Source organism: Stenotrophomonas sp. STEN018, assembly GCF_056760235.1.
In genome coordinates, this window is record NZ_JBRREK010000009.1 from 1 (window position 1) to 57,363 (window position 57,363).

At 63.6% G+C, this 57,363-nt stretch carries 45 protein-coding genes and 1 pseudogene (1 of these 46 only partly in view); 32 read left to right on the forward strand and 14 right to left on the reverse strand.

The window, feature by feature from the left end:
• Positions 1-329 precede the first annotated feature (329 nt).
• The gene (gene pdxR, locus ACVOMB_RS05235; RefSeq protein ID WP_481530210.1) at positions 330-1,790 is read right to left on the reverse strand and encodes a MocR-like pyridoxine biosynthesis transcription factor PdxR; all 1,461 of its coding nucleotides are present in this window, start codon (positions 1,788-1,790) and stop codon (positions 330-332) included.
• 131 nt (positions 1,791-1,921) lie between these two features.
• Here pdxR and ACVOMB_RS05240 point away from each other — a divergent pair, with 131 nt between their 5' ends.
• The 4 genes and pseudogenes from ACVOMB_RS05240 (at position 1,922) to glyA (ending at position 5,989) form a co-directional block, all read left to right on the forward strand.
• Positions 1,922-3,166 carry a benzoate/H(+) symporter BenE family transporter gene (locus tag ACVOMB_RS05240; RefSeq protein WP_481530211.1) on the forward strand — a complete coding sequence of 415 codons (1,245 nt, stop codon included), beginning with the start codon at positions 1,922-1,924 and terminating at the stop codon, positions 3,164-3,166.
• Complete coding sequence (locus tag ACVOMB_RS05245) at positions 3,159-3,974, forward strand: YggS family pyridoxal phosphate-dependent enzyme (protein ID WP_481530212.1); 816 nt, start codon at positions 3,159-3,161, stop codon at positions 3,972-3,974. The genes ACVOMB_RS05240 and ACVOMB_RS05245 overlap by 8 nt, the downstream gene beginning before the upstream one ends.
• Positions 3,971-4,594, forward strand: a pseudogene (locus ACVOMB_RS05250) (glutamine amidotransferase); the annotation flags it as partial. The gene ACVOMB_RS05245 and the pseudogene ACVOMB_RS05250, both read left to right, overlap by 4 nt.
• A gap of 129 nt (positions 4,595-4,723) precedes the next feature.
• Positions 4,724-5,989, forward strand: coding sequence for a serine hydroxymethyltransferase (gene glyA / locus ACVOMB_RS05255; protein ID WP_481530285.1), 1,266 nt, complete (start codon positions 4,724-4,726; stop codon positions 5,987-5,989).
• 110 nt (positions 5,990-6,099) lie between these two features.
• On the opposite strand, the gene ACVOMB_RS05260 is transcribed toward glyA, so the two are convergent.
• A complete protein-coding gene (locus ACVOMB_RS05260; RefSeq protein WP_481530213.1) occupies positions 6,100-8,202 on the reverse strand; it encodes a glycosyltransferase in 2,103 nt (700 codons plus the stop codon).
• Positions 8,203-8,298: 96 nt separating this feature from the next.
• Between ACVOMB_RS05260 and mrcB the strand changes: the two genes are divergently transcribed.
• The 4 genes from mrcB to tsaB all read left to right on the forward strand — a co-directional run bounded on the left by mrcB (position 8,299) and on the right by tsaB (position 14,220).
• Positions 8,299-10,725 (forward strand): penicillin-binding protein 1B, encoded by a 2,427-nt coding sequence (gene mrcB / locus ACVOMB_RS05265; RefSeq protein ID WP_481530214.1) that lies wholly within the window; start codon positions 8,299-8,301, stop codon positions 10,723-10,725.
• Between the two features lie 8 nt (positions 10,726-10,733).
• On the forward strand, positions 10,734-11,267 hold the full coding sequence (locus ACVOMB_RS05270; RefSeq protein ID WP_481530215.1) for a tetratricopeptide repeat protein: 534 nt from the start codon (positions 10,734-10,736) through the stop codon (positions 11,265-11,267).
• A 139-nt stretch (positions 11,268-11,406) separates the two neighbouring features.
• Complete coding sequence (gene yoaA, locus ACVOMB_RS05275; RefSeq protein WP_481530216.1) at positions 11,407-13,503, forward strand: DNA repair helicase YoaA; 2,097 nt, start codon at positions 11,407-11,409, stop codon at positions 13,501-13,503.
• Between the two features lie 9 nt (positions 13,504-13,512).
• Positions 13,513-14,220: a tRNA (adenosine(37)-N6)-threonylcarbamoyltransferase complex dimerization subunit type 1 TsaB gene (gene tsaB / locus ACVOMB_RS05280; protein WP_481530217.1), complete on the forward strand. Its 708-nt coding sequence runs from the start codon at positions 13,513-13,515 to the stop codon at positions 14,218-14,220.
• A gap of 123 nt (positions 14,221-14,343) precedes the next feature.
• On the opposite strand, the gene ACVOMB_RS05285 is transcribed toward tsaB, so the two are convergent.
• Positions 14,344-15,234, reverse strand: coding sequence for an energy transducer TonB (locus ACVOMB_RS05285; RefSeq protein ID WP_481530218.1), 891 nt, complete (start codon positions 15,232-15,234; stop codon positions 14,344-14,346).
• Positions 15,234-16,181 carry a glutathione synthase gene (gene gshB / locus ACVOMB_RS05290; protein ID WP_481530219.1) on the reverse strand — a complete coding sequence of 316 codons (948 nt, stop codon included), beginning with the start codon at positions 16,179-16,181 and terminating at the stop codon, positions 15,234-15,236. The genes ACVOMB_RS05285 and gshB overlap by 1 nt, the downstream gene beginning before the upstream one ends.
• A gap of 240 nt (positions 16,182-16,421) precedes the next feature.
• Here gshB and pilG point away from each other — a divergent pair, with 240 nt between their 5' ends.
• From pilG to ACVOMB_RS05325, 7 genes are all read left to right on the forward strand, one after another.
• Positions 16,422-16,823 (forward strand): twitching motility response regulator PilG, encoded by a 402-nt coding sequence (pilG, locus tag ACVOMB_RS05295; protein ID WP_057628851.1) that lies wholly within the window; start codon positions 16,422-16,424, stop codon positions 16,821-16,823.
• 19 nt (positions 16,824-16,842) lie between these two features.
• The gene (locus ACVOMB_RS05300; protein WP_481530220.1) at positions 16,843-17,205 is read left to right on the forward strand and encodes a response regulator; all 363 of its coding nucleotides are present in this window, start codon (positions 16,843-16,845) and stop codon (positions 17,203-17,205) included.
• On the forward strand, positions 17,205-17,735 hold the full coding sequence (locus tag ACVOMB_RS05305) for a chemotaxis protein CheW (RefSeq protein ID WP_481530221.1): 531 nt from the start codon (positions 17,205-17,207) through the stop codon (positions 17,733-17,735). Before ACVOMB_RS05300 ends, ACVOMB_RS05305 begins: the two co-directional genes overlap by 1 nt.
• A gap of 41 nt (positions 17,736-17,776) precedes the next feature.
• Positions 17,777-19,813, forward strand: a complete 2,037-nt coding sequence (locus ACVOMB_RS05310) for a methyl-accepting chemotaxis protein (RefSeq protein ID WP_481530222.1) — start codon at positions 17,777-17,779, stop codon at positions 19,811-19,813.
• Positions 19,814-19,921: 108 nt separating this feature from the next.
• Positions 19,922-26,722: a hybrid sensor histidine kinase/response regulator gene (locus tag ACVOMB_RS05315; protein ID WP_481530223.1), complete on the forward strand. Its 6,801-nt coding sequence runs from the start codon at positions 19,922-19,924 to the stop codon at positions 26,720-26,722.
• Entirely contained in the window at positions 26,709-28,052 is a 1,344-nt protein-coding gene (locus ACVOMB_RS05320; RefSeq protein ID WP_481530224.1) for a chemotaxis protein CheB, read from the forward strand. Before ACVOMB_RS05315 ends, ACVOMB_RS05320 begins: the two co-directional genes overlap by 14 nt.
• 25 nt (positions 28,053-28,077) lie before the next feature.
• The gene (locus ACVOMB_RS05325) at positions 28,078-28,554 is read left to right on the forward strand and encodes a chemotaxis protein CheW (RefSeq protein ID WP_481530225.1); all 477 of its coding nucleotides are present in this window, start codon (positions 28,078-28,080) and stop codon (positions 28,552-28,554) included.
• A 438-nt stretch (positions 28,555-28,992) separates the two neighbouring features.
• Here ACVOMB_RS05325 and ACVOMB_RS05330 read toward each other — a convergent pair whose 3' ends face one another.
• A complete protein-coding gene (locus ACVOMB_RS05330; protein ID WP_481530226.1) occupies positions 28,993-29,727 on the reverse strand; it encodes a 16S rRNA (uracil(1498)-N(3))-methyltransferase in 735 nt (244 codons plus the stop codon).
• A 124-nt stretch (positions 29,728-29,851) separates the two neighbouring features.
• Here ACVOMB_RS05330 and nudE point away from each other — a divergent pair, with 124 nt between their 5' ends.
• The 10 genes from nudE (at position 29,852) to ACVOMB_RS05380 (ending at position 37,324) form a co-directional block, all read left to right on the forward strand.
• Positions 29,852-30,400, forward strand: a complete 549-nt coding sequence (nudE, locus tag ACVOMB_RS05335; protein WP_481530227.1) for an ADP compounds hydrolase NudE — start codon at positions 29,852-29,854, stop codon at positions 30,398-30,400.
• Positions 30,397-31,206 (forward strand): 3'(2'),5'-bisphosphate nucleotidase CysQ, encoded by an 810-nt coding sequence (gene cysQ, locus ACVOMB_RS05340; protein WP_481530228.1) that lies wholly within the window; start codon positions 30,397-30,399, stop codon positions 31,204-31,206. The genes nudE and cysQ overlap by 4 nt, the downstream gene beginning before the upstream one ends.
• Before the next feature lie 79 nt (positions 31,207-31,285).
• Positions 31,286-32,107 carry a nucleoside triphosphate pyrophosphohydrolase gene (mazG, locus tag ACVOMB_RS05345; RefSeq protein WP_481530229.1) on the forward strand — a complete coding sequence of 274 codons (822 nt, stop codon included), beginning with the start codon at positions 31,286-31,288 and terminating at the stop codon, positions 32,105-32,107.
• Complete coding sequence (locus tag ACVOMB_RS05350; RefSeq protein ID WP_481530230.1) at positions 32,104-32,427, forward strand: YnfA family protein; 324 nt, start codon at positions 32,104-32,106, stop codon at positions 32,425-32,427. The genes mazG and ACVOMB_RS05350 overlap by 4 nt, the downstream gene beginning before the upstream one ends.
• A gap of 39 nt (positions 32,428-32,466) precedes the next feature.
• Complete coding sequence (locus tag ACVOMB_RS05355) at positions 32,467-32,769, forward strand: Mpo1-like protein (RefSeq protein ID WP_481530231.1); 303 nt, start codon at positions 32,467-32,469, stop codon at positions 32,767-32,769.
• A 69-nt stretch (positions 32,770-32,838) separates the two neighbouring features.
• A complete protein-coding gene (locus tag ACVOMB_RS05360) occupies positions 32,839-33,807 on the forward strand; it encodes an SPFH domain-containing protein (RefSeq protein WP_481530232.1) in 969 nt (322 codons plus the stop codon).
• Between the two features lie 3 nt (positions 33,808-33,810).
• Positions 33,811-34,242: an NfeD family protein gene (locus ACVOMB_RS05365; protein WP_481516263.1), complete on the forward strand. Its 432-nt coding sequence runs from the start codon at positions 33,811-33,813 to the stop codon at positions 34,240-34,242.
• A gap of 90 nt (positions 34,243-34,332) precedes the next feature.
• Positions 34,333-35,454: a glycine cleavage system aminomethyltransferase GcvT gene (gcvT, locus tag ACVOMB_RS05370; protein WP_481530233.1), complete on the forward strand. Its 1,122-nt coding sequence runs from the start codon at positions 34,333-34,335 to the stop codon at positions 35,452-35,454.
• Between the two features lie 86 nt (positions 35,455-35,540).
• Positions 35,541-35,936: a glycine cleavage system protein GcvH gene (gene gcvH / locus ACVOMB_RS05375; protein WP_481530234.1), complete on the forward strand. Its 396-nt coding sequence runs from the start codon at positions 35,541-35,543 to the stop codon at positions 35,934-35,936.
• A gap of 791 nt (positions 35,937-36,727) precedes the next feature.
• Complete coding sequence (locus ACVOMB_RS05380; RefSeq protein WP_481530235.1) at positions 36,728-37,324, forward strand: hypothetical protein; 597 nt, start codon at positions 36,728-36,730, stop codon at positions 37,322-37,324.
• Positions 37,325-37,914: 590 nt separating this feature from the next.
• Here ACVOMB_RS05380 and ACVOMB_RS05385 read toward each other — a convergent pair.
• Positions 37,915-39,330 (reverse strand): serine hydrolase domain-containing protein, encoded by a 1,416-nt coding sequence (locus ACVOMB_RS05385; protein ID WP_481530236.1) that lies wholly within the window; start codon positions 39,328-39,330, stop codon positions 37,915-37,917.
• Between the two features lie 79 nt (positions 39,331-39,409).
• On the opposite strand from ACVOMB_RS05385, the gene ACVOMB_RS05390 reads away from it, so the two are divergent.
• Together ACVOMB_RS05390 and ACVOMB_RS05395 are read left to right on the forward strand one after the other, a co-directional pair.
• Positions 39,410-40,015 (forward strand): LemA family protein, encoded by a 606-nt coding sequence (locus ACVOMB_RS05390; protein WP_481530237.1) that lies wholly within the window; start codon positions 39,410-39,412, stop codon positions 40,013-40,015.
• A 29-nt stretch (positions 40,016-40,044) separates the two neighbouring features.
• The gene (locus ACVOMB_RS05395; RefSeq protein ID WP_481530238.1) at positions 40,045-41,970 is read left to right on the forward strand and encodes a M48 family metallopeptidase; all 1,926 of its coding nucleotides are present in this window, start codon (positions 40,045-40,047) and stop codon (positions 41,968-41,970) included.
• 147 nt (positions 41,971-42,117) lie between these two features.
• On the opposite strand, the gene ACVOMB_RS05400 is transcribed toward ACVOMB_RS05395, so the two are convergent.
• Positions 42,118-43,701, reverse strand: a complete 1,584-nt coding sequence (locus ACVOMB_RS05400) for a GMC family oxidoreductase (protein ID WP_481530286.1) — start codon at positions 43,699-43,701, stop codon at positions 42,118-42,120.
• Positions 43,702-43,882: 181 nt separating this feature from the next.
• On the opposite strand from ACVOMB_RS05400, the gene ACVOMB_RS05405 reads away from it, so the two are divergent.
• The gene (locus ACVOMB_RS05405) at positions 43,883-45,211 is read left to right on the forward strand and encodes an NTP/NDP exchange transporter (RefSeq protein WP_481530239.1); all 1,329 of its coding nucleotides are present in this window, start codon (positions 43,883-43,885) and stop codon (positions 45,209-45,211) included.
• A 49-nt stretch (positions 45,212-45,260) separates the two neighbouring features.
• Positions 45,261-45,617, forward strand: coding sequence for a DUF1304 domain-containing protein (locus ACVOMB_RS05410; protein WP_481530240.1), 357 nt, complete (start codon positions 45,261-45,263; stop codon positions 45,615-45,617).
• A 172-nt stretch (positions 45,618-45,789) separates the two neighbouring features.
• Here ACVOMB_RS05410 and ACVOMB_RS05415 read toward each other — a convergent pair whose 3' ends face one another.
• The 4 genes from ACVOMB_RS05415 to ACVOMB_RS05430 all read right to left on the reverse strand — a co-directional run bounded on the left by ACVOMB_RS05415 (position 45,790) and on the right by ACVOMB_RS05430 (position 50,129).
• Positions 45,790-46,194 carry a hypothetical protein gene (locus ACVOMB_RS05415; protein WP_481530241.1) on the reverse strand — a complete coding sequence of 135 codons (405 nt, stop codon included), beginning with the start codon at positions 46,192-46,194 and terminating at the stop codon, positions 45,790-45,792.
• A gap of 3 nt (positions 46,195-46,197) precedes the next feature.
• Positions 46,198-46,680, reverse strand: coding sequence for a hotdog fold domain-containing protein (locus tag ACVOMB_RS05420; RefSeq protein WP_481530242.1), 483 nt, complete (start codon positions 46,678-46,680; stop codon positions 46,198-46,200).
• 66 nt (positions 46,681-46,746) lie between these two features.
• The gene (locus tag ACVOMB_RS05425; RefSeq protein WP_481530243.1) at positions 46,747-49,227 is read right to left on the reverse strand and encodes an acyl-CoA dehydrogenase; all 2,481 of its coding nucleotides are present in this window, start codon (positions 49,225-49,227) and stop codon (positions 46,747-46,749) included.
• Positions 49,224-50,129, reverse strand: coding sequence for an alpha/beta fold hydrolase (locus ACVOMB_RS05430; protein WP_481530244.1), 906 nt, complete (start codon positions 50,127-50,129; stop codon positions 49,224-49,226). Before ACVOMB_RS05430 ends, ACVOMB_RS05425 begins: the two co-directional genes overlap by 4 nt.
• Before the next feature lie 165 nt (positions 50,130-50,294).
• Here ACVOMB_RS05430 and ACVOMB_RS05435 point away from each other — a divergent pair, with 165 nt between their 5' ends.
• A complete protein-coding gene (locus ACVOMB_RS05435; RefSeq protein WP_303747121.1) occupies positions 50,295-50,897 on the forward strand; it encodes a TetR/AcrR family transcriptional regulator in 603 nt (200 codons plus the stop codon).
• A 134-nt stretch (positions 50,898-51,031) separates the two neighbouring features.
• On the opposite strand, the gene ACVOMB_RS05440 is transcribed toward ACVOMB_RS05435, so the two are convergent.
• The 3 genes from ACVOMB_RS05440 to hslO all read right to left on the reverse strand — a co-directional run bounded on the left by ACVOMB_RS05440 (position 51,032) and on the right by hslO (position 55,973).
• On the reverse strand, positions 51,032-53,869 hold the full coding sequence (locus ACVOMB_RS05440; RefSeq protein WP_481530245.1) for a TonB-dependent receptor domain-containing protein: 2,838 nt from the start codon (positions 53,867-53,869) through the stop codon (positions 51,032-51,034).
• Between the two features lie 237 nt (positions 53,870-54,106).
• Positions 54,107-54,928 carry an XOO1806 family protein gene (locus ACVOMB_RS05445; protein WP_481530287.1) on the reverse strand — a complete coding sequence of 274 codons (822 nt, stop codon included), beginning with the start codon at positions 54,926-54,928 and terminating at the stop codon, positions 54,107-54,109.
• Positions 54,929-55,079: 151 nt separating this feature from the next.
• Positions 55,080-55,973, reverse strand: coding sequence for an Hsp33 family molecular chaperone HslO (gene hslO / locus ACVOMB_RS05450; RefSeq protein WP_481530246.1), 894 nt, complete (start codon positions 55,971-55,973; stop codon positions 55,080-55,082).
• 74 nt (positions 55,974-56,047) lie between these two features.
• Between hslO and mtgA the strand changes: the two genes are divergently transcribed.
• Positions 56,048-56,803 carry a monofunctional biosynthetic peptidoglycan transglycosylase gene (mtgA, locus tag ACVOMB_RS05455; RefSeq protein ID WP_481530247.1) on the forward strand — a complete coding sequence of 252 codons (756 nt, stop codon included), beginning with the start codon at positions 56,048-56,050 and terminating at the stop codon, positions 56,801-56,803.
• A gap of 27 nt (positions 56,804-56,830) precedes the next feature.
• A protein-coding gene (locus tag ACVOMB_RS05460; RefSeq protein WP_481530248.1) for a glycosyltransferase family 2 protein crosses the window boundary here: on the forward strand, positions 56,831-57,363 show its 5' portion. It continues 490 nt past the right edge of the window; the window shows 533 of its 1,023 coding nt (coding positions 1-533); the start codon lies at positions 56,831-56,833; its stop codon lies beyond the right edge, outside the window.

The following is a 57,363-nucleotide window of genomic DNA, read 5'->3' on the forward strand; positions in this document are numbered from 1 at the left end:
CCGGCGAAGTTGGCCGTCTGCATGAACCCGGTAGAGGGGGGGGCCGGGGGGGGGGGGGGGGGGGGGGGGGGGGGCCCGGGGGGGGGGGGGGGGGGGGGGGGCGGGGCGCGGCCCGGGGGGGGGGGGGGGGGGGGGGGGGGGGGGCGGGGGGGTGTATCCCCCCCGGCCGACATGGCCGCGCCACTACGCTTGCCCCGCGAACTGGCATGGTCACCTGTAGAGCCGGGCCCCGCTCGGCAGCGGCTTTTCTGGCGTGGCACCGGCGCAGCACGGCCGTGCTCTACCAAACAGCCATGCTGCGGCGTGTTCGATGGTCCGGTTTGAGGCCTTCAGCTTGCCAATGCGCGCAGCACCTGTGCCAGCTTCTTAACCGCCACCTCAAGTTCGGCAGGCGTGTGGGCGGCGAATCCCATCAGGAAGCCGGCGGTCGCTTGTTCGCTGCAGGCATGCAGGCCACTGAGCCCAAGAAGATCGACTCCGGCCCGGCGCGCTGCGTCGATGGCTTGCTGCTCAGGGATGTTACGGATGAAGACGCAGGGCATCTGCATGCCGCCATCGGGTACGCGCGCTTCGACGAAGTCCTTGAGATGTCTGCGCACCAACTGCGCCAGCACATCACGGCGCTCGCAATAGATCGCACGCATGGCACGCACATGCGCACCGAAATGCCCCCCGTCCATGAAACGCGCCAGTGTCAGCTGCGGGATCGGTGCGCTATGCCCATCCAGCAGCGTGCGGGCGATGGTCATCGGCGCGACCAGCTCTGCCGGCAACACCATGAAGCCGATGCGCAGGCCGGGAAACAGCGACTTGGTGAAGGTGCCGATGTAAATCGTGCGCTGGTGCGCATCCAATCCCTGCACACAGGCCATCGGCGTGCCGGCGTAGTGGAACTCACTGTCGTAGTCGTCTTCGATGATCCATGCCTGCCGTTGCCGGGCCCAGTCGATGATTTCCAGTCGCCGTTCCAACGCCAGGGTCGCACCGCTGGGGAACTGGTGCGAGGGTGTAAGGAATACCGCGCGTGCGGGTTGTCGTGCGGCGCTCAGCAGATCCATCCTCATGCCGTCGGCATCCACCGGTACCGGCATGCAGTCCAGGCCAGCAGCATCAAATGCCTTGCGCGCGCCGTGATAGGCAGGGTCTTCGATGAAGATGCGCTCACCGGGATCGAGCAGCACAGTGGCACACAGGGTCAGCGCCTGCTGCGAGCTGGTCACTACCAGCACCCGCTCCGGGCTGGCGTGGGCGCCGCGCTCCAGGTTGACGTAGTCGGCGATTGCCTTGCGCAGCGGCGCCATGCCTTGTGGAGGGCTGTGCAACAGGGCAGCGCTACCCCATTCCTTCAACACTTGACGTTGCAGGCGTTCCCAGGTGGCCAACGGGAAATTACGGGTTTCCGGTACACCTGGGACGAACGCTCGAGGCGCCAGGAAATCGCGCACACCGCCATTGCGATACATGGTTGCGCCGCGTTGGCTCAAGCGCAGCGGCTGCGCCGCCATGCTGGCGCGTCGTGTGGTGCCGCGCCCACCCAGGCGGCGTGCGCCCTCCGCGACGAAACTGCCGCTGCCAACCCGGCGCTCGATGAAACCTTCGGCATGCAACTGGCGGTAGGCCGCCTCCACCGTGTCGCGTGATACGCCCAACGAGGCAGCCAACGCGCGTGAGGCTGGTAGCGCCTTGCTCGCATCCAGCGCGCCGTCGAGAATCAGCTGGCGTACCGCACGCTGGATACGGACATGCAGTGGCAGGCTCCGTTGCGCCGGGTCGACGACCCAGGCCTTCACCGATTCAAGTTGCGCGTGCTTGAACAATTGGTCTGGACTCAGTGTTGAAAGTGGCAGGGTCTATCAGGCCATTCTAAGGCTATAAAAACGGACCCGACGAGCCGCCCGCTACCAGGAGTTCGAACTTCGCCATGCCGTCTGCAGCCTACTCCTCCCGGGCCACGCGCCCGGCCGATCTGATCCACCCCATCGTTGCCGGGCTGGTCTCGGTCATCGTCAACTATGGCGGCACCTTCATCCTGGTGTTCCAGGCGGCCAAGGTGGCCGGGCTCAGCCCCGAGCTGACGGCGTCCTGGGTGTGGTCGCTGTCGATTGGCGTGGGTATCAGCGGCTTGCTGCTGAGCTGGTACAACCGCGCGCCGATCATCACCGCGTGGTCCACGCCTGCCGCTGCTTTCCTGGTGACGGCGCTGGCAACAACGCCATACAACGAAGCCATAGGTGCTTACCTGATCTCCGCTGCTGCCTTCGTGGTGTTGGGCCTGTCGGGATGGTTCGATCGTCTGATTCGGCTGATACCGGTGGGTGTGGCCGCCGGCCTGTTGGCCGGCATTCTGCTGCAGTTCGGCAGCCGCGCGTTTGCGGGCCTTGCTGTTGACCCGCTGCTCGCGGGCCTGTTGATCGTGGCCTACCTGTTGCTGAAGCGCTTCACCGCCCGTTATGCCATCGTCGGCATTCTGCTGTTGGGGCTGGCGTTCTTGTGGGCGCAGGGTCGACTGGATCTGTCCGCAGTGTCGCTGCAGCTTGCCAAGCCGGTCTTTACGATGCCCGCGTTCTCGCTCAATGCCTTGCTCAGTGTGGCGCTACCGTTGTTTCTGATCACCCTGACCGGGCAGTACATGTCTGGCATGCTGGTGCTGCGCAACGACGGCTTCAACACCAGTGCCAATCCAATCGTGGCGGTCACCGGACTGGGTTCCCTGCTGATGGCGCCGTTCGGTTCGCATGCTTTCAATATCGCCGCGATCACCGCGGCAATCGCTACCGGCCGCGAAGCGCATGAAGACCCTTCGCGGCGTTGGATTGCCGGGGTTGCTGCAGGCCTGTGCTACATCCTGGTCGGCGTGTTCGGGGTGACCTTGGCCGCGGTGTTCATGGCGTTTCCAGCCACCTTCATCGCCACCCTGGCCGGGTTGGCGTTGCTGGGTACGATAGGCGGCAGCCTGGCCACGGCGCTGGCCGATCCGCGTACACGCGAAGCGGCACTGATCACTTTCCTAGCGGCGGCCGCCAACATCAGCTTGCTCGGCATTGGTGGCGCGTTCTGGGGTCTGCTTATCGGTTTGTTGGCGCATGCCCTGTTGCATGGGCGCTGGTCGCCACGAAGCCAGCCAGCGCACGCCAACGCCAACAAACAGGGGCAGGCCCATGGTTGATTCATCATCAACCCAGACCCAGCACGCGCAGCACGGGCGCTATCCGCAGGCGGCGACGGTGGATGATTTTCGCCACAACCTGGCCGTGGTGCGGACGCGCATGGATGCCGCTTGCCTGCGCGTTGGTCGCGATCCTGCGCAGGTGCGTCTGCTGCCGGTCAGCAAGACCAAACCCGAAGCCAGCCTGCGCCTGGCCCATGCCGCCGGCTGCCGCGTGCTGGGCGAAAACAAGGTGCAGGAGGCTGCAGGCAAATGGCAGGCCATGCAGGACCTGAGCGACCTGCACTGGTCGATCATCGGCCATCTGCAGACCAACAAGGCAAAACTCGTGGCGCGCTTCGCCAGCGAGTTCCAGGCGTTGGACAGCCTGCGCCTGGCCGAAGCACTTGAGCGTCGACTGCAGGTTGAAGGTCGTTCGCTGGATGTCTATGTGCAGGTCAATACCTCGGGCGAGGCCAGCAAGTACGGGCTGGCGCCGGATGCCGTGGCCGCGTATCTGCGGGCGCTGAGCGCCTATCCAGCGTTACGCGTGCGTGGCCTTATGACATTGGCGGTGTTCTCGGCGGAGGCCGAACGCGTGCGCCGTTGCTTCGTGCAGTTGCGTGAACTGCGCGATCGTCTGCGGCAGGAAGGGCCAGCCGACGTCGCGCTGGACGAACTGTCGATGGGCATGTCCGGCGATTTTGAGATAGCGATCGAAGAGGGAGCCACGGTGGTGCGCGTTGGTCAGGCGATATTTGGTGCGCGGCCGCTACCGGACAGCCATTACTGGCCGACTGACAGCGATACAACGGAGTCAGCGCGATGAAAACCGCCATCGCCATTCGGCACCTGCACTTTGAGGACCTGGGCACTTTGGGGCCGCTGTTGCAGGCGCGCGGTTACACCGTGCGCTACCTGGAAGCGGCCAGCGATGATCTGCGCAATGCAGGGGCTGCCGATCTGCTCGTAGTGTTGGGTGGACCGATCGGTGCCTTTGATGAGCACGAGCACCCCTTCCTGCTTGATGTGCTCGCGTTGATTGAACGGCAGTTGCTGGGAGAGCTGCCGTTGTTGGGTATCTGCCTGGGGGCGCAGTTGATCGCCCGCGCGCTGGGTGCGGGCGTGGCCAGCATGGGAGTGAAGGAAATTGGTTTCGCGCCACTGACATTGACTGCACACGGCCGGGCATCGCCGCTGGCCGCGTTGGAACAGGTGCCAGTGCTGCATTGGCACGGCGATCGCTTCGAGATCCCCGAAGTGGCCAGTCGCTTGGCGGGAACGTCTCTGTGCGCAAACCAAGCCTTCAGTGTTGGACACCATGTGCTTGCACTGCAATGTCATCTGGAAGCGCAACCGCAGCAGGTCGGGCAATGGCTGGTTGGTCATGCCTGCGAGCTTGCCCAGGCCGGGATCGACCCGGGCGCATTGCGCAGGCAGGCGAACGCTGCGGCCTCGACATTGCCGCAGGCGGCACGCGCGGTGTTCGGTGCATGGCTGGACGCGCTGCCGCGTCATGCCAACGCAGCAACGACGTCGGCCGTCTCATCGAACAACTCAAGCACAGGAACCGCCACCATGTATGACACGTCAGTCGATCTTGCCGATTTCGATCCCGCGCTGGCTTCAGCGCTGCAGGCCGAACAGCAGCGCCAGCATGATCACGTCGAACTGATCGCCTCGGAGAACTACGCCAGTCCGCTGGTGATGGCAATCCAGAATTCAGTGTTCACCAACAAGTACGCCGAGGGCTACCCTGGCAAGCGCTATTACAGCGGCTGCGAGAACGTGGATGTGGCTGAGCGCCTGGCCATCGAGCGGGTCAAGCAGCTGTTCAATTGCGACTACGCCAATGTGCAGCCGCACGCCGGTGCGCAGGCCAACGCCGCGGTGTTTTTGGCCTTGGCCAGTCCGGGCGACACGGTGATGGGCATGAACCTGGCGCAGGGCGGACATCTGACCCACGGCAATCCATCCAACTTTTCCGGCCGCCACTACCGGATCGTGCCGTACGGGCTTGATCCGCAGACCGGCCTGATCGATTACGACGAGATGGAGCGCATTGCGATGGAGCGCCGGCCGACGCTGCTGATCGGCGGCTTCTCGGCGTACTCGCGGCACAAGGACTGGGCCCGCATGCGCGCAATCGCTGACAAGGTCGGGGCGATCTTCTGGGTGGACATGGCGCACGTGGCCGGGTTGGTGGCGGCCGGCGAATACCCGGATCCGTTGCCGCACGCGCATGTGGTGACCAGCACTACTCACAAGACTCTGCGCGGGCCGCGTGGCGGCATCATCCTGAGCAAGGGGCAGGATGCGGAGTTCAATAAACGCCTGGATTCCGCGGTGTTCCCCGGCATCCAGGGCGGACCGCTGATGCATGTGATCGCGGCCAAGGCGATTGCCTTCAAGGAGGCGCTGCAGCCAGAGTTCAAGACCTATCAGCGGCAGGTAATCGGCAATGCGCGGGCGATGGCGGCGGTGTTGCAGCAACGCGGCTACCGGATCGTCTCCGGCGGCACCGACAACCACCTGATGCTGATCGACCTGTCCAGCAAGCCGTTCACCGGCAAGGAGGCGGATGCCGCGTTGGCCCGCGCCTGGATAACCACCAACAAGAATTCGGTGCCCAACGACCCGCGTTCGCCGTTCGTGACATCCGGTGTGCGCATCGGCACGCCTGCGGTGACCACGCGCGGCTTTGGCATCGGCGAATGCGAACAGCTGGCCGGTCTGCTTGCCGATGTGCTCGACGGCTTGGAAGCGGGCAGGCTTGATGAAGTGACCGACGAGGTGCAGGAGCAGGTGTCGGCGCTGTGTCGGCGCTATCCGGTGTATCGCTGAAGCCGCGGTTGCTGCACGCGCCGACGAGTGCCGAGCGGCTGAACTGCATGATAAGGGCGCGCGCAGTTTTTGCGCGCGCTGGCGTCTGGCGCAGATCACCATGCAACGAGTTACGGATTGAAGAACACCCGCTGCATGGCCAGGCGCGCAGCATCCATCGAAAAGTGCCTGGCGATATTGGCCAGGCCGTTGTCCGACAGGCGCTGCCATAGCGCGGCATCGTCATACAGGCGCAGTATCGCTGCGGCAAACGTCTGGCTGCCGTCAGCGACCAGTACATCCTGGCCATCATGCAGATGCATGCCCTCCACGCCGCAGGTGGTGGCTACCACCGGCTGGCCATGGGCCATGCTCAGGTTGACCTTGCCCTTGACCCCGGCACCGAAGCGCAGCGGTGCTACCGCAACGCGCATGCCGGTCATGAACGGCACTACATCCGGTATATAACCGTGTACCTGCACGCCGGGGCTGGCGGCGGCCAGCGCATGGATGCTGTCTGGCACATCGGCACCGATGCAGTGGAATTGGATCTCTGGACGCTGTGCATGGATCAGCGGGAACACTTCGCCGATGAACCAGGTCATCGCATCCAGATTTGGTGGATGGCGGAAACCGCCGACGAAGACCAGGTCGTGCCGCTGTGCCCAGCCTTCGCCGGCGCCTGCGACTTCATGCAGGTTGGAAATCAGTTCCACCCGCACCTGTGGTGCATCGGTTGCCAGCTGTTCTTTTTCGGCGGCGCTGACCAGCAGGGTCACATCGGTGGCCGCCATCACCGCCAGCTCGCTGGCGCGGGTGCGTTCGGCGCTGCGCAGCAGGCGCTGGTCGCGGGCCAGCTCGGCGCCACGGCGCTCGCGCAGGTAGTGCAGGTCAACGGTGTCGAAAACGGTGCGGGCCTGCGGAGCAAACTGCTTCAGCAAGGGCAGGCACTCATTGGCAACGTGGTAGCGGACCAACATGACCACGGCGAAGCGCTTGCCGTTGTCGCGCAGCCAGCTGCCGACGCGGTCGAGGAAGGGCGCATGCCAGACTTCCACGCCCATGGCCTGCAGGGCTTCGCTGGCCGGGCTGGCGGGTTCGCCGCGGGTGGGCAGGAATACCACATGCGCGCCTTCTGCCAGCAGCATGCGGATCAGGTTGAACTGGCGCAGCGAGGCCGAGTCGCGGTCGGGCTGTGGCAGGCACTCATCGATGATCAGGATCTGGCGCTGGCGGCGATGCAGCAGGGCAGGTGACGGTACGCTGCCTGCTGCCGGCTGCGCGGCAAGTGCGTCCTGCCAGACCTTGGCGAACACCGCTTGATTGCGGACCTGGTAGGCCTTGACTCCCGTGCTGGTGTCGGTGCCATTGCTGGTGCCCTCGTCGTGTACGACGCGGCTGGCGGGCTGCACCAGCACGCGGCGTCCAGCGGCGCGCACCTTGAAGGCCAGGTCGGTGTCTTCGTAGTAGGCCGGTGCATACAAACTGTCCAGTCCACCCAGTTCTTCAAACAATAGTCGCGGTATTGCCAACACTGCGCCGGAACAATAGTCGGCATCGCGTAGCGCGCTGTAGCGGGGATCTTCGGCCGATTCAAAGCGGCCGTAGCTCCAGCAACTGCCATCGGCGAAGACCACGCCGCCGGACTCCTGCAGGCGACCATCCGGATACAGCAGCTGGGCCCCGACCAGGCCGGCTTCGGGCACGCTGGCGAAGGTCTCCAGCAGTGCGTCCAGCCAGCCGGGCTGGGGAATGGTGTCGTTGTTCAGCAGCACCACATAGTCGCCGCGGCTGAGTCGCAGGCCATCGTTGCAGGCGGCGATGAAGCCACCGTTGTGCGCCCGCAGGTGGTAACGCAGTCCGTCGATCTGCTGCATCCAGGCGCGGGTGCTGTCGCTGCTGCCGTCATCGACCACCAGGATCTCGCAGCTGGCGGCGGGCGGATGCTCGGCCAGGGCGCGCAGGCAGGCCAGCGTATGTGCGCAATGGTTGTAGACCGGAATGACGATGCTGGCCGTTGGACGCTCGCTGCTGGGCACACTGAACGGCGCAAACGGGGCGCTGGCAGGGAAGTACAGCGGTTCACGCTGAGCGGGCGGTTGGCGGCGGGTATGCACGCCAACCCGGTGCAGGGTTGCCCGCCAGCCGCGGGTGCGCAGGCTGGCCAGGCCCCGGCGGACCAAGCCGATGATGCGATTGACGGCGTAGCGCGCATCGGCCAGCGAAATCGACATTCCTTTGGAACTCCAGCTTAAGCAGGGGACTGACAGTCAACGCCCCCGGGGATGCGGCTGCGTTAGACTCATTACAAACCACATTCTCGCATCCCTGTGCCACGACGCCACGATTCCGACCAGTTCGACGACGATACCGACGGCAACAGCCCTGTGTGGCGGAGCCGCTTGATCACCTGGGGATTGGCCGCAGCCGCATTGGGGCTGGGCTTCATGATCCCCTATACGTTGTACCTGAACAGTCAGGTCAGCCAGCGTTTTGGTGAGCTGCGTTGGCAGATACCGACCCGCGTCTATGCGCGGCCGTTGGTGCTCAGTCCGGGCACGGCGATGAACGCCAATACGCTGAAGACCGAGCTGGCGGCCTCCGGCTACCGTGATGACGGCGCTGGCAGCAGTCCCGGCACCTACAAGGCACAGGGCGGCAGCTTCAGTATTTCCAGCCGCGGCTATGTCGACGTTGATGGCAATGTCGCGGCGCGCAAGCTTGATGTGGTGGTTTCCGGCGGGCAGGTGGCTTCATTGCGCGATGCAGACAGCCGCAAGGCGCTGAAGGCCGCGCGGCTGGACCCGGCACGTATCGCTACCTTGTACGGGCAGAAGCAGGAAGAGCGCCGGCTGGTGCGGGTGGGCGAAGTTCCCGAGCTGCTGGTCACCGGCCTGCAGGCAGTGGAAGACAAGGACTTTGCCCGTCATCACGGCATCGACCTGAGCGGTATCGCGCGCGCCGTATGGGTAACCATTCGTACTGGCGGTGAGACCAAGCAGGGCGCCAGCACCTTGACCCAGCAGCTGGCCCGCAGCGGCCTGCTCGGCATCGGCAAGGAACAGACCATCACCCGCAAATTCAACGAGGTGTTGTACGCGCTGATCATGGAGGCGCGCTACGACAAGTCCACCATCCTTGAGGCCTACCTCAACCAGGTTTACCTGGGTCAGCGCGGCAAGCAGGCCATCCACGGGGTGTCGTCCGGTGCCGAGTTCTGGTTTGGCCGTGACCTCAATTCGCTGAGCAGCGAGCAGATCGCGTTGTTGATCGGTCTGGTCAAAGGCCCGTCGTTCTACGACCCACGGCGCAACCCCGAGAACGCGCTGGACCGCCGCAACTTCGTGCTGGGCAAGCTGCACGAAAACAAACTGATTGACGACGCCGAGTATCAGCGTGCCCTCAAGGCACCGCTGGGCGTGTCCAAGACGGCGGGTATCGCCGCCGCCAACCGCTTCCCGGCCTATGTGGACCTGGTGCGTCGTCAGCTGGGCAACGATTACCCGGAAAGCGTGTTGCAAGGCGCCGGCTTGAATGTGTTCACCGGCATGTCGCCGTCGGCCCAGGCCTATGCCGAGGGCGCGGTGGCACACACCATCAAGGCGCTGGAAAACAAGCGTCGCCCGGAGCTGCAGACCGGTCTGGTGGTGACCGATGTGCACAACGGTGATGTGCTGGCGGTGGTCGGCAGCCGTGATGTGTCCGAACCCGGTTTCAACCGCGCCATCGACGCGCAGCGGCAGGTGGGTTCGCTGCTCAAGCCCTTTGTTTACCTGTTGGCATTGGCGCAGCCGGATCGCTACTCGCTGGCCAGCTGGGTCGATGACTCACCGGTAACCGTCAAGCTCAGCCGCGGCCGCAACTGGACGCCGGGCAATGCCGACAACCGCAGTCACGGCACGGTGCGTTTGATCGATGCCCTGGCGCGCTCTTACAACCAGGCCACCGTCCGCGTTGGCATGCAGGTCGGTCCGGAACGGCTGACCCAGCTGATGAATGTGTTGGCCGGTCTCAAGGCCGAGTCCAATCCGGCGGTGATACTCGGTTCCACCGACCAGAGCCCCTATGGCATGACCCAGCTGTACCAATTCCTTGCCTCCGGCGGTGAAATCCAGCCGTTGCATGCGGTGCGTGGCGTGGTCGATGCGCAGGGCAAGCTGCTCAAGCGCTATGACAAGAGCCCGGCGCCGGCACAGGAGGGCGACTCGATCGCCGCCAACCTGATCAGCGTCGGCCTGCAACAAGTGGTCTCCAGCGGTACTGCCTCCGGTTTGAACGCCGATGGCCTGTCGCGGCTGCAGGCCGCTGGCAAGACCGGTACCTCCAACGACGGTCGTGACAGCTGGTATGCCGGTTATACCGGCGATCATCTGGCGGTGATCTGGATGGGCAACGACCAGAACGAGCAGACCGGTTTGTTTGGTGCTTCCGGCGCGATGCGGGTGTGGTCGGGTATCTTCCGCAACCTGCCCAGCAAGGCCCTGCAGGTGAACAACAAGGGCTTGGACTGGCAGTACGTGGAAGCGGCAGGCAGCAATGCCACCGACGAATCCTGCCCGGGCGCACGTCGCTTCCCGTTCGTGGTTGGCTATGCGCCGCAGTACGTGCCCTGTGCAGTGCCCGCCGAAGTGTCGCTGCAGGAAGGTGCAGAGGGTGCCCAGGAGCAGTCCGGCGGCGGCTGGCGTGGTTGGCTGGGCCTGGATCGCAAGGAAGCTGAACCAGCTGCGGCCCCCGCTGCGCAGACGCCTGCGCGATAATCCCGCCCATGAATACCAAGTCTTTGATTCGCTACGCGCTGCTTGCTGCTGCAGTTTCTCTTTCACTTGCAGGCTGTGTCAGCGCACCACCGGCAGCAAAGCCGGCGGTAGTCGACAACACCACGCCGGCACAGCGTTTGGCGGCGGTGGATGCCATCGCCGGTGTCGACGACACCGAACTGTCAGTGCAGCCACTGCGCGATGCGCAGGTGGACGACCTGCGCCAGACCGCCATCGCCAAGCGCAAGGCCGGTGACCTGGCCGGTGCCGCCGAAGCCTTGAACGAAGCCCTGCTGCAGGTGACCGATGACCCGGGCATCCTGCAGGAACGCGCCGAAATCGCTCTGCTGCAGGCTGACTGGCCGCGTGCCGAGACCTTGGCCAAAAAAGCCGTGGATCTGGGTTCGCGCACTGGTCCGCTGTGCCGTCGCCACTGGGCCACCATCGAACAATCGCGACTGGCCCGCGCCGAAAAAGAGAATGCCGTCTCCGCGCATGCGCAGATCGAAGGCTGCACCGTGCCGGGGATCAAGCGTTTTTGATTTGTGCCGGGAACAGGGAATGGAAGAGCCTGATCGTTGGGCGAGGCTGCACTCCGTCATTGTCATGGTGCGATCAGCGTTCCGATTGAGGTCGGCCTCCATTCCCCATTCGCGATTCATCATTCCCGGCGCTTGAGCCATGTCCTCCCTAGTCACCGCCAGCTGCGAAGCACTCAGTGAAGGTGGCGCGCTTGCGCGTCAGCTTGATGCCTTCGTGCCGCGTCCCGCGCAGCTGCGTTTGACCGGGGCCATCGCTGAAACCTTCCAGCAGCGCGACGTGTTGCTGGCCGAAGCCGGTACCGGCACCGGCAAGACCTACGCCTATCTGGTGCCGGCGCTGCTATCTGGTTTGAAGACCATTGTCTCCACCGGCACCCGCGCGCTGCAGGACCAGCTCTATCATCGCGATCTGCCACGCGTGCGTGCCGCACTGGGCGTCGGTCATCGCGCTGCCTTGTTGAAGGGGCGGGCGAATTATCTGTGCCGCTATCGCTTGGATCAGGCGCGCGGCGAGCCACGTTTTACTTCGACCGAGCAGGTGGCGCAGTTCCAGCGCATCCTTACCTGGTCTGGTCGCACCCAGTATGGCGATATGGCCGAGTTGGACGGCTTGGCCGATGACTCACCGTTGCTGCCGATGGTCACCTCGACGGTAGACAACTGCCTGGGGACTGATTGCCCGTTCTGGAGCGATTGTTTCGTGGTGCAGGCGCGGCAGCGGGCGCAGGAAGCGGATCTGGTGGTGGTCAATCACCATCTGCTGCTCGCCGATCTGGCGCTGAAGCAGGAAGGCTTCGGCGAAATCCTGCCCGGCGCGCAGGCCTTCGTCATCGACGAGGCGCACCAGCTGCCCGAGCTTGCGGCCAACTTCTTTGGTGAAGGCTTCGGCATGCGTCCGTGGCAGGAATTGGCGCGTGATTGCCTTGCAGAGTGCCGCAGCGTCGCTGGCGCGCAAGCCACCCTGCAGCAGCCGGTGGCGACGCTTGAGCTGGCCTTGCGCGAGCTGCGCGAGGCGATGGAAAAACTGCCGCAGCGCGGCACCCGCTGGCGCGCCTTGGCAGTGCCAGCGGTGGCCGAAGGCTTTGATGCGGTCGCTGCGGCGATGGCGCAGCTGCGCGACGCATTGAGCGTTGTGCGCGAAGCCTCGCCCGGACTGGATGCCTGCCATGCACGCGCGCTGGAAGGTGTGTCGCGGCTGTCGCGCTGGTTGGATGATGGCGACCGTGGCGCGGTCGACGAATGGGATATCGATGAGATTGCGGTCGCCGCGGAAGATGGTGCCGCGCCGGCGTCCAGCGATTCACTGTTCCCCGTCGATGATGGCAACGATGTGCTGTGGTACGAGCTGACGCCGCGCGGTTTCCGCTGCCAGCGCACACCGATGGATGTATCCGGCCCGTTGCGTGAGCACCGCCTGCGCTCGATGGCGGCATGGGTGTTCACCTCGGCCACCTTGACCGTCGATGGTGGCTTTGAGCACCTGTCCAAGCGTTTGGGTCTGGATGACCCGGATACCCTGGTCCAGCCCAGTCCCTTCGATTGGCAGCAGCAGGCGCTGTGCTATCTGCCGCAGCAGCTGCCGGATCCGGCGGCGCGCGGCTATGGCGCGGCCTTGATTGCAACCCTGCGGCCGGTGCTGGAGGCCTCGCAGGGCAGGGCATTCCTGTTGTTCGCTTCGCATCGGGCGCTGCGTGAGGCCGCCGATGCGTTGCGTGATGGCCCGTGGCCGCTGTTCGTGCAGGGCGAGGCGCCACGCGCCAGCCTGCTGCAGCGCTTTCGCGAGTCGGGCAATGGCGTGCTGCTGGGCGCGGCCAGCTTCCGTGAAGGCGTGGATGTGGTCGGCGATGCGCTGAGCGTGGTGGTGATCGACAAGCTGCCGTTCGCTGCTCCTGATGATCCGGTGTTCGAAGCGCGGCTGGATGCGATCCGCCGTCAGGGCGGCAATCCGTTCCGCGATGAGCAGCTGCCGCAGGCGGTGATCGCGCTCAAGCAGGGCGTGGGCCGGCTGATCCGCAGCGAGACCGATCGCGGCGTGCTGGTGCTGTGCGACCCACGCCTGCTCTCGCGCGGCTACGGCCGGATCTTCCTGGATTCACTGCCGCCATTCCGCCGTACCCGCGCGCTGGCCGATGTGCAGGCGTTCTTTGCGCGACAATGGGCGCCGGAGGCGGATTCCGCCAGCGCGACGCCCTCGGTCGACGCAGGCTCCGAAGCGCCGCCGTTCTCCCTTTCCTGATGTGATGCCATGAAGCTGCTTGCCTTTGAAACCGCCACCGAAGCCTGTTCCGTCGCCCTGTATGTGGATGGGCAGGTATTGGAACGGTTTGAAGTAGCGCCGCGCCGACATGCCGAGCTGAGCCTGCCGTGGGCCGAGCAGCTGCTGGCTGAAGCCGGTATTGCCCGCAACCAGCTGGACGCCATCGCGCTGAGCCGTGGGCCGGGTGCGTTCACCGGCGTGCGTTTGGCAATTGCGATCGCGCAGGGCATTGCCTTGGCACTGGATCGGCCCCTGCTGCCGGTATCGACCCTGCAGACCTTGGCGCTGCGTGCGCCGGCCGATGCACCACGCGTACTTGCGTGCATCGATGCGCGCATGGGTGAGTTGTATGTGGCGCGCTACCTGCGTGATGCCGATGGCGAGCTGCAGTTGCAGGAGCGTGAGCTGCTGGTTGCGCCGGATGCCGTGCAATTGCCGGCCGACGACAGCGTATGGGCCGGTGTGGGTACCGGTTTCGCGGCGGGCGAGGGCGTGTTGAGCGCGCGGCTGCAGTCACGCCTGAACAGCGTGGATACGCAGGCCCTGCCCCGCGCCGCCGACGTGCTGAAGATCGCCGTACCGGCAATGCTGCGCGGCGAAGCCATCGCCCCTGAGCTGGTGCAGCCGGCCTACCTGCGCGACAACGTCGCGCTGACCTTGATCGAGCAACAAGCGCTGCGCGATTCCAAGCGCTGAAGCTTGACGGGTTTTGTAGGAGCGGCGTAAGCCGCCAAGCCGGTGTTGTCTGAACTACAGCTCCGATCGCGATCTGGGAGTGTGCGAGCTTCGCGGCTTACGCCGCGCCGACAAAAAGCCGGTTCAACGATCGTCGTGCAACTGCCCGCCGGGCAGGAACATCCAGGTGCGGGTGACCTGCAGGATGTCGATGTCGTCTTTGGTCTCGGGCAATGCCGGGAATGGCTGTGCCTGTTCGATCACGCGCAGGGCGGTGGCATCCAGTAACGGCACGCCGCTGCTGCGCAGGACGCGGCTGCTCTCCACACTGCCGTCGCGGCGCACGCCGACGGTGATCACCACTTGGCCGGCAAGCCGGCGCTGGCGCGCTTCGTCGGGGTAATTCAGGTTGCCGACGCGCTCGGCGCGATCGACCCAGGCGCGCAGGTAGTTCGCATAGGCGTACTCCCGGGTGCTGGCCGAGACAAACTTGCGGTTGGGGCGTTTGGCGTACTGCTCTGAACGCAGATGCACTTCGGCTGCCAGGCGTGCCATTTCCGCATCACGCTGCTCGCGTGCGTTCATCGGTGCATTGCTGTCGGGGCGATCCGGCAAGGGCTGGGTCTGCGCGGTCGCAACCGGGTCCTTGCCCTGGGTGCTGGTGATGATGCGCGCCTGCGGCGGTGGCAGTGCTGCGGCACTTTGTGCCTGCAGCGGCACCGGTGCAAGCCCGTTCTGCAACTGCGGCACGATGCCGGCCTGGGCATCGCGTGGGCGCTGTGCCTTGTCGTGGTCGCCGCCGCCCTGCTGGTTAGCCTGGGCCAGGAAATCGGCCTGTTTGGGCGTAAGCGGTGTGCTGGTCTGGCTGAAGATCACGTCCATAGTGGGCACCAGCGGCGCGTTGTCGCTGACCGCAAAGCCCACCCCGAGTATCAGCAGACCATGCACCAGCGTAGACAGCACCAAGGTGGCGGTCAGCCGTTGCTGTTCGCTGGCCCGCGGTGCCGCGGGCAGGACGTCAGGCTGGGAATACATCAGGCCAGGCCAGCCTCGATGGCATCAAACAACTGGCCGGCGATGTTCAGGCCGAACTGTGCATCCAGCTCGCGCACGCAGGTGGGGCTGGTGACGTTGACCTCGGTGAGATAGTCGCCAATCACGTCCAGACCGACAAACCGCATGCCGCGGCGTTTCATTTCCGGGCCGACCTGGGCCGCAATCCAACGATCACGCTCGCTCAGTGGGCGGCCTTCGCCACGGCCGCCAGCGGCGAGGTTGCCACGGAACTCGTCGCCCTGCGGGATTCGTGCCAGGCAGTAGTCCACCGGTACACCGTCGATAAGCAGGATGCGCTTGTCGCCAGCGCTGATATCGGGAATGAAGCGCTGCGCCAAGGCCAGGTGCTGGCCGCCGTCGGTCAGCGTCTCCAGGATCACGTTGAGATTGGGGTCGCCGGTGCCGCTGCGGAAGATCGAGCGCCCGCCCATGCCGTCCAGCGGCTTGAGCACGGCTTGGCCGTGTTCAAGCACGAAGGCCTTGAGTTCGCGCGCGCTGCGGCTGACCAGGGTCGGCGGGCAGCACTGTGGGAACAGCAGCGCGGCCAGCTTCTCGTTGAAGTCGCGCAGCCCCTGCGGGTCGTTGACCACGATGGCGCCGGCCTGCTGGGCGACGCTGAGGATGTGGGTGTCGTACAGGTACTCGCCATCGAATGGCGGGTCCTTGCGCATCAGCACGATCTGGCCCTGGCCGAATGCCAGCGGTACGAACTCGCCCAAGCTGAACCAGCCGGCCTTGTCGTCGCGCACCTGCAACGGCGCAACTTCGGCCAGCGCCTGGCCGCCGTGCAGCGACAGCCCGCCTGGGCGCACATAGTGCAGCCGGTGACCACGACGCTGGGCCTCCAGCAGCATGGCAAAGGTGGTGTCCTTGGCGATCTTGATGTCGGCGATGGGGTCCATCACCACGATGACGTCTAAAGGCATGACTTGAATCCAGCAGATCTGGATGAGGATGTTAGCCGTTCAGGGCGGGGCCGCACAGCGCGGAAAGCGGAACGCTGAGGCTGAATGGCGTTGCGCTTTTATTGAGATGCAGGTCACATTACCTTGAGGATCGGCCAAGTCCTGCGGGCATCGCTTGACAGTTCGCGGCTGGGCTGGGATATAGATGCGCTTTCGCGGCAATATCGCATTCGGTATCGGTCGCGCGTTCGGGGATCAAAAATGGTTGAAAACATGGCTGCGGGTGGGGAACTCGCAGGGCTGAAGGTGATGGTCATCGATGATTCGAAGACGATCAGGCGCACGGCTGAAACATTGCTCAAGCGGGAAGGTTGCGAAGTCGTTACCGCCACTGACGGTTTCGAAGCGTTGGCCAAAATCGCCGACCAGCAACCGCAGATCATCTTCGTCGACATCATGATGCCGCGCCTGGATGGCTATCAGACCTGTGCGCTGATCAAGGGCAACCAGCTCTTCAAGTCGACGCCGGTGATCATGCTGTCGTCCAAGGATGGCCTGTTCGATAAAGCCCGTGGCCGCATCGTCGGTTCCGAGCAATACCTCACCAAGCCATTTACCCGCGACGAACTACTAGGTGCCATCCGCACATACGTCAACGCCTGACCAGGGGGAAAGGCACAAAATGGCTCGAATTCTTTTGATCGAGGACTCACCGACCGACAGGGCGGTGTTTACACAGTGGTTGCTCAAGGCTGGGCACGAGGTGTTGTCGGCTGACAACGCCGAGGACGGCCTGACGATTGCCCGGGAGCAGGCTCCACAGCTGGTGCTGATGGACGTGGTGTTGCCGGGCATGAGTGGTTTCCAGGCAACCCGCGCGCTGTCGCGTGACGAGGCCACCCGTGCTATTCCGGTGCTGATCGTCAGCACCAAGGGCATGGAAACCGACAAGGCCTGGGGCATGCGTCAAGGCGCCAGCGATTACATCGTCAAGCCGCCGCGCGAGGATGATCTGATCGCGCGGATCAACAAACTGGTGGGTTGATGCGTTCTCCATTCGACATCCTTGAAGCCTACGAACGCCGCAGTCTGGCGCACGCGGTACAGCTGCCAGAGCGCAGCTTTTCGCAGGATGTCTGGCGTGGCGTGGGTTACCGCGTTGGCAGCCGGCATCTGGTCTCGGATTTCCGCGAAGTTGTGGAAGTCGTGCCCATGCCGCCGGTCACTCCGGTTCCCGGCGCGCAGCCGTGGTTGCTGGGCGTGGGCAACCTGCGCGGCAACCTGTTCCCGGTGGTGGATCTGAAGAATTTCCTGGAAGGTGAGCGTACGCCGCCACAGGAAGGCCAGCGCGTGTTGATCATGCGCCAGAGCGGCGGCGACGTGGCACTGGTGATCGACGAGTTGTACGGCCAACGCAGCTTCGAGGCACCCATGCAGGTGCCGGCCGGTGACATCGCCCAGGGCCGTTATGCGCACTTCGTCGAGCGCGCCTTCCATGATGAAGGCCGTGACTGGGGTGTGTTTTCGCTGTCGCTGCTTTCCCGCACTCCTGAATTCCGGCAAGCGGCCGCCTGATTGGCGCGCTTGCCTCTTCGTATTGAGACCGAGGTCGAACGATGAGTACTGCTCCTGAAGCCGCCAAGGCTGGCAAGCTTGGCAACGTAAGCACCAACTTCTGGTTGGGCTTGTTGGTGCTCTCGATGGTCGTGTTCGGTGCCAACACCGGCGTGGCCACCTGGCAGGGCAGTCGACTGGCCGGTGCCAGTACCGGCGCCGCCGATCTGCAGGTGCTGTCACAGCAGCTGGCTAACCAGGGCCGTGAAGCCGTGGCCGGTAGCCGCGAAAGCTACGCAGCCTTCAAGGACACGCGCAGCAAGGTTGAAAGTACGGTCAGCGAGTTGCAGGGCCGTTACGGCAATGAGACCGGCGTGTCCGGTCCGTTGAGTGCACTGGTCGATACCTGGAAGCCGCTGTCCAAGAACGCCGAACAGATCGTCGCCTCAGAGCCGGCGGTGCTGGCCCTGGCCGGTAATGCCGATGCCTTCGTCGGCGCGGTGCCGCAGCTGCAGGCACAGTTGAACGAAGTAGTGCGGGCAATGACCGCCGGTGGTGCCCAGTCCTCGCAGGTTTACAACGGTCTGCAGCAGGTGGTGGTGGTGGGCACCATGGCCCGTCGCGTAACCGAAATCCGCGCTGGCGGTGCTGGCGCAAGCGGCGCTGGCGACGCGCTGGCACGCGACATGGTGGTGTTCACCCAGGTGCTGGAAGGCCTGCGCAACGGCAATGAAGAAATGGGCATTGCCGCCGTGCGTAATGCCAATGCACAGGTTGCGCTGGAACAGTCGGCCAGCCAGTGGGCAAAGATGAAGAAGGATGCTGACGCCATTCTGGCCAGCTCGCGCAATCTGTTCGCTGCACAGTCTTCGGCGGCCGCACTGGCGACCGGTTCGGACAAGATGCTGGAGAGCAGCCGCAAGCTGTTCGATGCGTTCTCGGCTTTCGGTTCGGCCCGTGATACCCGCATCTTCCCGAACTTCTGGTGGAGCGTGATCTTCGGCGGCCTGTCGGTGCTGTCGATCATTGGCTTCGTGTGGAGCACGGTGCGTACCCGTTCGCGTGAGCAGGACGTGCGTTACCAGACCCAGGTGGAATTCAACAGCCGCAACCAGCAGGCGATTATGCGTCTGCTGGACGAAATCAGTTCGCTTGGTGAAGGTGACCTGACGGTAAAGGCCTCGGTGACCGAGGACATGACCGGTGCCATCGCCGACGCTATCAACTACGCCGTGGACGAACTGCGCCACCTGGTGACCACCATCAACGACATCTCCTCCAAGGTGGCGGTGTCGGCACAGGAAACCCAGGCAACCGCAATGCAGCTGGCCGAAGCCGCAGGCCACCAGGCCGACGAGATCACCAGCGCCTCGGACCGTATCGGCGAAATCGCCACCTCCATTGAGCAGGTCTCGCGCAACTCCACCGAGTCGGCCGAAGTGGCACAGCGCTCGGTGGTCATCGCGACTGAAGGTGCCGGCGTGGTGCGGCAGACCATTCAGGGCATGGATCAGATCCGTGACCAGATCCAGGAAACCTCCAAGCGCATCAAGCGCCTGGGTGAGTCCTCGCAGGAAATCGGCTCGATCGTGGAACTGATCAACGACATTTCCGAGCAGACCAACATCCTGGCATTGAACGCCGCCGTGCAGGCAGCTTCGGCCGGTGAAGCCGGTCGCGGTTTCGCCGTGGTGGCCGACGAAGTGCAGCGCCTGGCAGAACGTACCTCCGGCGCAACCCGTCGAATCGAAGGTCTGGTGCAGGCGATTCAGGCCGATACCAACGAAGCGGTTACCTCGATGGAACAGACCACTGCCGAAGTGGTGTCGGGTGCGCGTCTGGCCGAAGACGCCGGTACCGCACTGACCGAAATCGAGCGCGTGTCCAACGCACTGAACAACTTGATTAAGAGCATCTCCATCGCCGCCAACCAGCAGGCCTCGGCAGCTACCGACATCACCCAGACGATGGGCGTGATCCGGCAGATTACCGGCCAGACCTCGCAGGGCGCCGGGCAGACCGCCGACTCGCTGGGGCAGTTGAACCAGTTGGCGGCAGAGCTGCGCCGTTCGGTGGCCGACTTCAAGTTGCCGGCCTGAACGGACTGATCGGGCGGGGATGCAGAGGAATCAGCAGATGAAGTTTCGTCACAACGCAACGCAGGGCCGCCCGGACGGCATGCAATTGATGCTGCACGGGGGAGTGCGATGAGTACCTTGCGCGATGCGATGAGCCACGCAGCTCTGGGTTGGGTAAAACCCGAGCTGGACGAGACCCTGCGCCAGGTGCGCAACGAGGTCGAAGCGTTCGTGGAAGATCCCAGCGATACCAGCCGCATGCGCTTCTGCGCCGGCTACCTGCACCAGGTGCAGGGCACGCTGCGGATGGTCGAGCTGTATGCCCCGGCGATGGTTGCCGAGGAGCTGGAGCTGCTGGCCAATGCGGTCCGTGATGGTGGAATTCCCGACCGCGATGAAGCCTGTGCCACGCTGATGCGCGGCACCGTGCTGCTGCCCGATTATCTGGAGCGCCTGCAGAACGGCCACCGCGATATTCCGATCGTGCTGCTGCCACTGCTCAACGACATCCGTGCCGCACGTGGCGCTGAAGGCATCAATGAAAGCGTGTTGTTCGCCTTCAACCCCGATGCCAGCGACGCCAGCCCGGATGAGCTGGAGCACGCACGCGGCAGCTTGAGCGGACGCAACCGCGAACTGCTCGACACCGTCGGCAGCGCGGTCAAGGAAGAATTGATGCGCATCAAGGATGCGCTCGACCTGCATATGCGCATGGATGGCAATCCGGCCGATCTGCAGGTGCAGGTCAATGAGTTGGGTGCCGTCTCCGATACCTTGGGCGTGATGGGTTTGGGCGTTGCCCGTGGCATCGTCGCCCAGCAGCGCGATTCGCTGCGCGAAGTCGTCAACGGCAGTCGTCAGATCGATGACAACCTGTTGTTGGATATCGCCGGCGCGCTGCTCTACGTGGACGCCTCGCTGGACGAGCAGGTTGCCCACCTCGGCGCCAATGTCGGCGGTGACGATGATGCCGGTTCGGTGGAAACCCGCCGTACCGTGGAAGTGCTGGCGCATGAAGCCATCGCCAATTTCACTGCTGCACGCGAATCGTTTGTCGCCTTCATCGAGACCAATTGGGACCACGCGCGCCTGGCCGAAGTACCGCGTCTGCTCGGTGAGGTGTCCGGCGCGCTGCGCATGCTGGAAATGCCGGTGCCGGCCGACTACCTGCAGGCCGTGCGTCAGTACATCGACGTCGAACTGATCGCACGCCAGCGTATCCCCAGTGGGCGCCAGCTCGACACCCTGGCCGACGCCATGGCCAGCCTGGAATACTTCCTCGAAGCCCTGCGCGATCGTCGCCCGGGCCGCGAGGAAATCCTCGACATCACCCGCACCAGCCTGGAAACCCTGCGTTACTGGCCGATTCCTGCGTTGCAGGCGGTGGCTGATATCGCTGCTGTCGAGCCGGTTGCTGCTGAAGTCGGCGCGCCTGTTGCCGATGGCGCAAGCGTCGCTGCAGTCGAAACGCGGACTGAAATTGTTGAAGCAGCGGTCGAAGCGTCGCCGGCTGTTGAGCAAGCACCGGTCGTTGCTGCGCCGGTAATGCCGCCACCGTTGCCGCCGTTGGACGTGGAAGGAAAATCGCAGGCCGCCGCCGACTACCCGCTGGTGTTTGGTGCAGCGATCAATGCTGTGGCGACTCCGACCCAGGCCGTGGACGTGCCAGCTGCGTTCGCGCCGCAGACAGTAGATGTCGCCGCGGAGATCTCCGCATTTGATCCAGTTGCCGCAGAGACATCGGAAGCCGCTGAGAGCAGCTTCACCTTGGCACCGATGGTGCTTGAAGGTCATCAGTCCACGGCTTCGCATGAAGTTGAAGCGCCGGCATCGTTTGCCGCGAGCTTTGATCCGGTGGCTGCCGAGGACGAGATGCTTGCTGGCGCGAACGACAGCTATCGTTTCGATGCGTCGCTGCTGACGCTGGACGGTACCGATACTGAAGCGGCGCAGGCAACCAAACGGGCCAATACGGGCTTGGTTGATGCTGAGCTGACCAATATCGAATTCGCTGACAACGACGTGTTCTTCAGCCCGGAGCTGGAAACCGCCAGTCCCTCATTTGAAGGTGGAACGCAGGCGTCGGCACAGGTTTCCAACGATCAGGGGCGGGAGGCTGCGTCGATTGAACCGGTATCCACGCTGGTCGAGCCGGTCTCCAGACTGGATACGGAAACTGCTGCATTCATGGCGCAGCTTGATGCTGCTGCTGAAGCCTTCGACCCGTTTGCATTGCCCGAATCCCTGCAGCCCGAGCCGGTCACTGCTGAAATGGCCGCAGGTGCGGCAAGTGCTGCTGCTTCAGTCAGGTCTTTCGCACCCGCGCAGGAGCTTGAGGGCGGCTTCATCGATGGCGGCGACGTAATCGATCAGGACATCCGCGAAGTCTTCATCGAGGAATTCGATGAAGAACTCGAAAACCTGGGCAACCTGCTACCGGCATGGCGCGCCGCGCCGGCCAATATGGAGCGCCTGCGCCCGGTGCGCCGCGTGTTCCATACGCTGAAGGGCAGTGGCCGCTTGGTCGGTGCACGCACCTTGGGCGAGTTCAGCTGGAAGATCGAGAGCATGCTCAACCGCGTGCTCGACGGCAGCCGTCCTGCCAGCCCGGCGGTCATGGCCGCGGTGACGCAGGCCTACGACGTATTGCCGGAATTGAACGCCGCGCTGCGTGGTGTTGGCAGCATCCAGTCCGATCTATTGGGCATGCAGGACGTGGCTGACCGCGTTGCTGCAGGCGAAGAAGCGTTCTACGTGACCGGTGTCAGCGCTGTTGCAGCTGCCACGCCGGCCAGCGACGTGGTGCCCGAAACCGAGGTCGTTGAGGCGGCGGAAAGCGACGTAGCGGCAGTCATCGAAATCGACGATGCGGAGGGTACCCCTGCATCGGTGGACGAGGTGCTGCGCGAAATTCTCGAAGCCGAGATCGGCGCTCACCTGGATACCGTCAACAGTTGGTTGGCCGTCTCGGTGGCACAGCCGCAACCGGTCTCCGAAGACTTGTTGCGCGCCGTGCACACCATGAGCGGCGCATTCGCGATGACCGATGTGCCGGTGATCACCCAGATCACCAGCCCGGCCGAAACCTTCGTCAAGCGTTCGCTGGCGGCGGCGATTACACCAGCTGCTGCGGGCGTGGACGCGCTGGCGCAGATGGCGGCGGCAGTGCACGCCACAATCACCGCATTGCGCGCGCCTTCGCCACGCATCCCGGCGTTCCCGGGTGTGGCCGAACGCCTGCAGGCGCTGGTTGATGGCCTGCCAGACGCGAAGTGGCCACCGATGCAGGCAGAGGACGATCTGCTTGCTGACGATGTAGAAGTTGCGCAGTCGGCAGTTTCTCTGGACCGCGGCATCAGCTCCGAGTCGGTTGGCACGCAAGACCTGTCCGCGTACTTCGACTCTGGCTTGCTGGACGAAACGCCTGGCAGCGTGGCATCGGTGGGAACCACCGATCTGCCGGCTGCAGCACACCCCGAGTTCCTGCTGCCTGTTGCTGACGTTGACGAGCACGACACGCGTGAAGTGGCCGAGAGTGCTGATTCCGTTGCTGCTGAGTCGCTGCCGGAGCCTGCCGAGGCCGCTGCCGAAAGCGAGTCGGCAACTGTGGCTGCCATTGACGACGTGACCGAACAGATCGATATCGCCGAAACGGCTGAGGTCATCGAGCCGGCTGTTTCGCAGCATGCCGTTGAAGCTGAGGACCATTATGACGCTGTGCGGGCCTCGACCTGGGGCGTTGCACATGACGCCGAGGAACCGGAGCAGGCCGCAGAGGCAAGCGATTCGCAGCGCGCTGTCAAAGCTGGCGAGATTGAATCCGAATCGACTGTTGCCATTGACGCTGATGCGGCATTTGCAGCCGAAGCAGTCGACGCACAGGTTGAAGACGATCAGCCGAATGAGGCGATCGCTGCGGAAGCGTCCAGTGATCTGGATGATCGTGACAGCGTGATCGCACGCGCCCTGGCCATCGCTACCGGTGCGACTGCAGTTGCCGTCGGCGCAGCGCAGCTGGGTTCGACTGAAGCCGAAGCCGAGGCATCAAGCCTGGCCGAGCAGACTGAAGAAGGCGAGCTGCTGGCAACGGAAGCCGTTGAACAGGCCGTGGCCGAAGAGCAGGCTGACATCGCTGCGGAGCATGACGCAGTCATCGATGACTGCACCGTACAGGCTCCGATCGATGTAGCGCAGGCTGATGATGTGGCTGCGATTGACGATCAGTCGGCTGTGGATGCAGCGTCGGAGCTGGAACCTGCTGCTGAAGCCGAAACCGAAGTGGAAGCCGAAGCCGCTGTCGAAGAAGTCGCCGTGATCGAAGATATTTCTTCTAACGAAGAAGATGCTTCGGTCGAGAAGGCGGTGGCGATCGAAGAAGCCGAGCAGCTTGAAGAAGCCGCACAGCTTGATGATGTGGCTGTGAGCGCCGTTGTTGAGCCAGTCGCCGTTGAAACCCTGGTCGTCGCCAAGGCGGTGCTGGCACCGCTGACCGCAGCATTGCCGGAACAGGCAGTTGTGCCGGTCGCCGCACCTGTGGCGCATGAACTGGACGCCGGGCCGCTGAACTTTGCCGACCTGGATCGCGAGTTGGTCGATATCTTTGTCGAGGAAGGCAAGGACTTGCTTGACCATTGCGATGGTCTGGTCAACGACATGCGCGCCGCGCCGGAAGACCGCGACGCGCTGGCCGGCCTGCAGCGTGACCTGCACACCCTCAAGGGTGGCGCACGCATGGCCGGCATCAACGCCATCGGCGATCTTGGCCACGGCATCGAATCGCTGCTCGAGGCTGTTGCAGCCAACCGCACCGAAATCACCCGCGCTGACGTGCAACTGCTGGAGCGCGGTTTCGACCGTCTGCACCAGTTGTTGATCCGCACCGGCGAGCATCGCGCGGTGGTGATGCCGACCGACCTGATCGAGGCCTTCGAAGCGCGTACCGATGGTCGTGCCGAAGCCGCGCAGGCACCGGTTGAAGCAGCTGTCACCGCGCTCGAATCGGCACCGGAAAGTGTTGTTGCCGCCGACGTGCTGCCGCGGCCGCTGGCACCGATTGAACCGCTGTCGGCTCCGCTGCGCGAAGAACAGGCCGGCAACGAGGAAGAAGGCGCACCGCGCGGACAGGAACAGGTGCGTGTACGCGCCGACCTGCTCGACAGCCTGGTCAACCACGCCGGCGAAGTGGCTATCTACCGCTCGCGTCTGGAGCAGCAGCTGGGCGCGTTCCGTGGCGCCATGGCCGAGTTGGATCGCACCAACGCACGTCTGCGCGACCAGTTGCGTCGTCTGGATCTGGAAACCGAAGCACAGATCGTGGCGCGTTACCGCCGCGAGCATGAGCAGGCCGACCAGACCTTCGATCCGCTGGAACTGGACCGTTTTTCCACCCTGCAGCAGCTCAGCCGTGCGCTGAACGAATCGGCGGCCGACTTGGGCGGTCTGCAAGGCGTGCTGGACGATCTGTCGCGCAACTACGACACCTTGCTGCAGCAGCAGTCGCGTGTGAGCTCGGAACTGCAGGACGGCCTGATGCGTGCGCGCATGGTGCCGTTCGACGGCCTGGTACCGCGTCTGCGCCGTGTGGTGCGTCAGGCCGCACAGGAAACCGACAAGCAGGTACACCTGAAGCTGGAAGGGACCCACGGCGAACTCGATCGCAACGTGCTCGACCGCATGGTCGCGCCGCTGGAACACATGCTGCGCAACTCGGTTGCCCATGGCCTGGAACAGCCGGCCGCGCGTACCGCCGCAGGCAAGCCGGAAGAAGGCGAAATCGCCCTGCGTCTGCGCCGCGAAGGTTCGGAAATCGTGCTGGAAGTGGGCGATGACGGTGCCGGCCTGGACCGCGAGGCAATCCGCCGCCGCGCCGAACAGCGTGGCCTGTTGGGCAGCGACGAGCAGATCGACGATACCCAGCTGGACCAGATGATCTTTGCTTCCGGCTTCAGCACCAGCGAACAGGTCAGTCAGCTGGCCGGCCGTGGTGTGGGCATGGACGTGGTGCGCAACGAAGTGCGCCAGCTCGGCGGCTCGGTGGACATCCACTCGGTGCGTGGCGAGGGCGCGACCTTCACCCTGCGCCTGCCGCAGACGCTGGCGGTCACCCAGGCGGTGTTTGTCCGCATCGGCGAGACCACCTATGCGGTGCCGGTGGCATCGGTCAGCGGCATCGGCCGCATCTCGCGCGAGCGTTTCGAGTCCGGCCAGGGCGGTTACCACTACAACGGCGAAGATTTCAGCCTGTACAACCTCGGCACCCTGGTGGGCCAGGTTGCTGCCAAGGCCGAAGGTCAGACCGAGATCCCGTTGCTGCTGGTGCGCTCCGGCGACCTGCGCGCGGCGGTGGCGATCGATCAGGTGCTGGGCAACCGCGAAGTCGTGGTCAAGCCGGTTGGTCTGCAGATCGCCTCGGTGCCGGGCATTTACGGCGCCACGATTACCGGCGAAGGCAATGTGGTGGTGATCCTGGACGTGGCACCGCTGGTGCGTCGTCATCTCACCCAGCCGCAGCAGTTGGTGGAACTGGTCGAAACCAGCAGCCAGCGGCATGTGCCGCTGGTGATGGTGGTCGACGATTCGCTGACCATGCGCAAGGTCACCGGCCGCGTGCTGGAGCGTCACAACCTGGATGTGGTCGTCGCCCGCGACGGCGTGGAAGCGCTGGAGCAGTTGGAGGAGCGCATTCCGGACCTGATGCTGCTGGATATCGAGATGCCGCGTATGGACGGCTACGAGCTGGCTACCGCGATGCGTGCCGATCCGCGTTACAAGAATATCCCGATCGTGATGATCACCTCGCGCAGTGGCGACAAGCATCGCCAGCGCGCATTCGAGATCGGCGTGCAACGCTATCTCGGCAAGCCGTACCAGGAGCTGGATTTGATGCGCAATGTCTATGACCTGCTGGGGATCGCCCGTGCACGCGACTGACGACACTGCCAAGCCGGTTGCACTGCTGGCCCGTGCCGGTGCCGCCCGCGATCGCCTGCGCGAAGCACTGGTCGCCGCCGGCGGCCGCATCGTGCTGGAAGAAGACCCCAACCAGCTGGAGCCAGCTGCTTTGACCTCGGCTGCGCCGCAGGTGGTTCTGGTGGCGCTGGAGCCGGCGGTCGAGGACGCGTTGGAACGGCTGGAGTCGGTGCTGGAAACGCCAGAGCTTTCTCTGTTGTTCGAAGAAGCTGAGCTGGCTGCCCGTCGCGAAGGCTGGGAAGCACAGCGTTGGATCCGCCATCTGGCGGCCAAGCTGCAAGGCCATGACAACGTGCTGCCGCCCGGTCTGGAGCATGAAGAGGCCGAGCCGGCAATCACCTTGGAGCCGGGTCTACCACCGCGTCCGGCCGACGGGCACCTGGATGCACCGCTGCAGTTCCATCTGGATGAGGCACAGGTGCAGGCCTACGACCTGCCAGCCGATGAAATCTATGTGGCGCCGGCGAGTGCGCTTGAACCGCGACCGGAAGTGCTGTCGTTCGAGGAACTGATCGCTGGTGCTGCGCAGTCGTCACCGTCTGCTGTGCCGGGCATGCCACCACCGCTGCCGCCGGAGCCGCTTGTTGTGGCGGCCGAAGCAGAAGAGAAAAAGGCGCCGATAGGCGATTTCAGCAGCTGGTCGCTGCTGGAAGATGATGGCTATGAGACCGCGCCTGCCGCCGCCAGCGTCACGCCGGAGCCGCCGCCGGCCCTTGCCAGCCTGCTCAACAGCGAGCTGTCGTTGGTCGAGATAGATGAAGGTGCAGCCGAAGGCAATGGCGCGGTGTTGTTGGTTGCCGGTATTGGCGGTCCGGATGCGGTGCGCCGCGTGTTGGCCGGCTTGCCGGAAGACTTCGCACGCCCGGTGCTGGTGCAGTTGCGTCTGGATGGTGGCCGCTATGCCAATCTGGTCAAGCAGATGGCAAGGGCGACGCCGCTGCCGGTGACTTTGGCCGACCCAGGCCAGAACCTGGTCCCCGGCGATGTCTACATTCTTCCCGATGTCATCGGCGTCGAGGCGACGGCTGAAGGCCTGCGCTTCTGTGCGCAAGCCAATGATCTGCTCAGCGCCCTGCAACCGGACCGCAGTGCGGTGCTGCTGCTCAGCGGCGCCGATGTGGCTATGGTCGAGCCGGTGCTGGAATTTGCCGGCAAGGGTGGTTGGGTGGCGGGGCAGATCGGCGAGGGGTGCTATGACCCGGCCGCTGCCAGTCAGCTGGCCGTCGCTGGCATGAACGCTGGTGATCCGGAATATCTCGCCGCCGAATTGGCTGTGCATTGCGCGGCGTGACCGCAGCGCGACCCAGGAACTGACGATGAGCTACGCAAACAACGATGAAGTCCGTGGGGTACTGATACAGGCCGGTACCGAGCGCGTATTGCTGCCCAATGCGACGGTGGCGGAAATGATGTCCCGCGTAGCGGTCGAACCGATCGCTAACACCCCCGGATGGTTGGTCGGACAGATCGCGTGGCATGGCTGGAGCGTGCCGTTGCTGTCCTATGCCGGGCTCAGTGGCCACGGCAATGAGACGGTGAGCAGCAATAACAAGGTGGTGGTGCTGAAGGCCTTGGGCGGCAACCCGGACCTGCCGTATTTCGCCTTGTTGACCCAGTCCTTCCCGCAATTGATCGCAGTGCCGCGCGACGGCCTGCTGGCCGACGCATCGGAAGAGAGCCTACCGGTAGGCGTGCATATGCGCGTGCTGCTGGGTGAACAAAGCGCGCTGTTGCCGGATCTGGACGCGGTTGAGAGCGCCGTCATCCTCGCCCTGGCAGAAGCCGTAGCCTGACCGGTTGTGGCTAGTGCCGAGCCATGCTCGGCAGAGGCGTTCCCGCGGACCTGAAGGTTGTGGGAGCGGCGTAAGCCGCGAAACTCGCACTCCATCAGATTGCAGACCGGTCGGTGATTTCAGCGGTACCGGCTTCGCGGCTGACGCCGCTCCCACAAACCGACACCGGGTTTGTCGGTACTGCCGCAGCCGAGCATGGCTCGGCTCTACAAGTCGGGCAGACTGCCGCATGCATCACCTGTAGTGCCGAGCCATGCTCGGCAGAGCCTTTCCCGGCAATCCTCAGCATTGTAGGAGCGGCGTAAGCCGCGAAGCTCGCACTACATCAGATTGCCGACCGCCTGGTGATTTCAGCGCTGCCGGCTTCGCGGCTGACGCCGCTCCTACAAACCGATGCCGGGTTTGTTGGCAACGCCCCCAGCCGAGCATGGCGCGGCTCTACAGATCGCCCAGCCGCGCCTGCAGCGCCGCGATCGCGGCCAGGCCTGCGGTTTCGGTGCGCAGGATGCGCGGGCCCAGCTGCAGGCCCTGGAAGCCGGCCTCGCTCAGCTGCTGGCGGTCACGCGGTGACCAGCCGCCTTCCGGGCCGATCGCGATCACCACGCCATTGGCCGGAGCAGCTGGCAGCGAGGCCAGGCGGTGTTCGCCCAGTGGGTCCAGGGTCAGTCGCAAGGTCTGCTCGGGCAATGCTGCCGTCGCAGCAGCGAGCGCCTGTGGGCCGCCGATGAACGGAATCCGCGCACGCCCGGACTGCCCGCAGGCCGAGCCAACCACATTGCGCCAATGCGCGATGCGCTTCTCGGCCCGCGCCGCGTCCAGCTTTACTTCGGTGCGCTCGGCGTTGACCGGGATGATGCGGCTGACCCCCAGTTCGGTGGCCTTCTGCAGGATAAGGTCCATCTTCTCGCCGCGCGCGATGCCCTGCAGCAAGGTGATCGCCAGCGGCGATTCATTGTCGATGGACTGGGCACTGTCGATGTGTACCCGTACCTCGCGCTTGCTGATCGCGCTGATGGTGGCTGCATAGTCGTGGCCATCGCCATTGAACAGAATGCAGCCTTCGCCTTCGCGTAGGCGCATTACCCGGACCAGATGATTGGCCACATCCTCGGGCAGGGACAGGGTCTGGCCGGCGGCGAGCGGCAGTTCAATCGGGCAACGGGTAAGGCGCATGGGAGTTCTCGCAAAGGCGGTGCCGCGTGGGGAGCGGCTGGGTCTGCTAGCATTTCAACGTCATGAAAACGTATCTGCCAATGCGCATTCTATCGGTCTACCGTCGTTTTGCCCGGAGTGGCGCATGAGTCGCCGCCTGCCACAGATCCATAACGTGGTCGAAGAACACATCGGGCCGTTCCGTCAGCAGCAGCTGGATCTGGAGTTTTCCAACGGCGAACGCCGCCATTTCCAGCGTCTGGTCAGTGGTGGCCATGGCGCAGTGGTGGTTGTGCCGATGCTCGATGAAGAGACCGTGCTGCTGGTGCGTGAATACGCAGCCGGCCTGCACCGCTATGAGTTGGGCTTGGTCAAAGGCCGCATCGATGAAGGCGAAACGCCGATCGAAGCCGCTGATCGTGAGCTCAAGGAGGAGGCGGGTTACGGCGCGCGCAAGCTGGACGCGTTGCGCAGCCTGACTCTTGCACCTACTTATATGAGTCATCAATCCACGCTGGTGGTGGCGCGCGACCTGTATCCGGAGCGCTTGCCAGGTGACGAGCCCGAAGAACTGGAAGTGGTGCCGTGGAAGCTGGCTGAGCTGGACCAGCTGATGCTGCGCGAGGATTTCTCCGAGGGACGCTCGCTGGCGGCCCTGTTCATTGCCCGTGAGTGGCTGCGAGGTGGCGCATGAGCGCAGTAGTAGATGAAGCCCTGCGCGAAGGCGTGTTGGATATCGCCCAGCGCGCAGGCGCGGCGATCATGCAGGTCTATGCCAACGGTTTCGATATCGAGCAGAAAGCCGACGACAGCCCGGTCACCACCGCCGATCTGGCCGCCCACCAGCTTATCGTTGCAGGCCTGTCGCAGCTGACCCCGGATATCCCGGTGCTGTCCGAAGAATCGGCGCAGCTGCCGTGGGAGACCCGTCGCCAGTGGCAGCGTTATTGGCTGGTGGATCCGCTCGATGGCACCCGCGAGTTCATCAAACGCAATGGCGAATTCAGCGTCAACATCGCGCTGATCGAACAGGGCGTGTCCGTGTTTGGGGTGGTGCAGGCACCGGTGACCGAGGTCATCTGGCATGCGCAGCGCGGAGGCCAAGCCTGGCGCCGCAGCGGTCAGCAGCAGGACGCGATCAACACGCGGGTGCCACCGGCATCGCCGTTACGGGTAGCCGCCAGTCGCTCACATGCCAGTGCGCGCACCGCGAGCTTGTTGGCGCGGATGGGCGAGATCGAGCTGATCGCGCAGGGTTCATCACTGAAATTCTGCCGCATCGCCGAAGGCACGCTGGACGTGTATCCGCGTCTTGGGCCAACCAGTGAATGGGATACCGCCGCAGGTCAATGCGTGCTGGAAGCGGCAGGTGGGGTGGTATTGGCTGCCGATGACGGCGTGCCGTTCGCCTACAACCAACGCCCGCGTCTGCTCAACGGTGATTTTGTCGCCTTGGGCGATGCTTCTCTGCCATGGCAGGAGTGGGTGGCTGGGCTTTGATGCCGGGCCGCAGGTTGCCTGCAGTGAACTTCAAACGCCGGCAATTGCCGGCGTACTCGTAATGAAAGGTGATGCGCGCATGTCCGAACTGACCGATATCCAGACCCTGTTGCAGATCATGGCGCGCCTGCGCGATCCCCAGGGCGGATGCCCGTGGGACCTGGAGCAGGACTTCGCCAGCATTGCGCCGTATACGGTGGAGGAGGCCTACGAGGTCGCCGACGCCATCGACCGCAACGACCTGCCGGACCTGAAGGACGAGCTCGGCGATCTACTGCTGCAGGTGGTATTCCACGCGCAGATGGCCAGCGAGCAGGGTGCGTTCAATTTCGGCGATGTGGTGGCCTCGATCAGCAACAAGATGATCCGCCGTCACCCGCATATCTTCGGCGATACTGAGGTCAGCGATTCCGACGAGGTGCTGGCCAACTGGGATGAGATCAAGCGTAGCGAGCGTGCCGCCAAGGGCGAGCAGGATGGATCGGCATTGGCCGGCATTTCGCGTGGACTGCCGGAGTGGCTGCGTGCAACCAAACTGCAGTCGCGTGCCGCCCGCACCGGTTTCGACTGGCCAAGTGCAGCGCCGGTGCTGGACAAATTGCGCGAGGAGATCGACGAGGTCCAGGCCGAGTTCGAGCTTGCTGCAACCGGCGTGGACAACCAGGCGCGGCTGCAGGAGGAGCTGGGCGACGTGTTGTTTGTCTGCGCCAATCTTGCCCGCCACGCCAAGGTCGATAGCGGCACCGCGCTGCGTCATGCCAACCACAAGTTCGAGCGCCGTTTCCGGGCGATGGAAGCGCTGGCGGCTGGCCAAGGAAAAGCAATGTCGCAGCTTGATCTGCAGCAGCAGGAAGCCCTCTGGCAGCAGGTGAAGCAGCATGAAAAGGACACGACGAAGTGAAAACCCTGGCGCTGTTCCTGCTGACCGCGTTGGCTGAGATCGTCGGCTGCTATCTGCCGTGGCTATGGCTGCGGCAGCAGGGCAGCCCGTGGTTGCTGTTACCGGCTGCCGTCAGCCTGGCCTTGTTCGCCTGGCTGCTGACCCTGCATCCGGCCGCCAGCGGGCGCGTCTATGCCGCCTACGGCGGCGTCTATGTCTGCATGGCGCTGTTGTGGCTGTGGCTGGTGGATTCGGTCAAGCCCACCCGCTGGGACCTGCTTGGCGGCGGGCTCTGCCTGCTCGGTATGGCGGTGATCATGTTCGCCCCGCGCAGCAACTGAAGCGCCTATGCTGGCCGCATCCCTACCTGGATGCCGGCCATGTCGCGTTTCAGCAGCTTCCGCCAGTTCTACCCGTTCTACCTGGGCGAACACAGCAACGTTGTCAGCCGTCGCCTGCACTTCATCGGTAGCTGCGGCGTGCTGCTCTGCGTGGCGATGCTGCTGTGGAGCGGCCAGCTGCGTTGGCTGTGGTTGGCGCTGCTGTGCGGCTACGGCTTTGCCTGGGTAGGGCACTTCTTCTTCGAGAAGAACCGGCCGGCGACCTTTCGCCACCCCTTCTATTCATTTGCCGGTGACTGGGTGATGTTCGTCGACATCCTGCGCGGGCGGGTGCGCCTGTAAGCACCTACCCAGTTGTTTCCGGGGCTGTCGCTATACTCGGCCCATCAATCAAGCACAAGGAGCGATCTCATGGGCAGCGGAGCAGGGTTGTTGGCGTTGGTGGTGGTGGTGGCCGGCATCATCGTGCTGTTCAAAACGGTGCGGATGGTGCCGCAGGGCTACGAATGGACGGTGGAGCGCTTCGGCAAGTACACGCATACGATGAGCCCCGGCCTGCACTTTCTGATTCCGATTGTTTACGGCGTCGGCCGCAAGGTGAACATGATGGAGCAGGTACTGGACGTGCCCAGCCAGGACGTGATCACCAAGGACAATGCGGTGGTGCGGGTGGATGGCGTGGTGTTCTTCCAGGTGCTGGATGCGGCCAAGGCAGCCTATGAAGTGGCCAACCTGGAAGTGGCGATGATCGCCCTGGTGCAGACCAATATCCGTACCGTGATCGGCTCGATGGATCTGGACGAATCACTGAGCCAGCGCGAAACCATCAACGCTAAGCTGCTCAACGTGGTCGACCACGCCACCAATCCATGGGGCGTCAAAGTCACCCGCATCGAGATCAAGGACATCCAGCCACCGGCCAACCTGGTGCAGTCGATGCAGCAGCAGAAGATGGCCGAGCAGAACAAGCGCGCTGCCATTCTGGAGTCCGAGGGTATCCGCCAGTCGGAAATCCTGCGCGCCGAAGGCCAGAAGCAATCGGCCGTGCTGGAAGCAGAAGGGCGCAGGGAGGCCGCATTCCGCGACGCTGAGGCACGCGAGCGTCTGGCCGAGGCCGAAGCCAAGGCCACCACGATGGTGTCCGATGCGATCGCCAACGGCAGCGTGCAGGCGATCAACTACTTCATTGCACAGAAGTATGTGGAAGCCTTCAGTGAGCTGGCCAACTCGCCCAACCAGAAGCTGGTGCTGATGCCGATGGAAACCAGTGGCGTGATCGGCTCCATTGCCGGTATTGCTGAATTGGCCAAGGAAGCCTTCACCAAGCAAGGCGAGGCGAAGCAGCCTGCACGCGGCAACCCACCGCCGCTGGGGCGCTGAGCCATGCGCTGGGAAGTGGTGATCTGGGCGGCGCTGGCAGTGACCTTGTTCGCCGCCGAGGCGCTGGCGCCGGGAGCCTTCATGCTGTGGATGGGCATAGCCGCAGCGGCGGTGTTTCTTACCGTCTGGGCAATCGACGGCATGAGCGTGCTGCTGCAGGTGATCCTGTTCGTGGTGCTGAGCTTTGTTTCCATCCAGGTCTACCGCACCTGGTTCCGGCAACGGGCGCGGCCCAGCGACCAGCCGCTGCTCAACCGCCGCGCCGAGCAGTTGATCGGGCGCGTGGTGACGCTGGATCAGGCGATCAGCGCTGGCGTCGGCCGGGCCAAGGTGGATGATGCGTTCTGGGTGGTGGCCGGCCCCGATCTGCCGCAGGGCAGTACGGTGCGGGTGGTGGCCGTGGATGGCATGACGCTGAAGGTGCAGGCGGTCTGAATACTGCTGCGGTACTGCCGTTGTGGCAGTGCCGCAGGTTTTAAAAGTAACCATCTGGGATAATGGCCGTCCCCTTAGTGTGGAACGGCCATGACCCTGAAGACTTTGCTCAACGAAACCCACCGCTCACTCGGCGCCAAGATGGTCGACTTCGGCGGTTGGGACATGCCGATCCACTATGGCTCGCAGATCGACGAGCACAACCTGGTCCGCACCGCCGCAGGCATGTTCGACGTCAGCCACATGACCGTGGTCGACCTGAAGGGCGCGCGCACCCGTGAGTTCCTGCGCCAGCTGCTGGCCAACTCCATCGACAAGGTCAAGGTCCGCGGCAAGGCCCTGTACTCGTGCATGCTCAATGCGCAGGGTGGGGTGATCGATGACTTGATCGTCTACTTCCTGGCCGAAGACATGTTCCGCATGGTGGTCAACGCCTCCACCCGCGAGAAGGACCTGGCCTGGATCCGTCAGCACGCCGAAGCCTTCGGCGTCGACGTAATCGAACGCGAAGACCTGGCCATCATCGCCGCGCAGGGTCCGCAGGCGCGTGCGCTGGTAGCTGGCCTGGTAGCGGAGTCGGACCGTGCCGCGCTGGACAAGCTCGGCCGCTTCGCCGCGCTGGAAGTCCGCTCCACCGACGGCGTTGAACTGTTCGTCGCACGTACCGGTTACACCGGCGAAGACGGCTACGAAGTGCTGCTGCCGCAGAGCGCGGTAGTCGCGTTCTGGAATGCACTGCTGGCTGCTGGCGTGAAGCCGGCCGGCCTCGGCGCGCGCGACACGCTGCGTCTGGAAGCCGGCATGAATCTTTACGGCCAGGACATGGATGAAACCATCACCCCGTATGAGGCGGCGTTGGCGTGGACCGTGGCACTGGACGACCTGGCCGATGGCACACCGCGCGCGTTCACCGGTCGCGCCGTGTTGGAAGCGCAGAAAGCCGCAGGCGATGCGCGGCAGATGATCGGCCTGGTAATGGACGAGAAGGGTGTGCTTCGCCACGGTCAGAAGGTGCTCACCGCCAATGGCGAGGGCGAGATCCTGTCCGGCACCTTTTCGCCGACGCTGGGCAAGGCGATCGCATTCGCACGCGTGCCGGCCGGTGCGCCGGGTGATGTGCGGGTGGACATCCGTGGCAAGGAAGTGCCGGTGCGCATCGTCAAGTTCCCGTTCGTGCGTGACGGCCAGGCACAGGCCGGCATCAATCTTTGACCTGTAGGACCGCGCCGGAAGCGACCTTGCTTCCGGTTCGTTAAACTAGCGATTCATCCCGACCACCGTTTTTCCGGAGTAGTTCCATGAGCGAGATCCCTGGCGACCTCAAGTTCCTCAAGTCCCACGAATGGGCCCGTGTCGAAGGCAATGGCCGCGTCACCGTAGGTATTTCCGATCACGCCCAAGGCCTGTTGGGTGACCTGGTCTACGTCGAACTGCCGGCTGTCGGTGACAGCGTGCAGGCTGGCGTTGGCGCAGCGGTGGTCGAGTCGGTGAAAGCCGCATCCGACGTCTACAGCCCGGTGTCCGGCACCGTTGTCGAAGTCAACGAAGCGGTGACCGACAAGCCGGAAACCATCAACGAAGATGCTTACGGCGACGGCTGGCTGTACGTGGTCGAGCTGTCCGAGCCGGAACAGTTGAATGACCTGCTCGGGCCGGACGACTATGCCGAGATGTTGGAGAACGAGGACCACTGAGTCCTGTCGTGATCCGGAAAGCGGCCGCTGTCAGCGGCCGTTTTTTTTTGCGTCGATGTCAGCATCACGTGATGATCGCTGGTGATGAGTGGCTGGCGATGACGCGTCGGAGCGGATGCCAACGGACGCGAAGTGGCTCCGATCGGCGTCGTCGCAGACTGCGAAGTGGTCCAAAAAGTTTGCGCAAAATGATCCGTCGCGCAGGTAAAGCCTTGCCATTGGCAAATTTTTTTTCAGGTGCTGGAACTGGCCTATGGCGGCTGTCGGTCGCATGCATTGAGATGCCGTTGCTGTAGCGCCAATGCAGCTACGTGTTGGTGGCGCTGAAACGAATAGTGCACTTTTACCGATGTTTTTTTGCTTTGTGTTTTTTTTGAAGCGTGCAGGTGCGGTGTCGGTGGGTGCGCACGACGGGCTGTGGCGGCACGCGACCGGACGCGGAAGGCTGAAGGCTTCCGAAAAATAATTTGCAAAGATAGTTGACAGTAAAAAAAACCGTGATTAGGTTTCGCCCAGCAGACCTTTCCTGCGGAAGCGAGTGAGCCGGATCAACATTCAGACGCGAAGCACAACTTGGACGTCCGCCAGGATCCTTTTGATGGTGGAGCAGGACTCGCTTCCTTCGGCGAAACACCCCCCCTATTTTTATCTGGCACCTGCAGCGGGACCCGTTGTGGGTGTTTCTGTATCCGTAACGATGCGCTAGACGCGTCGTCGGTCCTCCGCCGAACATCGCGGATTTGCTTCAACTGGGCATTTCAATTCCATAGATCACTGACGAGGAACAAACCATGGCTACGAAGAAAGCAGCTAAAAAGCCGGCCGCCAAGAAGGCGGTAAAGAAAGTCGCCAAGAAGGCTGCCGTGAAGAAGGTTGCCAAGAAGGCAACCGCCAAGAAGGCAGTGAAGAAGGTCGCCAAGAAGGCCGTTGCCAAGAAGACCGTGAAGAAGGCAGCAGCCAAGAAGACCGTCAAGAAGGCAGCAGCCAAGAAGACCGTCAAGAAGGCAGCAGCCAAGAAGACCGTCAAGAAGGCAGCAGCCAAGAAGACCGTCAAAAAGGCAGCAGCCAAGAAGACCGTCAAGAAGGCCGTAAAGAAGGTTGCCAAGAAGGCAACTGCCAAGAAAGCCGTCAAGAAAGTAGCTAAGAAGGCCGTAAAGAAGGTTGCCAAGAAGGCAACTGCCAAGAAAGCCGCCAAGAAAGTAGTCAAGAAGGCCGTAAAGAAGGTTGCCAAGAAGGCAGCTGCCAAGAAGGTCGTAAAGAAGACTGCAAAGAAGGTTGCCGCCAAGAAGCCGGCCGCCAAGAAGGTTGCTGCGAAGAAGAAGCCGGCCGCTCGCAAGAAGAAGGCCGCTCCGGTAGCGCTGCCGGCTACCCCGGCGCCGCTGATCTGATCCAGCTTCACTAGCAAGACCTGAAACTCCTTCCCCGACTGCCCAGCGGGGAGGGAGTTTTTTTATGGGCGGACCGCAGCGGCAAGCGCCGATCAGGTCGGCCTGCACGGTAGTGCCGAGCCATACTCGGCAAGGGGCTCGACCAGGCGAAATCCCGCACCCCGTTTGTGGGAGCGGCGTAAGCCGCGAAGCCGGGCAAGCATCCGATCAGGCGGGCTTCACGTTCTCTTGGAAGATCTGGTTTCTTCCATTTTGGTTCCGTGCAACCCGACTGCCCGCGTTGTTCGAGCACCACCAGCTTCGCGGCTGACGACGCTCCCACAAAAGCAGGCGGGATGGCGCACGCCGGTTTGTACGAGCGGCGTTAGCCGCGAAGCCGACCCAGTATCCGACCAGGCGGGCTCTGCGCTCTCTTGGAAGATCTGGTTCCTTCGATTTTGGTTCCATGCAAGCCGACTGCCCCGAGGTGTTCAAGCACCATCAGCTTCGCGGCTGACGCCGCTCCTACAAAACAGGAGCGGCGTCAGCGGTCCAAAAAGAAAGGCGGCCATTGGCCGCCTTTCGGGTAGTGCTGGAAACCACCAAACCACTCAGCGTGGCGAAGCCACCGCGCGATCGGAAGACGCGCCCTTCTTGCCGCTGCGTGCCGGTGTGGCATCCTCGGCCATCAGGTTGTCGCTGCCGAAGTCGGTGTCCACGTCCAGCCAGCGCTGCGTCGGCAGGCCGATCGCGCGATCGAGGATGGTCGGCATCATGCCGCTGGGCAGGCTGCTCTCGCCGTTCCACATGATGGCGATACCAAGGTCGCGTTCCGGCAGCAGCGCGACCAGGCCGCGATAGCCCTGCACCGCGCCTGCGTGGAAGACTACCTGGTGACCGGAGTAGTCGAATACGCGCCAACCCAATGCATAGCCCGCCGAGTCCAGACGCTGGTGGCGCCAGCCCGAACGCATTTCGCCGGGAGTATTGACCAGCGGCGCATGCAGCGTTGCCAGCAACGGTGCCGGCAATACATCCGGACGGTGGCCGGTGTGGGCCAGCAGCCACTGCGCCATGTCACTGGCACTGGCGTTGACGCCGGCAGCCGGTGCGACACGGTAGTAGGTGGGTTTGGGTGTCAGCGACACCCAGCCGTTGCGGCTGCGCACGTGCGGGCGCGCCCATCGCGAGCTGGCCTGGATACCGGCCAGGCCGAGGCTGGCATCGTTCATGCCCAGCGGCTTGAGGATGCGCTTTTCAACGGCCTGCTCGTAGAAGCTGCCCGAGGCAGCAAACACCACATCGCCGACCAGACTGAAGGCAACGTTCTGGTAGGAATAGCAATCACCCGGCGCGCACTTGAGCGGCGCGGTGGCCAACTTCTGGGTCAGCGAGTAGTAGTCGGCATTGGCTTCGACATCGCGGTCATAGGCATTGCTGGTCAGGCCGACGCGTTGGCTCAGTACATCGGCCACGGTCAGCTTGTCGGTTGCCTCGGGCGTAGCCAGGCGGAAGCCGGGTACGTAATCAGTGACCTTGCTGTCCCAACGCAGGGTGCCGTCGTTGACCAGCAGGCCGGCCATGGTGCCGGCGAAGGCCTTGGACAGCGACGCCAGGCGGAACACCGTATGCGCGTCCACTTCCTGCGGGTTGCTGATATCGGTAACGCCATAACCACGTGCCGACAGCACGCGGCCGTTCTGGACGATGGCCATGGCCATGCCGGGAACGCGGTTGCCATAGGTCAACTGTTCGGCCAGTGACTCGATGGCGGCGACATTGAAGTCGGCCGGCAGCGGTTGCACCTGGTCCGGGCGCAGCGCGGTGCGGTACGGCATCGGCTGCGTCGGTGATTGGTTCGGCGCGTTCTCCAGGTTCACCGGCAGCGCCATGGCAGCCGATGCTTCGGCGGGCAGGGTGGTGTGGGTGGGAGTCTGCGCGGTAGACGACAATGCGAAGGGCATCAACACCCCAAGCAATCCCGATGCCACCGGGCGAATGTGCCGGCGCGTGCTCTTGTCTTTCATCGTGATCGGTGCCTGTAAGCTACTGCTGTGGGCGATTCTAGCGCCGCTTTTCACCATTGCACAAACGGGGAGAGAATGAATGGGCATCGCGTTGATATTGCTGGTCTTTCTTGTGGTGGTTGTCGCAGTTGTGGCTGTAGGTGTCGGGATCTATAACGGGCTGGTGCGTTCACGTAACACCTATAAGAATGCATTTGCGCAGATCGACGTGCAGTTGCAGCGGCGTTTTGACCTGATTCCGAACCTGGTGGAGACCGCCAAGGCTTATATGGGCCACGAGCGGCAGACCCTGGAAGCAGTGATCGCTGCGCGCAGCGCGGCGCAGTCAGGTTTGGCTGCGGCCAAGGCCGATCCGGGCGATCCGGCGGCGATGGCGCAGCTGGCGGCCTCGCAGGGGCAGTTGAATGGCGTGCTGGGCAGGTTGATGGCAGTGGCCGAGGCCTACCCGGAGCTGAAAGCCAACCAGAACATGATGCAGCTCAGCGAAGAGCTCTCCAGCACCGAGAACAAGGTCGCTTTCGCGCGGCAGGCGTACAACGATGCGGTGATGGGCTACAACAATCGGCGCGAGACGTTCCCGGCCAATGTGTTTGCAGGCATGTTCAATTTCGCTACCGCTGCGCTGCTGGATATTCCGCTGGAGAAGCGCGAGCAGGTGCGCGAGGCGCCGAAGGTGCAGTTCTGAATCTGGCGCAGGCGTAACAGGGGCGCGGGATGAACTTCTTCGAACACCAGGCCCAGGCGCGGCGTAATTCAGGGCGACTGGTGCTGCTGTTTGCGCTGGCGGTGCTGGCCATCGTGCTGATGGTGGATGTGCTGGTGTGGGTCGGCACCGGCAGCATGCGCGGCGTGCTGTGGAGCAGCGTGCTGACCCTGGCGGTGATCGGCCTGGCCTCGCTGTACCGGATCAGTTCGCTGCGCGGGGGCGGCGAGGTGGTGGCCATGCAGATGGGCGGCACCGAAGTGCCCGCCGATACCCGCGATCCTGCATTGCGGCGGCTGCGCAATGTGGTGGAAGAGATCGCCATTGCCTCCGGCGTGCCGATGCCGCGCCTGTACGTGCTGGAGCAGGAAGCGGGCATCAACGCATTCGCTGCCGGCTATTCGCCCGCCGATGCGGCCATCGCGGTTACCCGCGGTACCTTGCAGCGGCTTAATCGCGATGAGCTGCAGGGCGTCATCGCGCATGAGTTCAGCCATATCCTCAACGGCGACATGCGCTTGAACATCCGCTTGATGGGCGTGTTGTTCGGCATCCTGATGCTCAGCGTGATCGGCAAGCGTGTGCTGCTGCATATGGGCGGCGGCAGCCGCGCGCGCTTCGGTCGCAGTGTCGGGCCGGTGTTCCTGTTGATACTGATTGGCTTGGCCGGCATCGCAATCGGCAGCATCGGCGTGTTGTTTGGGCGGCTGATCAAGGCGGCGGTATCGCGCCAGCGCGAAATCCTGGCGGATGCCTCGGCGGTGCAGTTCACCCGCCAGACCCAGGGCCTTGCCGGTGCCTTGAAGAAGATCGGCGGGCTCGACGACGGCTCACATCTGGCTGATCGTGCCGGTGCCGAGGAAGTCAGCCATATGCTGTTTGGCGAAGGCCTGCGTCTGTCCAGCTGGTTCGCCACCCATCCGCCGTTGCTGGAACGCATCCAGCGGCTGGAGCCATCATTCCGCGCCGAGCAGTTGCAGACGCTGCGCGGCAACTGGTTCAGCGCGCCGCCCGACGGACTGGCCGAAGACCGTGTGATGGGTTTGGCAGGGCGCGATGCGCCCAGCGTGGATGCGCTGTTGCCGCCGTTGCCGGGAATGCAGCAGATCCCGGTTGATCCGGCGTTGGTATCTGCGCAGGTGGCTACGCCGGCCGATGACGACTATCAGCAGGCCGTGCGCTTGGCGGGCAGCCTGCCATCGGCACTGCGCGCATTGGCCGGCGACCGTGGCGCGGCGCAGCCGTTGTTGCTGGCGATGCTGTTGGATGCAGATGCCATGGTTGCTGCGCGGCAACGCGAGGCGGTACGCGAGCAGTTGGGCGAGCCGATGGCCAACGGCGTGCTGACCATTGCAGCAGGCCCTTTGCGCGACCTGCATGCGGCACTGCGGCTGCCACTGGCAGCCTTGGCATTCCCGACCTTGCGCAGCTTGCCGAGACCGCAACTTGCGGCGTTCATGCGTTGCATTGACGCGCTGACACACGCGGACGGGCGTATTTCATTGTTCGAGTACTGCCTGTCGCGCTTGTTGCTGGTGCAGGTGCAGGCAGCCTTGGATCCATCGCGTCACCTGCACTTCGGCCGCCGCAAAGCCATTGGCGTGCAGCGCGAGTTCGCTATCTTGTTGTCGGTGGTAGCGCGTGCCGGCAACCCTGGCGACGAAGCAGCTGCGCGTCGCGCCTATCTGGCCGGCCTGCAGCGCATCCTGCCGCAGGATCATCTGCCGTACGCGCCGCCGGCGAATGGGGTGCTGGCCTTGGATGCGGTGTGGGCACCGCTGGATTCGATGGATCCGTTGGCCAAGCAGTTGCTGGTGGAGGCAGTGACCGCGACCGTCAGCCACAACCAGCGCGTCAATGTGGCCGAAGCCGAATTGCTGCGGACCATCTGTGCGACCTTGCATTGTCCCTTGCCAGCGATGTTGCAGGTGGCTTGAGCGCCGCTTGTCTCCCTCCCTTTCGCCAGCGGCGAAGGGGAGGGCTGGGGAGGGGGGGCTTTTGCTTTTGCTTGCTTCTGTCTGACAAGCCGGCACCAATGCTCCTTGGGAGGATTGATGTGCTTTCAAGCTCTAAAGTATTGGGCCTCACCCCAACATCAAACTCGCCGCCTGCTCCGCAATCATGATGGTCGGCGCATTGGTATTGCCGCTGACCAGGGTAGGCATCACCGACGCATCGATCACCCGCAGCCCCTCGATGCCGCGCACTCGCAGCTGCGGGTCGACCACGGCCGCGTCGTCGCTGCCCATGCGGCAGGTGCCGATCGGGTGGTAGATGGTCTCGGCCTTGGCGCGGATGAAGGCTTCCAGCCCGGCGTCATCCAGATGCTCATCAGCCGGCAACAACGGCGCCTTGCGCCACGGCGCAAATGCCGGCTGCTGCAGGATGTCGCGGCTGAGTCGCGCAGCCTCGATCATCATCTTCAAGTCGAAGCCTTCGGCGTCGCTCAGGTAGTTGGCCTGGATGCGCGCTGGTGCAGCCGGGTCGGCGCTGGCCAGAGCAATGCGGCCGCGGCTGCGCGGATGCAGATAACAGGCATGCAAGGTATAGCCGTCCCCCGGCAGGCGGGTGCGGCCGTGGTTGTCCAGCATTGCCGGTACGAAATGGAACTGGATGTCGGCGCGCTCGTCCGCTGCAAGGCGCGAGCGAACGAAGCCACCGGCTTCGGCCACATTGCTGGTGCCCGCACCCTGATGGCCGCGCAGGAAGTAATTCAAGCCGATCATGATCTCGCTGGCGCGGTCGTAGCTGACGCCGGGAACGCTGCGGTACAGCGTGCAGATGTCCAGATGGTCCTGCAGGTTGGCACCAACGCTGGGTTGGTCCAGCTGCATGTTGATACCCTGCGCGCGCAGCGCATCGGCCGGGCCGATGCCGGACAGCATCAGCAGCTGCGGTGAGTTGATCGCACCGGCGCTGAGCAGTACTTCTGCGGCCGCGTGGTACTGCTGTCTCTGGCCGCCCACGCGTAGGTGCACGCCGGTAACGCGACCTGCGTCGATCTGCAGCCGTTCCACCAACGCGCCGGTGATCACCTGCAGATTGCTGCGCGAACGCACTGGCGCGAGGTAGGCGGCCGCTGATGAGCAACGAGCGCCATCCTTCTGCGTTACCTGATAGAGGCCGACGCCTTCGTGCTGAGGACCGTTGAAGTCGTTGTTGTGTGCAAGGCCAGCCTGCTGTCCGGCGGCGATGAAGGCGTGGCTGAGTGGATTGACGTAGCGCAGGTCGGCGACCTGCAGCGGGCCGTCGGCGCCGTGCAGGGCATCGGCGCCACGCGCATTGCCCTCACTGTGGCGGAACCATGGCAGCACGCTGTCCCAGTTCCAACCGCTGGCACCGGCTGCTGCCCAGCGGTCGTAGTCACCCGGTACGCCGCGCACATAGCACATGGCATTGATCGAGCTGGAGCCGCCCAGCACCTTGCCGCGTGGCCACCACAGGCGGCGGTTGCCCAGCGCGAGCTCCGGTTCGGTGTCGTAGCTCCAGTTGAGCTGGCGGTTGTTGACCAGCCGTGCGATGCCGGCCGGCATATGGATGAAGGGGTGCCAGTCGCGTGGCCCGGCCTCGATCAGCAGCACTCGTATCTGCGGGTCGGCGCTGAGCCGGTTGGCCAATACGCAGCCGGCGGAGCCGGCGCCAACGATGATGTAATCGAATTCCTTCACAGCTTCGCTCACAGCCTTCTCCCTCCCGAGTCACTCAGGATAGAACGGCGCGTTGTGCCGGGGTAAGCCCTGTCGCACTGGCGATGTTGCAGTGCATTAGATAACGTACGCGCTCTGCCGAGTCCCACCGGAGTTCCCCGATGCCGCCGTCCTCTCGCCACCCGCTGCGCCGGGGTGCCGCATGACCGTTTCTCGCGAACCCGGGACCGTATCGCGTTTGCTGCTGGCGCTGCGCGGCTCACCGCCGCTGTGGTGGTCGTTCCTGTACTTCTTCTGCCTGCTCAGCGGCTACTACGTGCTGCGCCCGGTACGTGAGGCGATGGCGGCATCGGCGGACATGGAGGCCTTGTTCCCGGCAGGCCTGATTGCCTGGTTCGCCGGCCATGGCATGCCGCTGAAGGATTTCACCCTGCAGTTCCTGTTCTCCTGCGTGTTCCTGATCATGCTGGTGCTGCAGCCGCTGTATGGCTGGCTGGTCAGTCGCTATCCGCGGCGGGTGTTCCTGCCGGTTGTGTATGGCTTCTTCATCATTACCCTGTTCGTGTTCTACGCGATGTTCAACGCGGGTGTGCCTGGCCGCGGGGCGGCGTTCTTCTTCTGGACGACCGTATTCAACCTGTTCGCGGTGGCGGTGTTCTGGAGCTTCATGGCCGATGTGTTCTCCAACGTGCAGGCGCGCGCGTTCTACGGCTATATCGGCGCGGCCGGCACGGTGGGTGCGTTCCTTGGACCAATCATCACCAGTTCGCTGGTGCAGCGCGTGGGCATCGCCAACCTGATGCTGGTCTCGGCCGGGTTCCTGTCGATCTGCCTGTTCTGCATCTGGAAGTTGCGGCCGTGGGCGGTGCAGCGCGAACGCGAGCAGCAACTGGTTGACGGCGAACAGCCAATGGGCGGCAGCGTGTTTGATGGCTTGAAGCTGATCGCGCGCGAGCCGCTGCTGCGCTGGCTGGCCTTGACGGTGCTGTTCGGGGTTGGCGTGGGCACCATGCTGTACAACGAGCAGGCGGCAATCGTACGCCGCATGATCACCGATCCGGCTGCAAGCACCGCGTTCTATTCGCGTATCGATCTGGCGGTCAATGCGCTGACCCTGATCATCCAGCTGGGCCTGACCCGCTGGTTGCTGTCGCGGTACGGCGTGGCACCGGCGCTGTTGATTCCGGGTTTCGCGATCATCATCGGTTTTTCGATAGCGGCAGCCTCACCCTTGCCGATGATGGTGGCGGTGATACAGGTGCTGACGCGCGCCAGCGAATTTTCGCTGAGCAAGCCGGCACGCGAGACAATCTATACGCGGGTGGACCGGCAATGGCGTTACAAAGCTGGCGCAGCCATCGACACGGTGGTCTACCGCGGTGGTGATCTGACGTTTGCCTGGGTGCACAAGGCGCTGTCACTGTTTGGTTCCCGGGCGGTATTCGTCGGTGGTGCCGCGGTGGCGGTACTGATGACGCTGTCGGCGCTGGGCGTCTTGCGTGAAGAGAGAAAGCTGCCGCAGGATCGCTGAGTGATTCCCTGCGGCGGGCTTGCCGCTGTGCTTTCAGGAAGATATACCGATGAACGCCTTGGCCTTGTCTGGATTGCTGGTGACGCTGCTGGTGGCAGCGCTGCACGTGTATTTCCTGGTGTTGGAAATGTTCCTTTGGACCAAACCGCTGGGTTTGAAGACTTTCCGCAATACGCCTGAGAAGGCGCAGGCAACGCAGGTGCTGGCGGCAAATCAGGGGCTGTACAACGGGTTCCTTGCCGCCGGCATCATTGCCGGACTGGTGCTTGCACAGCCGGTGCTGGTGACGTTCTCGCTGGTCTGCGTGGTGGTGGCCGGTGCCTATGGCGCGTACAGCGTCAGCCCGCGGATCTTCTACATCCAGGCCGTGCCAGCAATCGTCGCCCTGCTGCTACGCGCGCTGTAGTGCCGAGCCATGCTCGGCAGGGGCGTTACCGATAGATCCCCCGTAGTGCCGAGCCATGCTCGGCAGGGGCTCTACAGGTAAGGCCTCTGCCGAGCATGGCTCGGCACTACATTGGTTTTGCTTGTAAGGCTTCTGCCGAGCATGGCTCGGCACTACGGGGCATCGCTTGGGATCAGCGGCTGATGTAGAGCGAGAATCCCAGCCACAACGGTACTGCGTACAGCACAGCACCGAGCACGAACAAGGCGGTCAGCAGGTGTACACGCCAGTCATTGATGCGCAGGAAAATGAGTTGTTCGACGGTGCGGCCCAGCCAGAATAGGGCCATGAAAGCCAGCACCACGTGCCCCAGCCGGGTATCGAGCAGTTCGCGGGTGAAGGCCAGCGACAGCACGGCCATTCCTGCAAACACATAGATCAGGCGCAGGTTTAGGATCTGCATGATCGCGCGGTTGGCGGTGCTGAGCTTTGCCAGCTCGTGTTTCCAGCCGAACAGCTGCCAGAACGCGAGGTGGAACAGGGCAAAGCCCAGGCAGTGCAGCCCGCCGAAGCGCAGCATCCATTCCGCGGTCTGCATGCGCTAGCCTCCGCTGCGGGTGGGGCGTGGCGATACCCACATCGCGATGATGGCCTGGAACACCTCGATACCAGCGGCATCGGTGACACTGACCTGCACCGGCAAGTCGTAGCCGTGGTCGGCGCTGATGATGGGCTGCTGCGGGGTTGCCACCGCCTTCAACACACCCGGCGCCTTGGCCTGGTACTTCACTTCCATGCCCTTGGGTATCCAGCGCATGTCACCGGGCAGGCTGGCATCCACCATCACCCCTCCAACCAGTTCGGCAAGATTGCACATCGCGATCGCATGTACCGTGCCGATATGGTTGCTGATGCGGCGACGCTGGCGAATCACGCCTTCGCAGCGACCTGGCTCCAGTGCAGTGATGGTTGGCGAGATGCTGGCGAAGTAGGGCGCCTTGAAGCACACCGCGCGCGAGAACAACCAGTTTCCTGCCGGCCAGCGGGTGAAGCGGTGATACAGGGAAAGCAGTGGCGCGGTCATGGCGTGGATTCCTGAAAGAAAAACGGCGGGCACAAGGCCCGCCGTTGGTATTACGTGTGGGTTGGCTTACGCGGCCTGCTGCGGCTGCGGGCGCTGCTTGCCCGGCAGGTCGTAGTAGCCGGCCGAACGCAGCTCGTGCGGTTCGAAGTCATCCACGGTGATGGTGTCCATGGTCAGTTCGCGCAGTTCTTCCAGCAGCTTGCGCTCGTCCTGGGTGATCACGCCCTCGGCCACGGCTTCATCCAGCTGGGCAGCGAAGGTCAGGGCTTCGATGCCCTTGGTCTTCAGCGCCTTGATGAACTTGCGCTCCACCGGCTCGGCCATGATTGCCTTGGACAGGTAGCTGTTGATGCGGCCACCCGGATTGTTCTCGCACGGGGTCAGGAACACGCCCTGGGCCAGACGGTCACGCGCTTCGCCCGGTGCCATCAGCGTGGCCGCAACGCGACGGCTCAGGCGATCACCCGGGGCCTCGGCGCGACGGCCGAACGGGAAGATCAGTGCCCACATCAGCCAGCCGATCGGACGGATCGGGAAGTTGCGCAGCGCAGCCGACAACGATTCCTCGATCTTGTGCACGCTGTCGTGGAAGGCCCAGGCCAGCAGCGGCTGGTCAGCGCTCGGTGCGCCTTCGTCGTGGTAACGCTTGAGCATGGCGCTGGTCATGTAGATGTGGCTTAGCACATCGCCCAGACGACCAGACAGCGATTCCTTGAACTTGAGCTTGCCGCCCAGGGTCATCATCGAGATATCGGCCATCAGCGCCAGGTTGGCCGAGTAGCGGTCCAGCTTGCGGAAGTAGCGGCGGGTGTAGGCGTCGCCGGGGGCGGCACCGAAGCGCGCGCCGGTCAGGCCGAACCACAGCGAACGCACGGCGTTGGAGATGCCGAAACGCACATGGCCGAACAGCGCCTGGTCGAACTCACGCAGGCCGGCCTTGCGGTCCTCGTCCTGCGCGGCCTTCATTTCCTTCAGCACCCACGGGTGGCAGAGGATGGCGCCTTGGCCGAAGATCAGCAGCGAGCGGGTCATGATGTTGGCACCTTCCACCGTGATGGCGATCGGTGCGGCCTGCCAGCTGCGGCCGGCAAAATTGCGTGGGCCGAGGATGATGCCCTTGCCGCCGATCACGTCCATCACGTCGGAAATGACTTCGCGGCTCATGTTGGTGCAGTGATACTTGGCAATCGCCGACGGCACCGACGGCACGTCGCCACGGTCAACAGCAGCGGCGGTGGCCTGTGACAGTGCGCTGATCTTGTACGCCTTGCCGCCGATGCGCGCCAATGCTTCTTCCACGCCTTCGAAACGGCCGACCGACAGGCCGAACTGCTTGCGGATGCGCGCATAGGCACCGGTCACCACTGCGCCGGCTTTGACGCCGCCTGAAGCGGTGGAGGGCAGGGTGATGGAGCGGCCAACGGCCAGACACTCGTTGAGCATGTTCCAGCCCAGGCCGCGCTTCTCGGCGCCACCGATCAGCTGGCTCATCGGGATGAACACGTCCTTGCCGCGGATAGGACCGTTCTGGAAGGTGGAGTTAAGCGGGAAGTGGCGACGGCCGATTTCCACGCCATCGGTGTCACGCGGCAGCAGTGCCAGGGTGATGCCGATGTCCTTGGTATCGCCGAGCAGGCCGTCCGGGTCGTACATGCGGAAGGCCATGCCGATCAGGGTCGCGACCGGTGCCAGGGTGATGTAGCGCTTGTCGAAGGTCAGCTTCAGACCCAGCACTTCCTCGCCCTTCCACATGCCCTTGCAGACGATGCCGAAGTCGGGGATGGAAGTGGCATCGGAGCCAGCGAACGGGCCGGTCAGGCCGAAGCAGGGTACTTCCTGGCCGATGGCCAGACGCGGCAGGTAGTAATCCTTCTGCTCCTGCGTGCCGTAGTGGTTGAGCAGTTCGCCCGGGCCGAGCGAGTTGGGCACGCCGACGGTGGAGCTGACCACGCTCGACACCGAGGCCAGCTTCTGGATCACCTTGTGGTGGGCCAGTGCACTGAAGCCCAGGCCGCCGTATTCCTTCGGGATGATCATGCCGAAGAACTTGTTCTTCTTGATGAACTCCCACATGTCCGGCGGCAGGTCCGCGTAGACATGGGTGATCTCGAAGTCATTGACCATCTTGCACAGCTCTTCCACCGGGCCATCCAGGAAGGCCTGTTCTTCGGCGGTGAGCTGCGGCTTGGGATAGTTGAGCAGGATGTTCCAGTCCGGGTCACCGGTGAACAGCTCGCCTTCAAAACCGACCGAGCCGGTTTCAAGGGCGATGCGCTCGGTCTTGGACAGCGGCGGCAGCACTTTGCGGAACACACCCATGAACGGTGCGGTGATCAGCGGCTTGCGCAGGAATGGCAGCAGCACCGGCACGCAGATCAGCGCAACGATGGCGGCAGCGACGATGATCGCGGTCTGGTTGACGCCGGCAAACCAGCAGATAGCCAGGGCCACCACGCTGATGACCGTCCATACGACGAGCCGCATGCGGTGGTAGGCAACAAAGGCACCTGCAAGCAGCAGGGCCAGGAAAGGTACGACGATGCTCATGGACGTGCTCCGGTAACGTGCTCGGTTCGGGCGGACGCTGCGGAAGGCAGTGCGTCCAGATAGTTCAACACAGCGGCGGTAAACGCATTGTTGTCGTCGCCGGCCACCATGTGGGTGGCGTGGGGCAGATGGACATGCTGTGCGTGCGGCACCAGCGCCATGAATTCTTCAACGGTCTGCGGCGAGACCAGGTCACTGCGGCCACCGCTGACCAGCAGCAGCGGGCATTGCACTTGTCGTGCGGCGTCGGCGATGACGCCCTGATGCTGTTCGCTGTCGCGGGCCAGTTCGTCGACCAGGCGCGGGTCCCAATGCCAGCTCCAGCGGCCATCCTTGCTTGGGCGCAGCAACGCACGCAGCGAATCTTCGCTCTTGCGCGGGCGGTGCGGCATGTAGGCCGAAATGGTGTCGGCTGCGGCTTGCAGCGAGGCGAAACCGTCCGGGTGCGCGCTCATGAAGGCAAGGATGCGCTCCACACCGTTGGTTTCCCAGCGCGGGGTGATGTCCACCAGCACCATTGCCGAGAACAGGCCCGGCCAGCGCGCTTCGGCCATCAGCCCGAACAGGCCACCCATGGAGGCTGCGACCAATACCGGCGGACGCGGCAGCTCGCCGGCGACCACGATCAGGTCATCGGTGAACTGATCGCCGTGGTAGGGCAGATCGCTGGCATTCCAGTCCGAATCGCCATGGCCGCGCGCGTCATAGCTGAGCGTGGCGTGGCCTTCGGCGTTGAGTGTTTCCGCTGTTGCAGTCCATGCGCCGCGGGTCTGGCCGAAGCCGTGTGCGAACAGGATGCAGGGCTGCTTTCCGGCGGTTTTGGACGCGCCCAAGCCTGCGCCATGCGCGCCTTCGAGACGGAGGTCTTCAGGGGAAACAGAAATAGGAGTTGGCGTAACCATACCTGATGGTATGGAATGGTCTGAATGGCTGTCAATACCGATGGGTATGGAAATGCTGATTGAGAAGGACGAGGGCGCCAGGCTTGATCATTTATTTGCCAGATTGTCCGTATTTTTGTTGCCTACATACTGCAACCAGTCCCCGCCGTATGGTTAAATCTGCCCATGAACGATTCTTCAGTTTCCAGCACCGAGTCCCGTAGCACGCGGAACAGCCGCCTGAGCGCGGATGACTGGGCGCAAGCGGCCTTGGACTTGATCGCTGAACAGGGCGTTGGCGCAGTCGCGGTCGAGCCGCTGGCGCGTCGCCTGGGTGTGACCAAAGGCAGTTTCTATTGGCATTTCCCCTCGCGCGACGCGCTGTTGCAAGCGGCCTTGGAGCGCTGGGAAGTGGTGGAGCAGCAGCAGGTTTTCGGCAGCCTGGAAGAGGTGCCTGATCCGCGTACGCGGCTACGCGCGCTGTTCCAGCTGGTGGCCCATGAGGTCACCCCGCACGTTATTTATAGCGAGTTGCTCAAGGCCTTGGACAACCCGATGGTACGTCCAGTCATCGATCGTGTCTCGCAGCGGCGCATGGAATACCTGATCGCCTCGTTCCGCCAGGCCGGTCTGAGTTCCACGGATGCGCGCCATCGCGCACGGCTGGCCTATGCGGCCTATGTCGGCTTCCTGCAGCTGTCGCTGCAGTTGCAGCAGCCCAAGCAGGCCCGCGAGGATTTCGAGGCCTATGTCGAGCACGTGATCGAGACCTTGATTCCTAACGGCTGAGCTTGCCAGATGTGAATGAGAAACCGAGGCCGCAGCGATGCGGCCTTTTCTTTTGCGACGCCTTTTTAAACGGCGAAAAAAACCACGGCCCCGAAGGGCCGTGGTTCTTGATGCCGGGTACTACGTGGCTACGATCAGAACTTCTGGTTGTAGCGCATGTAGAAGAAGCGGCCCGGGATTTCGTACTGCGGGTCGAACGAGTTGGCGAAGGTGGTGTAAGCCTTCGGCGGATCCCGATCGAAAGCGTTGTTCACGCCGACAGTGATCTGACCGTTCCACGGCGTCTTCCAGTAGGCGCTCAGGTCGGTGTAGGTCACGCTCGGGATGGAGTTGCGCGGATCGGCCTTGCCGCCCACGCCGATCTTGTCCGGATTCGAGCAGTGCAGCGCGAAGTTGGCACCAGCGAAGTTGGAGCCGCTGCACTTCTCGGTCTGGCTGGAGTAGTAGCGCATCATGGCGGTGGCACCGAAGTCACCCATCTGCCAACCCAGCATCAGGTTCGAACGGATGCGCCAGTAGTTGTCACGGCTACGGTACTGGCCGACACGGTTGCTGCCCGGCGTCAGCGGGTCGCTGACCGAGTAGTTGGAGGTGTAGGTCGAGTCCCAGAGCACGTTGAAGCTGCCGAAACGGGTTTCCGGCAGGCGGTAGCCCACGGTCAGGTCCCAACCTTCCACTTCCATCGTGGCGACGTTGTTCGGAACGGCCAGCATATTGGAAATCTGGCCGGTCGCATCACGGGTGATCAGGTTGCACACGCCGGTGACGCCAGCCTTGTAGCAGCTGTCCAGCATTTCCTGTGCAGTCTGGGAGTAGATGGCACCTTCGATCTTGATGTTCCACCAATCCAGCGACACGTCCAGGCCCTGCACGTAGCTCGGGCTGTACACCAGGCCCAAGGTCTTGGAGGTGGAGGTCTCCGGTCCCAGATTCGGATTGCCGCCGGTGGTGGTGCGGATCTGCGAGTTAGCCTGCGGGTACGCCGGTATGCCCGCGCACGAGGCCGGGATCGCGCTGTTCGGCTTGCCTTCGATGGTGCCGGCGCAGGGGTCGGCGACGTTCTCGAAGGTGTCGCTGACGCCGGAGAACATTTCGCTGATCGACGGCGCGCGGAAGCCCTGCGACCAGTTACCGCGGACCATCAAGTCATTGATCGGCTTCCAGCGGAAACCGAATTTGCTGTTGACCGTTTTGCCGAAGTTGCTGTAATCGGAGACGCGCGTTGCGACGCTGAAATCCAGCAGCTGTGCACCAGTGACGCCTGAAAGCAGCGGGATGGCCAGTTCCAGGTAGGCCTCATTCAGGCTATAGCCACCAGCAGTTGCTGTGCGCGAATTGCCGGTGGTGTCGCCGGAGTTGATCAGGCCGTCCGGATCGTCGAAGCCCGACTCGTTGCGGTGCTCGAAGCCGGCCGAGAAGGCGAAGGCGCCGCCCGGCAGGTCGAACAATTCGCCGCCGATGTTGCCGTAATAGGTCTTCTGCTCGTAGCCGTACACGTCGTGCGCGGTGAAGCCTGCGTACTTCATCATGTCCGGGGTCAGCGAGCCGGTGCCGCTGAGCATGTTCATCGGTACGCAGCCGTCGATCACGTTGCTGGCGGTACCGCAACGGGCAGCGCCGGTGCCGTCGATGAACGACGGGCCTAGGGCATTGCGCAGGGCGGAGATGTTGAAGAAACCAGTGGTGATGTCGGTCTGGTCGTTCTTGCCGTAGAACATGCCGGCTTCCCAGTTCCAGAAGCGGCTATTTACTTCGAAGTCGCCTTCGAAGCCGCCGTTGAAACCGTAAGTCTTGACGTTCTGCTTGTAGATGCGCCCACCGGTTTCCATCGCACGGTACTGGATGTAGTCGATATCACGACCGGTGTGGTTGTAGATGTTGTCCTTGCTGATGACGATGTTGGCGCCATTGGTGCCCGGTGCAGCACGGCCCAGCACGATTGGCATGGCAGCCAGGACCTGCTCGGATTTGCGCTCGTTGTAGGTCACCGTGGTCTTGAAGCGGACGTTGTCGGTGATCGCAAGGCCAGCATCAGCGAACAGCGAGGTGCGCTCCTGCGGGGTCATCAGCATGTTGCCCGGAGCATGGTTGAAGCTGTCAGCGCTGGTGTAGTTGCGCCAGGTCGAGCCGCCGTTGCCGGTGATGAAGTAGCCTTCCGAGCCATTCGGACGAGTCGCGGCATAGATTGGCTTGCCGGTCTTCGGGTCCGTGCCTACCTGCCCGTAGTAGCCGAAGCGGCCGTCAGGCGTGGTGCTGCTGTTGCCGGTGCCCGGGATGGAGCCGTAGGACGGTACTGCGGAGATCGCACGATCACCTGCCCACACTGGCTCTTCCTTGACGTATCCAACGCCCAGCGTGGCGTTCCAGCGGTCGCCTACCGAGCCAATCGTGAAATCGTAGGATTCGCGCGAGCCATCGCCCTTGTCGTACTGGCCGAAGTAGGCATTGGCTTCAGCGCCATCGAAGTTCTGGCGCAGGATGATGTTGACCACACCGGCAATGGCGTCGGAGCCGTAGATGGTCGAGGCGCCGTCCTTCAGTACTTCGATACGCTCAACTGCAGCGGTCGGAATGGTGTTCAGGTCGACTGCGCCGCCCAGGCCGGTGCCACCCACCCAGCGCCGGCCGTTCACCAGCACCAGAGTGCGGCTCGAGCCCAGGTTGCGCATGTTGACGCGGGTTTCACCGTTGCCGCCGTTGTTGTAGCCGCTGTTGAGGCTGGAGCCGTTGGTGCTGATGTTCTGGATGATGTCGCCGATCGAGGTCTGGCCCTGGGCCTGGATCTGCTCGCGGCTCATGGTGAATACCGGCTGCGAGGTCTCCACGTCGGCGCGCTTGATGCGTGAGCCGGTGACTTCGATCTTGTCCAGAGTCTGGGTGGTGCTCTGAGCGAAAGCGGCACCTGCCGGCATCGCACTCGCAGCCAACGCGATGACAACTGCATCACGCAGTTTCGTGGTCTTGCACTTCATTGGGTTCTCTCTCTCTGCCAAGTGGACTTGGGTGCTACGTGGTGTGGCCCGGGCGGATCCGAAAGGCGTATCCAAAGCCCGAGGCTGATACCGATAGTACTTGCGACTGCAAATAAATTAAAGATTGGTTAATGATTGGGAAGAAAAGCGTCAAATTTGGCAAAGTATTGAATTTTCAAGCAAAAACGAAAAACGCCCCGAAGGGGCGTTGGTAGATAGGTGAAAAAGAAATATTGGTTACAGGTCTTGTTCGTAACGAACGTACGGGATTGCCCCGTCGTCATTGCTTTCGTTACGTGGCGAGAACGGGTTTTTGCCCCGGGTAATCACGTTCTCGGCGCCGACCGTGAGCTGGCCGCTCCACGGGGTGCGCCAGGTGATGCCCAGGCCCAGGCCTTCCCACTTGCCACTGTGGCCGGGGGCGTCGACCACGCGGCCAATCACGTTGGCGCTGAAGGCGCCGTAGCCGCCGCCCACGCTCAGACTCTTGCTGTCCCACTGGTCAGCAATTGCCGGCGCGGCATCTGTCAATGGAACCAGGCGTGCCTTGGCGTAGGTGCCGCCGATGGAAACGAAGCCTTCGCGGCGGATGTTTTTCTGGCCGAATACGGTCAAGTCGTTCTGCTCGACTCGCGCTGCGCCGGCCTTGCCGCCGTTCGACAACCAGGCCGGGAGTGTGTCGCGGCCGGTGCCGGCGGTGATGCCAACGCGTCCGCCAGGGCGGTTGAATGCGGTGGTGGCCGAGATATGACGCGCGTTGTCGTCGTCATCGCCCAAGCTGGCCAGCATGCAATGGCTGGCAAGGCCGCCAATGCTGCTGCCGCCGCTGCCGTTGCAGAGCAGGCCGAGCGAGTCGCCAGAGGACAGGCCGAAGGCCGCATCCAGTGAGCTTCGGCCAAAATTCCAGCGTGCGCCCACGTTCTGGGTGCCGGTGGGTTCCAGATAAAGCAGTGCTTCGACCTTGCCGCTGCCGCGGTTCCAGACCGGCAATACGGTGCTGTCCGCAGCGCGCGGCTTGCTCTGCGCATGCGCGCCCGTGACCACGCCAAGGGCGATCATCAGGGCAAGCGGTAGGCGCAGTAAGGCGTTCATGGACTCAGTAAGACCCCGTTGGCGCCAGGAAGTTCCCGGCGCGTGAGTTCTCGATCCTATGCGGTTTATGGTTTCTTAACAAGTCTTCGCCCTCCCCAGAACGTAGCTCGTTGGGCCGTTATTGCAGCCGCTCGGGAGCAGGCTGGTTAGCCGGTGTGGAACTGAACAATACGCCGAATTCTGCTAATGGGAAGTGATATTCCTGCCCGCAGAATTCACAGCGTACTTCGACCTGGCCGGTAGGCTCGGCGGCGGCGCGGGCTTCCTCTTCGCCCAGCGACTGCAGCATGGAACTGACCCGCTCGCGCGAGCAGGAGCAGCCAAAGCTCAACGCCTTGTCGCCAACCAGCTGCGGGTTCTCCTCGTGGAACAGGCGGTGCAGCAGTTCGCTGCCCGGCAGTGCCAGCAGTTCGTCGCGGCCGAGGGTGTCGAACAGGGCGCCAGCGCGGACCCAGCCGTCCTTGTCGCCCTCGTCACCGGGCAGTTTCTGCAGCAGCAGGCCGGCGGCATGTTCGCCGTCACTGGCCAGCAACAGGCGCGTCGGCAGCTGCTCGGAGTGACGGAAGTAGTCTTCGAAGGCTTCGTCCAGGTTGTCGCCGGTCAAGCCGACCAGGCTCTGGTAGCGCTGCGATTCGCGCGGATCCAGGCCGGGGTTTTCGATGGTGATGGCGAGCAGGGCGTCCTCGCCGAGCGCTGCCAGGCTGGCCGGGGCGTCTTCGCCGCCGTTCAGCTGGACGATGCCGCGCAGGGTGCCGGCCGAGGTGCATTCGCTGAACAGCGCGCGCAGGGCAGAGCTGCTGCGAAGCTGAATGGACAGCCGCCCGTCAACCTTGGTGTGGCCGGTGAACAGTGCCGAGGCGACGCTGGCCTCGCCTAGCAGGCGCGCTGCGGTGGAGGGGTAGTCGCCGTGGGACAGGATTTCGCGCCAGCTCTGGCCTAGCCGGACATGGACGCCACGGACGCCGGCGTCGGGCAGGAGGAAGCGGACAAGGAGGTCGGAGGTGTCGGTCATGGGGCTGGATCTACGCGAGGTGGGGCCGGTGCCGGATAATGCGCCGGACAAAAGGTTTTGCAAGGTGGATAACAATGGGGGCGGAGCAGGCCGAGCTCAAGGCGGAGCAGGGGGTAGGTGCGGGAACAGGGCGTAGGCGGCGCTGGGTTCGGTGGTTGCTGTGGGCGCCGGTAGCGTTTGTCGTGTTCAGCGTCTTGCAGGTATTGGTGCTGCGCTTTGTCGATCCGCCGTTTTCCACGGTGATGGCATTCCGTCAGGTTGAAGCGCTGGCGCAGGGGGACTGGAAGTTCCGCATCCGCTACCAATGGCGTGATCTGGACCAGATGGCGCGCAGCGTGCCGATATCGTTGGTGGCGGCCGAGGACCAGCGGTTCCCGGACCACAACGGTTTCGACCTGCAGGCTATCGAAAAGGCGCGTGAGCACAATGAGCGCGGCGGGCGCCTGCGCGGCGCCAGTACGATCAGTCAGCAGACCGCCAAGAACGTGTTTCTGTGGCAGGGCCGCAGCTGGCTGCGTAAGGGCCTGGAGGTCTGGTATACGGTGCTGATCGAGGCGCTGTGGCCGAAGCAGCGGATCATCGAGATGTACGCCAATGTGGCCGAATTTGGTGACGGTATTTATGGCGTGCAGGCCGCATCGCGCGCCTATTGGGGTAAGGATGCCTCGCGTCTGAGTCCTGCGGAGAGCGCGAGGTTGGCGGCTGTGCTGCCGTCGCCGCGGCGCTACAACGCGGCCAAGCCCGGACCTTATGTGCAACGCCGCGCTGCCTGGATCCAGCGGCAGGCGCGCCAGCTGGGCGGGGCCGACTATGTCGACGACGGCAATTGATCTCATGGCTGTTGTTAAACTTTGCCAATGAATACGCCAGAACGCCTGACTCTGCTGATCACCGCTTTCAACGAGCAGGACGCGTTGCCGCAGTTGCATCCGCGCTTGTGCGCGCAGCTGCAGGCGCTGGGCGGCGGTGTTGATGGCCGCATTCTGTATGTCGATGACGGCAGCAGCGATGCAACCTGGGCAGTGATGCAACAATTGGCGACGCAGGAGCCAGGGGTTTCAGTGCTGCGGCTGTCGCGTAATTTCGGCAAGGAAATCGCGTTGACCGCAGGGCTGGACTTCGTGGAAGAGGGTGCGGTGATTCTGCTCGATGCAGATGGTCAGGATCCGCCGGAGATGATTCCGCAATTCGTCGCACTGTGGCAGCAAGGTTTTGACGATGTGTACGGCACGCGGTTGGAGCGTGGCGGTGACGGCTGGTTGAAGCGGTTCACTGCGGCGGCGTTTTACCGGGTGATGGGACGTTTGTCGAAAACGCCGATTCCCGCGGATACCGGTGATTTCCGCCTGCTCTCGGCGCGCGCGCTGGCGGGCTTGCGACAGCTGCGTGA

What these genes read in the sequence shown, in the direction of transcription:
- ACVOMB_RS05390 (WP_481530237.1), top strand. Translation starts at nt 39,410, where the DNA reads ATGGGCATCGCGTTGATATTGCTGGTCTTTCTTGTGGTGGTTGTCGCA.
- ACVOMB_RS05300 (WP_481530220.1), top strand. Translation starts at nt 16,843, where the DNA reads ATGGCTCGAATTCTTTTGATCGAGGACTCACCGACCGACAGGGCGGTG.
- ACVOMB_RS05405 (WP_481530239.1), top strand. Translation starts at nt 43,883, where the DNA reads ATGACCGTTTCTCGCGAACCCGGGACCGTATCGCGTTTGCTGCTGGCG.
- mtgA (WP_481530247.1), top strand. Translation starts at nt 56,048, where the DNA reads ATGGGGGCGGAGCAGGCCGAGCTCAAGGCGGAGCAGGGGGTAGGTGCG.
- ACVOMB_RS05435 (WP_303747121.1), top strand. Translation starts at nt 50,295, where the DNA reads ATGAACGATTCTTCAGTTTCCAGCACCGAGTCCCGTAGCACGCGGAAC.
- gshB (WP_481530219.1), bottom strand. Translation starts at nt 16,181, where the DNA reads ATGCCTTTAGACGTCATCGTGGTGATGGACCCCATCGCCGACATCAAG.
- ACVOMB_RS05245 (WP_481530212.1), top strand. Translation starts at nt 3,159, where the DNA reads ATGGTTGATTCATCATCAACCCAGACCCAGCACGCGCAGCACGGGCGC.
- ACVOMB_RS05440 (WP_481530245.1), bottom strand. Translation starts at nt 53,869, where the DNA reads ATGAAGTGCAAGACCACGAAACTGCGTGATGCAGTTGTCATCGCGTTG.
- ACVOMB_RS05260 (WP_481530213.1), bottom strand. Translation starts at nt 8,202, where the DNA reads ATGTCGATTTCGCTGGCCGATGCGCGCTACGCCGTCAATCGCATCATC.
- hslO (WP_481530246.1), bottom strand. Translation starts at nt 55,973, where the DNA reads ATGACCGACACCTCCGACCTCCTTGTCCGCTTCCTCCTGCCCGACGCC.
- ACVOMB_RS05355 (WP_481530231.1), top strand. Translation starts at nt 32,467, where the DNA reads ATGTCGCGTTTCAGCAGCTTCCGCCAGTTCTACCCGTTCTACCTGGGC.
- ACVOMB_RS05325 (WP_481530225.1), top strand. Translation starts at nt 28,078, where the DNA reads ATGAGCTACGCAAACAACGATGAAGTCCGTGGGGTACTGATACAGGCC.
- ACVOMB_RS05365 (WP_481516263.1), top strand. Translation starts at nt 33,811, where the DNA reads ATGCGCTGGGAAGTGGTGATCTGGGCGGCGCTGGCAGTGACCTTGTTC.
- ACVOMB_RS05385 (WP_481530236.1), bottom strand. Translation starts at nt 39,330, where the DNA reads ATGAAAGACAAGAGCACGCGCCGGCACATTCGCCCGGTGGCATCGGGA.
- ACVOMB_RS05305 (WP_481530221.1), top strand. Translation starts at nt 17,205, where the DNA reads ATGCGTTCTCCATTCGACATCCTTGAAGCCTACGAACGCCGCAGTCTG.
- ACVOMB_RS05270 (WP_481530215.1), top strand. Translation starts at nt 10,734, where the DNA reads ATGAATACCAAGTCTTTGATTCGCTACGCGCTGCTTGCTGCTGCAGTT.
- ACVOMB_RS05420 (WP_481530242.1), bottom strand. Translation starts at nt 46,680, where the DNA reads ATGACCGCGCCACTGCTTTCCCTGTATCACCGCTTCACCCGCTGGCCG.
- ACVOMB_RS05310 (WP_481530222.1), top strand. Translation starts at nt 17,777, where the DNA reads ATGAGTACTGCTCCTGAAGCCGCCAAGGCTGGCAAGCTTGGCAACGTA.
- nudE (WP_481530227.1), top strand. Translation starts at nt 29,852, where the DNA reads ATGAGTCGCCGCCTGCCACAGATCCATAACGTGGTCGAAGAACACATC.
- tsaB (WP_481530217.1), top strand. Translation starts at nt 13,513, where the DNA reads ATGAAGCTGCTTGCCTTTGAAACCGCCACCGAAGCCTGTTCCGTCGCC.
- ACVOMB_RS05315 (WP_481530223.1), top strand. Translation starts at nt 19,922, where the DNA reads ATGAGTACCTTGCGCGATGCGATGAGCCACGCAGCTCTGGGTTGGGTA.
- ACVOMB_RS05410 (WP_481530240.1), top strand. Translation starts at nt 45,261, where the DNA reads ATGAACGCCTTGGCCTTGTCTGGATTGCTGGTGACGCTGCTGGTGGCA.
- gcvH (WP_481530234.1), top strand. Translation starts at nt 35,541, where the DNA reads ATGAGCGAGATCCCTGGCGACCTCAAGTTCCTCAAGTCCCACGAATGG.
- ACVOMB_RS05285 (WP_481530218.1), bottom strand. Translation starts at nt 15,234, where the DNA reads ATGTATTCCCAGCCTGACGTCCTGCCCGCGGCACCGCGGGCCAGCGAA.
- ACVOMB_RS05415 (WP_481530241.1), bottom strand. Translation starts at nt 46,194, where the DNA reads ATGCAGACCGCGGAATGGATGCTGCGCTTCGGCGGGCTGCACTGCCTG.
- ACVOMB_RS05425 (WP_481530243.1), bottom strand. Translation starts at nt 49,227, where the DNA reads ATGAGCATCGTCGTACCTTTCCTGGCCCTGCTGCTTGCAGGTGCCTTT.
- glyA (WP_481530285.1), top strand. Translation starts at nt 4,724, where the DNA reads ATGTATGACACGTCAGTCGATCTTGCCGATTTCGATCCCGCGCTGGCT.
- pilG (WP_057628851.1), top strand. Translation starts at nt 16,422, where the DNA reads ATGGTTGAAAACATGGCTGCGGGTGGGGAACTCGCAGGGCTGAAGGTG.
- gcvT (WP_481530233.1), top strand. Translation starts at nt 34,333, where the DNA reads ATGACCCTGAAGACTTTGCTCAACGAAACCCACCGCTCACTCGGCGCC.
- ACVOMB_RS05395 (WP_481530238.1), top strand. Translation starts at nt 40,045, where the DNA reads ATGAACTTCTTCGAACACCAGGCCCAGGCGCGGCGTAATTCAGGGCGA.
- ACVOMB_RS05240 (WP_481530211.1), top strand. Translation starts at nt 1,922, where the DNA reads ATGCCGTCTGCAGCCTACTCCTCCCGGGCCACGCGCCCGGCCGATCTG.
- mazG (WP_481530229.1), top strand. Translation starts at nt 31,286, where the DNA reads ATGTCCGAACTGACCGATATCCAGACCCTGTTGCAGATCATGGCGCGC.
- ACVOMB_RS05380 (WP_481530235.1), top strand. Translation starts at nt 36,728, where the DNA reads ATGGCTACGAAGAAAGCAGCTAAAAAGCCGGCCGCCAAGAAGGCGGTA.
- ACVOMB_RS05445 (WP_481530287.1), bottom strand. Translation starts at nt 54,928, where the DNA reads ATGATCGCCCTTGGCGTGGTCACGGGCGCGCATGCGCAGAGCAAGCCG.
- ACVOMB_RS05330 (WP_481530226.1), bottom strand. Translation starts at nt 29,727, where the DNA reads ATGCGCCTTACCCGTTGCCCGATTGAACTGCCGCTCGCCGCCGGCCAG.
- cysQ (WP_481530228.1), top strand. Translation starts at nt 30,397, where the DNA reads ATGAGCGCAGTAGTAGATGAAGCCCTGCGCGAAGGCGTGTTGGATATC.
- ACVOMB_RS05430 (WP_481530244.1), bottom strand. Translation starts at nt 50,129, where the DNA reads ATGGTTACGCCAACTCCTATTTCTGTTTCCCCTGAAGACCTCCGTCTC.
- ACVOMB_RS05360 (WP_481530232.1), top strand. Translation starts at nt 32,839, where the DNA reads ATGGGCAGCGGAGCAGGGTTGTTGGCGTTGGTGGTGGTGGTGGCCGGC.
- yoaA (WP_481530216.1), top strand. Translation starts at nt 11,407, where the DNA reads ATGTCCTCCCTAGTCACCGCCAGCTGCGAAGCACTCAGTGAAGGTGGC.